At 45.1% G+C, this 57,671-nt stretch carries 47 protein-coding genes, 2 tRNA genes and 1 pseudogene (2 of these 50 cut by a window edge); 23 read left to right on the forward strand and 27 right to left on the reverse strand.

Annotation, left to right across the window (positions count from 1 at the left end; translation table 11 throughout):
- From BUB37_RS10160 to folE, 5 genes are all read right to left on the reverse strand, one after another.
- On the reverse strand, positions 1–437 hold the 5' portion of the coding sequence (locus BUB37_RS10160) for a DUF192 domain-containing protein (protein ID WP_072992989.1). 52 nt of this gene lie to the left of the window's left edge; only the first 437 of its 489 coding nucleotides appear in the window; its start codon is at positions 435–437; its stop codon lies off the left edge, out of view.
- Positions 438–487: 50 nt separating this feature from the next.
- Positions 488–1,444, reverse strand: a complete 957-nt coding sequence (gene lgt, locus BUB37_RS10165) for a prolipoprotein diacylglyceryl transferase (protein WP_072992992.1) — start codon at positions 1,442–1,444, stop codon at positions 488–490.
- A gap of 126 nt (positions 1,445–1,570) precedes the next feature.
- Positions 1,571–1,792: a membrane protein insertion efficiency factor YidD gene (yidD, locus tag BUB37_RS10170; protein ID WP_072992996.1), complete on the reverse strand. Its 222-nt coding sequence runs from the start codon at positions 1,790–1,792 to the stop codon at positions 1,571–1,573.
- Between the two features lie 49 nt (positions 1,793–1,841).
- On the reverse strand, positions 1,842–3,323 hold the full coding sequence (gene cysS, locus BUB37_RS10175) for a cysteine--tRNA ligase (RefSeq protein WP_072992999.1): 1,482 nt from the start codon (positions 3,321–3,323) through the stop codon (positions 1,842–1,844).
- 16 nt (positions 3,324–3,339) lie between these two features.
- Positions 3,340–4,020: a GTP cyclohydrolase I FolE gene (gene folE / locus BUB37_RS10180; RefSeq protein WP_072993945.1), complete on the reverse strand. Its 681-nt coding sequence runs from the start codon at positions 4,018–4,020 to the stop codon at positions 3,340–3,342.
- A gap of 216 nt (positions 4,021–4,236) precedes the next feature.
- Here folE and BUB37_RS10185 point away from each other — a divergent pair, with 216 nt between their 5' ends.
- Positions 4,237–6,036: a T9SS type B sorting domain-containing protein gene (locus BUB37_RS10185; protein WP_072993002.1), complete on the forward strand. Its 1,800-nt coding sequence runs from the start codon at positions 4,237–4,239 to the stop codon at positions 6,034–6,036.
- A gap of 167 nt (positions 6,037–6,203) precedes the next feature.
- On the forward strand, positions 6,204–7,628 hold the full coding sequence (locus tag BUB37_RS10190) for a T9SS type B sorting domain-containing protein (RefSeq protein ID WP_072993007.1): 1,425 nt from the start codon (positions 6,204–6,206) through the stop codon (positions 7,626–7,628).
- A 46-nt stretch (positions 7,629–7,674) separates the two neighbouring features.
- On the opposite strand, the gene BUB37_RS10195 is transcribed toward BUB37_RS10190, so the two are convergent.
- Together BUB37_RS10195 and BUB37_RS10200 are read right to left on the reverse strand one after the other, a co-directional pair.
- Positions 7,675–9,189 (reverse strand): OmpP1/FadL family transporter, encoded by a 1,515-nt coding sequence (locus BUB37_RS10195; RefSeq protein ID WP_072993948.1) that lies wholly within the window; start codon positions 9,187–9,189, stop codon positions 7,675–7,677.
- A 47-nt stretch (positions 9,190–9,236) separates the two neighbouring features.
- Positions 9,237–10,409 carry a hypothetical protein gene (locus BUB37_RS10200; RefSeq protein WP_072993010.1) on the reverse strand — a complete coding sequence of 391 codons (1,173 nt, stop codon included), beginning with the start codon at positions 10,407–10,409 and terminating at the stop codon, positions 9,237–9,239.
- A gap of 95 nt (positions 10,410–10,504) precedes the next feature.
- Between BUB37_RS10200 and proS the strand changes: the two genes are divergently transcribed.
- The 4 genes from proS (at position 10,505) to rpsT (ending at position 12,584) form a co-directional block, all read left to right on the forward strand.
- Positions 10,505–11,980, forward strand: a complete 1,476-nt coding sequence (gene proS, locus BUB37_RS10205) for a proline--tRNA ligase (protein WP_072993013.1) — start codon at positions 10,505–10,507, stop codon at positions 11,978–11,980.
- A gap of 70 nt (positions 11,981–12,050) precedes the next feature.
- Positions 12,051–12,122: transfer RNA gene (locus BUB37_RS10210), tRNA-Glu, on the forward strand.
- A 73-nt stretch (positions 12,123–12,195) separates the two neighbouring features.
- A tRNA-Glu gene (locus BUB37_RS10215) sits at positions 12,196–12,267 on the forward strand.
- 65 nt (positions 12,268–12,332) lie between these two features.
- Entirely contained in the window at positions 12,333–12,584 is a 252-nt protein-coding gene (rpsT, locus tag BUB37_RS10220; RefSeq protein WP_072993017.1) for a 30S ribosomal protein S20, read from the forward strand.
- Between the two features lie 81 nt (positions 12,585–12,665).
- On the opposite strand, the gene BUB37_RS10225 is transcribed toward rpsT, so the two are convergent.
- From BUB37_RS10225 to rho, 7 genes are all read right to left on the reverse strand, one after another.
- On the reverse strand, positions 12,666–13,865 hold the full coding sequence (locus tag BUB37_RS10225) for a glutamate-5-semialdehyde dehydrogenase (protein ID WP_072993020.1): 1,200 nt from the start codon (positions 13,863–13,865) through the stop codon (positions 12,666–12,668).
- A 27-nt stretch (positions 13,866–13,892) separates the two neighbouring features.
- A complete protein-coding gene (gene proB / locus BUB37_RS10230; protein ID WP_072993022.1) occupies positions 13,893–14,663 on the reverse strand; it encodes a glutamate 5-kinase in 771 nt (256 codons plus the stop codon).
- 2 nt (positions 14,664–14,665) lie between these two features.
- Positions 14,666–15,469 carry a pyrroline-5-carboxylate reductase gene (gene proC, locus BUB37_RS10235; protein WP_072993025.1) on the reverse strand — a complete coding sequence of 268 codons (804 nt, stop codon included), beginning with the start codon at positions 15,467–15,469 and terminating at the stop codon, positions 14,666–14,668.
- A gap of 236 nt (positions 15,470–15,705) precedes the next feature.
- Positions 15,706–16,389: a hypothetical protein gene (locus BUB37_RS10240; protein WP_072993028.1), complete on the reverse strand. Its 684-nt coding sequence runs from the start codon at positions 16,387–16,389 to the stop codon at positions 15,706–15,708.
- Positions 16,390–16,495: 106 nt separating this feature from the next.
- Positions 16,496–17,188, reverse strand: a complete 693-nt coding sequence (locus BUB37_RS10245) for a hypothetical protein (RefSeq protein ID WP_072993031.1) — start codon at positions 17,186–17,188, stop codon at positions 16,496–16,498.
- A 47-nt stretch (positions 17,189–17,235) separates the two neighbouring features.
- Positions 17,236–17,961 carry a hypothetical protein gene (locus BUB37_RS10250; protein ID WP_072993033.1) on the reverse strand — a complete coding sequence of 242 codons (726 nt, stop codon included), beginning with the start codon at positions 17,959–17,961 and terminating at the stop codon, positions 17,236–17,238.
- 237 nt (positions 17,962–18,198) lie between these two features.
- On the reverse strand, positions 18,199–19,845 hold the full coding sequence (gene rho / locus BUB37_RS10255) for a transcription termination factor Rho (protein ID WP_072993036.1): 1,647 nt from the start codon (positions 19,843–19,845) through the stop codon (positions 18,199–18,201).
- A 193-nt stretch (positions 19,846–20,038) separates the two neighbouring features.
- On the opposite strand from rho, the gene BUB37_RS10260 reads away from it, so the two are divergent.
- Positions 20,039–20,449, forward strand: coding sequence for a DUF4293 domain-containing protein (locus BUB37_RS10260; RefSeq protein WP_072993039.1), 411 nt, complete (start codon positions 20,039–20,041; stop codon positions 20,447–20,449).
- A gap of 140 nt (positions 20,450–20,589) precedes the next feature.
- Here the strand turns inward: BUB37_RS10260 and BUB37_RS10265 are convergent, their stop codons facing one another.
- Positions 20,590–21,084, reverse strand: a complete 495-nt coding sequence (locus BUB37_RS10265) for a metallophosphoesterase family protein (protein WP_072993056.1) — start codon at positions 21,082–21,084, stop codon at positions 20,590–20,592.
- 155 nt (positions 21,085–21,239) lie between these two features.
- Between BUB37_RS10265 and truA the strand changes: the two genes are divergently transcribed.
- The gene (gene truA, locus BUB37_RS10270; RefSeq protein ID WP_072993059.1) at positions 21,240–21,992 is read left to right on the forward strand and encodes a tRNA pseudouridine(38-40) synthase TruA; all 753 of its coding nucleotides are present in this window, start codon (positions 21,240–21,242) and stop codon (positions 21,990–21,992) included.
- The gene (locus BUB37_RS10275) at positions 21,985–23,751 is read left to right on the forward strand and encodes an ABC transporter ATP-binding protein (protein ID WP_072993062.1); all 1,767 of its coding nucleotides are present in this window, start codon (positions 21,985–21,987) and stop codon (positions 23,749–23,751) included. The genes truA and BUB37_RS10275 overlap by 8 nt, the downstream gene beginning before the upstream one ends.
- Before the next feature lie 66 nt (positions 23,752–23,817).
- Here BUB37_RS10275 and cdaA read toward each other — a convergent pair whose 3' ends face one another.
- A complete protein-coding gene (gene cdaA / locus BUB37_RS10280) occupies positions 23,818–24,612 on the reverse strand; it encodes a diadenylate cyclase CdaA (protein ID WP_072993064.1) in 795 nt (264 codons plus the stop codon).
- A gap of 20 nt (positions 24,613–24,632) precedes the next feature.
- A complete protein-coding gene (folP, locus tag BUB37_RS10285) occupies positions 24,633–25,469 on the reverse strand; it encodes a dihydropteroate synthase (RefSeq protein ID WP_072993084.1) in 837 nt (278 codons plus the stop codon).
- 106 nt (positions 25,470–25,575) lie between these two features.
- Between folP and BUB37_RS10290 the strand changes: the two genes are divergently transcribed.
- The 5 genes from BUB37_RS10290 (at position 25,576) to BUB37_RS10310 (ending at position 29,254) form a co-directional block, all read left to right on the forward strand.
- A complete protein-coding gene (locus tag BUB37_RS10290) occupies positions 25,576–26,124 on the forward strand; it encodes a DUF1599 domain-containing protein (protein WP_072993087.1) in 549 nt (182 codons plus the stop codon).
- 1 nt (position 26,125) lies between these two features.
- On the forward strand, positions 26,126–27,220 hold the full coding sequence (locus BUB37_RS10295; protein WP_072993091.1) for a BT_3928 family protein: 1,095 nt from the start codon (positions 26,126–26,128) through the stop codon (positions 27,218–27,220).
- Positions 27,221–27,286: 66 nt separating this feature from the next.
- The gene (gene tpiA / locus BUB37_RS10300; protein ID WP_072993094.1) at positions 27,287–28,036 is read left to right on the forward strand and encodes a triose-phosphate isomerase; all 750 of its coding nucleotides are present in this window, start codon (positions 27,287–27,289) and stop codon (positions 28,034–28,036) included.
- A gap of 74 nt (positions 28,037–28,110) precedes the next feature.
- Positions 28,111–28,947 carry a 50S ribosomal protein L11 methyltransferase gene (gene prmA, locus BUB37_RS10305; RefSeq protein ID WP_072993096.1) on the forward strand — a complete coding sequence of 279 codons (837 nt, stop codon included), beginning with the start codon at positions 28,111–28,113 and terminating at the stop codon, positions 28,945–28,947.
- A 31-nt stretch (positions 28,948–28,978) separates the two neighbouring features.
- The gene (locus BUB37_RS10310) at positions 28,979–29,254 is read left to right on the forward strand and encodes an ATP-dependent Clp protease adaptor ClpS (protein WP_072993099.1); all 276 of its coding nucleotides are present in this window, start codon (positions 28,979–28,981) and stop codon (positions 29,252–29,254) included.
- Between the two features lie 22 nt (positions 29,255–29,276).
- On the opposite strand, the gene BUB37_RS10315 is transcribed toward BUB37_RS10310, so the two are convergent.
- Both BUB37_RS10315 and BUB37_RS10320 read right to left on the reverse strand, forming a co-directional pair.
- Entirely contained in the window at positions 29,277–29,690 is a 414-nt protein-coding gene (locus tag BUB37_RS10315) for a DUF6691 family protein (protein WP_072993102.1), read from the reverse strand.
- Position 29,691: 1 nt separating this feature from the next.
- Positions 29,692–30,249: a YeeE/YedE family protein gene (locus BUB37_RS10320; RefSeq protein ID WP_072993105.1), complete on the reverse strand. Its 558-nt coding sequence runs from the start codon at positions 30,247–30,249 to the stop codon at positions 29,692–29,694.
- Between the two features lie 195 nt (positions 30,250–30,444).
- Here BUB37_RS10320 and BUB37_RS10325 point away from each other — a divergent pair, with 195 nt between their 5' ends.
- Positions 30,445–31,527, forward strand: a complete 1,083-nt coding sequence (locus BUB37_RS10325) for a carbohydrate-binding family 9-like protein (RefSeq protein WP_244526799.1) — start codon at positions 30,445–30,447, stop codon at positions 31,525–31,527.
- Between the two features lie 61 nt (positions 31,528–31,588).
- Here the strand turns inward: BUB37_RS10325 and BUB37_RS10330 are convergent, their stop codons facing one another.
- From BUB37_RS10330 to BUB37_RS22025, 3 genes and pseudogenes are all read right to left on the reverse strand, one after another.
- Positions 31,589–33,094: a sulfatase gene (locus tag BUB37_RS10330; RefSeq protein WP_094766677.1), complete on the reverse strand. Its 1,506-nt coding sequence runs from the start codon at positions 33,092–33,094 to the stop codon at positions 31,589–31,591.
- A gap of 259 nt (positions 33,095–33,353) precedes the next feature.
- On the reverse strand, positions 33,354–36,821 hold the full coding sequence (locus tag BUB37_RS10335) for a hybrid sensor histidine kinase/response regulator transcription factor (RefSeq protein ID WP_244526801.1): 3,468 nt from the start codon (positions 36,819–36,821) through the stop codon (positions 33,354–33,356).
- 300 nt (positions 36,822–37,121) lie between these two features.
- Positions 37,122–37,427: pseudogene (locus tag BUB37_RS22025) on the reverse strand (ligand-binding sensor domain-containing protein); the annotation flags it as partial.
- A gap of 623 nt (positions 37,428–38,050) precedes the next feature.
- On the opposite strand from BUB37_RS22025, the gene BUB37_RS10345 reads away from it, so the two are divergent.
- From BUB37_RS10345 to BUB37_RS10375, 7 genes are all read left to right on the forward strand, one after another.
- Positions 38,051–39,448, forward strand: a complete 1,398-nt coding sequence (locus BUB37_RS10345) for a sulfatase (RefSeq protein WP_072993114.1) — start codon at positions 38,051–38,053, stop codon at positions 39,446–39,448.
- A gap of 356 nt (positions 39,449–39,804) precedes the next feature.
- Positions 39,805–41,286: a sulfatase family protein gene (locus BUB37_RS10350; RefSeq protein ID WP_072993117.1), complete on the forward strand. Its 1,482-nt coding sequence runs from the start codon at positions 39,805–39,807 to the stop codon at positions 41,284–41,286.
- Positions 41,287–41,305: 19 nt separating this feature from the next.
- Positions 41,306–42,739 (forward strand): sulfatase, encoded by a 1,434-nt coding sequence (locus BUB37_RS10355; protein WP_094766678.1) that lies wholly within the window; start codon positions 41,306–41,308, stop codon positions 42,737–42,739.
- A gap of 24 nt (positions 42,740–42,763) precedes the next feature.
- Positions 42,764–44,203 carry a sulfatase gene (locus tag BUB37_RS10360; protein ID WP_072993120.1) on the forward strand — a complete coding sequence of 480 codons (1,440 nt, stop codon included), beginning with the start codon at positions 42,764–42,766 and terminating at the stop codon, positions 44,201–44,203.
- A gap of 259 nt (positions 44,204–44,462) precedes the next feature.
- Complete coding sequence (locus BUB37_RS10365) at positions 44,463–46,106, forward strand: sulfatase-like hydrolase/transferase (protein WP_244526803.1); 1,644 nt, start codon at positions 44,463–44,465, stop codon at positions 46,104–46,106.
- 170 nt (positions 46,107–46,276) lie between these two features.
- Positions 46,277–47,977 (forward strand): GMC oxidoreductase, encoded by a 1,701-nt coding sequence (locus BUB37_RS10370; RefSeq protein ID WP_072993963.1) that lies wholly within the window; start codon positions 46,277–46,279, stop codon positions 47,975–47,977.
- 9 nt (positions 47,978–47,986) lie between these two features.
- A complete protein-coding gene (locus BUB37_RS10375) occupies positions 47,987–48,625 on the forward strand; it encodes a gluconate 2-dehydrogenase subunit 3 family protein (protein ID WP_170863150.1) in 639 nt (212 codons plus the stop codon).
- Positions 48,626–48,648: 23 nt separating this feature from the next.
- On the opposite strand, the gene rhaM is transcribed toward BUB37_RS10375, so the two are convergent.
- The 5 genes from rhaM to BUB37_RS10405 all read right to left on the reverse strand — a co-directional run bounded on the left by rhaM (position 48,649) and on the right by BUB37_RS10405 (position 56,494).
- Positions 48,649–48,963: an L-rhamnose mutarotase gene (rhaM, locus tag BUB37_RS10380; protein ID WP_072993126.1), complete on the reverse strand. Its 315-nt coding sequence runs from the start codon at positions 48,961–48,963 to the stop codon at positions 48,649–48,651.
- 12 nt (positions 48,964–48,975) lie between these two features.
- Positions 48,976–51,750 carry a glycoside hydrolase family 78 protein gene (locus BUB37_RS10385; protein WP_072993129.1) on the reverse strand — a complete coding sequence of 925 codons (2,775 nt, stop codon included), beginning with the start codon at positions 51,748–51,750 and terminating at the stop codon, positions 48,976–48,978.
- Between the two features lie 136 nt (positions 51,751–51,886).
- Entirely contained in the window at positions 51,887–53,290 is a 1,404-nt protein-coding gene (locus tag BUB37_RS10390) for a cellulase family glycosylhydrolase (protein ID WP_072993967.1), read from the reverse strand.
- A gap of 246 nt (positions 53,291–53,536) precedes the next feature.
- Positions 53,537–54,109, reverse strand: a complete 573-nt coding sequence (locus BUB37_RS10400) for a peroxiredoxin-like family protein (protein ID WP_094766679.1) — start codon at positions 54,107–54,109, stop codon at positions 53,537–53,539.
- Between the two features lie 1,338 nt (positions 54,110–55,447).
- The gene (locus BUB37_RS10405) at positions 55,448–56,494 is read right to left on the reverse strand and encodes a GntR family transcriptional regulator (protein ID WP_072993138.1); all 1,047 of its coding nucleotides are present in this window, start codon (positions 56,492–56,494) and stop codon (positions 55,448–55,450) included.
- A gap of 360 nt (positions 56,495–56,854) precedes the next feature.
- Here BUB37_RS10405 and BUB37_RS10410 point away from each other — a divergent pair, with 360 nt between their 5' ends.
- A protein-coding gene (locus BUB37_RS10410; RefSeq protein ID WP_072993971.1) for a SusC/RagA family TonB-linked outer membrane protein crosses the window boundary here: on the forward strand, positions 56,855–57,671 show its 5' portion. Its footprint extends 2,195 nt past the window's final position; the window shows 817 of its 3,012 coding nt (coding positions 1–817); its start codon is at positions 56,855–56,857; its stop codon lies beyond the right edge, outside the window.

Genomic DNA, 57,671 nt, shown 5'->3' on the forward strand with positions numbered 1-57,671 from the left:
ACCAAACCTGCGTTTACCTCAAGTACGAATCTAACGGGTACTTTTGAAGAAAGGCCCGATTCGTCGAAAGGTTGCGCGTCTTCCTGAAAACTGCCTATGGTCCTATCGTCCTTTATAAAGATCAGGTCCAGGGGAAACTCGGTATTTTTCATGTAAAACGAACGCATGGATATATCGGGAAAAACGAAGAGCATCCCTTGGTGGTCTTCCATGCCGTTGCGGTACATGAGTCCGGTCTGGGTCTCGTATTCCGAATCCGCGATCTCAATGTCGAGTTCCGTTAGAAGGGAATCGGTGTCTTTTTTGAAAATTTGTAGCTCGCCTTCCTTTTTAAAGACTACTTTTTCTGTCTTGACCACCTTTTTGGGTTCGTTCTTGCATGATTGAAAGGTGCTGACACCGATACACAGCATCAACAATACGAAAAGAGATCTCATTTCCTAAATAGATTATGGGAAGGGGCCGTGTAAGTGTCCCTTCGGTTGAATTACGATTTTTGCGGTCGGAACATAAAATAAAGGCCGACCAAGATAAAGGGGATGCTCAACCACTGGCCGGTAGATAATAGGCCGAGCGACTCTTCGAATCCGCCTTGGCTTTTCTTGACGTACTCGACAAAGAAACGGATGGTCCAAAGCAACACCAAGAAAACACCGAACAGGTAACCGGTTCTGTCTTTCTTGTCCGTCTTCCAATAGAGGTAATACAAAATGGCGAATACAAAAATATAGGCAACGCCTTCGTAAAGCTGTGCCGGGTGGCGGTAAGGTATCTGGTCTAGGTATTCGGCGAACTTAGGATTGTTCTCAATGGCGTTATATGCGGCATTGACCGTCTTTTCCTTGGTAATGTTCAAGGCTTTTGACGGGTGCATGTCGTCTGAGTCGCGGATAAATTTGGTGGCGAATATAAACGACTCATCGGTAACCTTACCGTTGATCTCCGAATTGAAAAAATTGCCCAGTCTTACACAGAAAGCGCCGATGGCAAACGGGACCACCATACGGTCCAACAGCCATAAGGGTTTCATATCGGGATATTTTTTGGCGTACAGGTAGGTGCCGATCAGCACCCCGATGATGGCCCCGTGGCTCGCAAGCCCGGTAAACCCGGTAAACTCATAGCCGTTTATAAAGCCGAGAAGCGTACCGTTGGCGCTCTCCCTGATAGGCAGTAATATTTCCAACAAGTGATTTTTGTAGTAGGGCCAGTCGTAAAAGAAAACATGTCCCAACCGGGCGCCCAACATGGTGGCCAAGACGGTATGGATGAACAACGAATCGAGCTGTTCGACCGTTTTTTTCTCATTGGTGAAAATCCGCTTCATCAAAAACCACCCCATGCCAAAGGCAATGATCCATAAAAGATTGTAATACTTGATTTGTAGGGGCCCCAGGGAAAAGAGCGTTTCGTTCGGATTCCAGATAATACCTAAATAATGCATGTATTTGGTTTTGGTTCGCTAAGATAAGAATTTCGCTTAGGGCTTGCGTAAAGTTTTGGGCTTTATGTGTGCGAAAAAAATGCCTTGGGCCTTTCTTGGGCTGCCTCCAAACCAGGGGCGAAAAAATTAGGGTACCGGATCGTATCCCTTGCCTCCCCAAGGGTTACAGCTTAGAATTCTCTTGATGGACAACCACCCGCCTTTGAACAGCCCGTGTTTCTTCAAGGCTTCCAGGGTATATTGCGAACAGGTGGGCGAATAGCGGCACGTAGCGGGGGTATAGGGAGAGATGGCAAGTTGGTAAAACCTCACCAAGAATACGAACGGGGCTATCAATATTTTTTTCACCTTCTTTTTTATCGATTTAAAGGGATGGGCCGTAGCCCATGGCCATGGGCTATTGGATACTGAACGTCGTTCCGTCTTTGCCGTCCTTAAGTTGGATGCCCATTTCGGCCAACTGATCGCGTATTTTGTCAGAGGTGGCAAAGTCTTTGTTGTCGCGGGCTTCCTTGCGCATATCGATAAGCAGTTGCACGACCTGGGACAGCTTTTCGGTATCTTGACTTGTGCCCGCATTTTGTTCAAGTCCCAAAATATCGAAAACAAAACTGTTCAGGGCCTCCAGCAACAAGGTCTTGTCGACTTCGGTTATCTGTTCCTTTCCTTCCTTTATAAGATTGATATGCTTGACGGCGTCGAACAGATGGGCGATAAGTATCGGCGTATTGAAATCGTCGTTCATCGCATCGTAGCATTTCTGCTTCCATTCATTTACGTTGAAGTCGCTGGTAGTGCCGGTGTTCAAATTTTTCAGCGCGTTATAGGCGTCCATTAGCCTATTGAAACCTTTTTCAGAGGCCAATAGGGCATCGTTGCTAAGGTCGAGTATGCTGGTGTAGTGCGCCTGCATCATAAAAAACCGGACTACGGAAGGGGCGAAGGCCTTGCTCAAGATATCGTTTTCCCCGGTAAAGATCTCTCCCGGCAGAATGTTGTTGCCGGTCGACTTGGCCATTTTCTTGCCGTTGAGGGTAAGCATATTGGCGTGCATCCAGTATTTTACGGGGGGCTGGCCGTAGCTTGCTTCGGCCTGTGCTATTTCACATTCGTGGTGCGGAAATTTGAGGTCCATTCCGCCTCCATGGATATCAAAGGTCTCGCCAAGGTATTTGGTGCTCATGGCCGTACATTCCAAGTGCCAACCCGGGAAACCGTCTCCCCATGGGGAGGGCCAGCGCATAATATGTTGTGGCTCCGCTTTTTTCCAAAGGGCGAAGTCTTGCGGGTTTCTCTTTTCGTCCTGGGCCGCAAGTTCGCGGGTATTGGCGACCATATCCTCCAACTTTCTACCGCTCAGTTTACCGTACTCGTGGTCTTTGTTGAAGGTGGCCACGTCAAAATAGACCGAACCGTTTACCTCATAGGCATAGCCCTTGGCAAGAATATCCTTTATGATCTCGATTTGCTCGATAATATGCCCCGTTGCGGTGGGCTCGATACTTGGGGGCAAAAAATTGAACTTTTCGAGAATGTTGTGAAAATCTAGGGTGTAACGCTGGACCACCTCCATGGGTTCCAGCTTTTCTATACGCGCCTTTTTGGCGATTTTATCCTCGCCATCCTCGGCATCGTCGACCAAATGCCCCGCATCGGTTATATTGCGAACATACCTTACCTTGTAACCCAAGTGCCTCAGGTACCTAAAGATCATGTCAAATGACATAAAGGTGCGGCAATTGCCCAAGTGAACATTGCTATAAACGGTCGGACCGCACACATACATGCCTACATGCCCTTCGTTTATGGGTTTGAAAATTTCCTTTTTACCGGTAAGGGAGTTGTATATTCGTAAAACCTGGCTTTCGTAAAGTGGCATTTGAATCTAAAAACGATTAGAAGTTGGTGTCAATGTTGATATAGTCCAAAAATTCGCGTCGCACGGCCTCTTGCTTGAATTTGCCGCCATATTCGGCGGTTACCGTGCTACTATCGATATCGCGGATACCCCGCGAGTTTACACAAAGGTGTTTGGCATCGATGACACAGGCGACATCCTCCGTTTTTAAAACCCGTTGGAGTTCCCTGACGATCTGGATGGTCAGGCGCTCCTGTACCTGGGGCCTTTTGGCAAAGTAATCGACAATACGGTTCATTTTGGAGAGGCCGACCACATTGCCGCTCGAGATATAGGCAATATGGGCCTTGCCCACGATGGGCAATAAATGGTGTTCGCAGGTCGAATACAGGGTAATGTTCTTCTCGACCAACATTTCCCCGTATTTGTATTTGTTGCTAAAGGTCGATGATTTTGGTTTTCGGTCAGGATGTAGTCCGCCAAAAATTTCGTTTACGAACATCTTCGCCACCCGGTTGGGGGTTCCCTTGAGGCTATCGTCATCAAGGTCAAGGCCAAGGGTAAGCATAACCTCCCTGATATTCTCCTGTATCCGCTCGATTTTTTCCTTATCACTCAAAACAAAGGCATCACTTCGTAAGGGAGTGTCTTCCGATGTGGAAACGTGGTCGTTTCCCATCTCTTCAAATTGCTTATCCAAAGTACTGTCAATTTTCATCTGCTGAATTCTTTTCCGCCCCAAGTCGTTTAGTACAACGAAGTTACGTCCGGTAAAACGATCCCTTGCCACTTCGAGGGCGACCTGAAACAAAACGGACAGCAAAGATATACATTATATGGCACTTTATATGCCATATGGGGCCATACACAACATAATTTGGTGTTAAGGTTGGATTGGCCTTAAGTTTATACCTCCCTAAAGTTGGACCTACCTATGCGCCGTTGTCAACTTATTCTATTTTGTATATCCATTCTTGGAGTCTCCCGGGCCATGGCCCAGGTTTCGGCAGATTGTTCCAGTGCCATTCGTATTTGCGACGATACCCCTGTTAACGGCGGCACCAATGGTCTGGGGGTCGACGATTTTAGCGGTGCCGAATCGAGCGGATGTTTGGAACAGGCCATAGACGGAACCATAGAATCGAACTCTGCATGGTACCGTTTTAGAACAGGGGCCTCGGGCCAATTGGGCTTTAATATCGGCGTGGATACCAGTGAGGATTGGGACTTTGCCCTGTACAGAAGCGATGATTGCCAGAATTTGGGAGAACCGGTCCGATGCAATTTTTTCGATAACCAAGATCAAAATTCCTTTATCGGGGTAGGGGAAGACCCCTCTGGCGAAGAGACGAACGTACAGTATGAGGAGTGGCTTCAAGTGGAGCCGGGCGAAGACTACTATTTATTGATCAACAATTTTAGCAACAACAATTCGGGGTTTTCAATTCAATTCTCGGGGCATATCTTTGAGACCAATCCCTACGATGCCCTCGATTGTTCGATAATCGACAATCTTCTGGGGCCCCCGATATCGGCTTGTGAAGGGGATACCGTTGTATTGGACGCTACTACCCAAGATGCTACGGCCTATAATTGGTATATGGATCCGGGCAATGGTTACCAAGTGATCAGTGGTGAGAACAACGCTACCTTGCAGGTCGCCGCTTCGGCCAACTACCGCGTTGAAGTGGTAAGGCCCATGGGCGCTATTTACAGTGATGTACAGGTGCATTTTTCGCCCGTTCCGGTCGCCCATCCCGTTTCGGACGATGCTTCTTGCTCGGGGCTTGGCGTGTACGACCTTTCGCAGAAGGATACCGAGGCATTGGGTGCCCAAAGCGATGCCGATTTTATGGTAAGCTACCACCTTTCCCTTTCCGATGCCGTCAGCGGGGCGAACAGCCTGCCCAGGCAATACTCGATGGAAGTGGGCGCGCAGACCCTTTATATTCGGGTAAGTTCGGTCGACAACCCTAGTTGTTTTGATGCTTCGCAAAGTTTTCAACTCATAAATGGGGCATCGCCCTTGTCGGAATTTGCCACGGAAGCGTATTTGTGCGGGTCCCATACGGCCACCATTGGCGAGGATCGGCCCAATACCGATTTTTCCTATCTGTGGAACAACGGTGAAACCACGCCCACAATAACCGTAAGCGAACCCGGTGAATATACCTTGACCGCTACGGACAATCAGTCCGGATTGGGGTGCAGTGATTCGCGAACCGTTACGGTAATCCGATCAAACCCGCCCCAAATATTGGATATTCAGATAGAAGACCTTCAAAACAATAATACGGTAACCGTTGTTGCCAATGAAACGGGCCTTTTTGAGTTTCGTTTGGACGATGGTCCCTTTCAGGAGGGAAACAAGTTTTACGGCGTCAGTCCCGGCCTACATACGGTAACCGTAAATGATCCCGAGGGTTGTGGGTCTGTCAGCGAGGAAATAGTGGTAGTCGGCTTTCCGAGGTTCTTTACGCCAAATGCGGATGGGGCCAACGATTATTGGCATGTCGAGGGTATCGAGACCCTGAAGGCACCGGTTGTGCATATCTTCGATCGTTTTGGCAAGCTGTTGGCCCAACTGGGCGCCGTCGATCAGGGATGGGACGGCCGGTTCAACGGCGAGCCTCTGCCGGAAACCGATTACTGGTTCAAGCTTACTTACACCGACGACGATGGCCAGACCCTTACCGTCAAGTACATCAATAACCACTTCTCCCTAAAACGCTGATCGGTCTTGGAGCTGCGACCATCTGTTTTTTGAATTTGTAAATTTCGACGAACGGCAATCCAGAGGGCTGTTTTTCATCGATAAACGGCTCATTTCTTAGGTTAAAACATACTAAATTGGGTCGTATAGAGTTATTAAGTACAAGTCTATTCATAGCCTCAGATCTTATGCGACTTCTATTTGCCCTAAGTTGTGCGTTTCTCTTCGGATGGGGGATGCACGCCCAAAACTCCCCAGACTGTCGAACCGCCATACCGGTATGTGCCGACGCCCCTATTTTAGGACGGGCCGACGGAGGTGGGTCTATCGACGATTTCGACCCCGAGGTCATCACGGAAACCGGATGTTTGGAAAAGGGGAGCGTAAGTAGTGCCAATATTGAAAACAACACTTCATGGTATGTGTTTCGCGCGGGTACGGGCGGCCAAATAGGTTTTGATATCGAAGCCTTACCGGTTCCGGGCTCTAGCACTATTACCGCTGAATGGGATTTTGCCGTTTATGGGCCCGATGTAGATTGCAGTGCGATCAGTTCGGGGGAGGTACAGCCGATCCGTTGTAACTATGAAGTAAACGGTACCCGGTTTACCGGCTTGGGCGTTAACCCCGAAGACGGGCAGGTAGGCGTGCCCTCGACCACGCAAAACCTGAATACCTACGATGAATATTTAGATGTGCTGCCCGGGGAGGTGTACTACATCCTTATTAATAATTTCAACACCAATTTTGATGACGAGCCCGAAGAATTCATGCTCACGTTTACGGGCAGTGCCGTGGATGCCGATCCGAACAATGCCCTCGATTGTACCTTGAGGGACGAGTTTCTCGGCTTGGACATCACCGCCTGCGAGGGCGACCCCGATATTGTCTTAAGCGCACTGAACTCGCCCGCCGGACCCGATATCGTAAATGTGGCCTGGTCCGTCGACTACGACGACGACGGTACGATCGACCAAACCCTGGGCTCGGGTCCGTCGGCTACCCAATTTACAGTGCCCAGTCCCGAATCGGGAAGGTACTATGTAGAAATTACGACCAGTGACCCCAATAATCCCGTTACCGACGATATCCTGATTACGTTTTACGGTACTCCCGTATTGGATCGGGTCGAATTGTTGAACTCCAACCTGTCCCTTGATCCCGATAGGAACAATATCGAGGTTTTTGTCGATGGTGATGGGGATTACGAATACGCCATCAACGATGGGGAGTTTCAAGACGATCCCGTGTTTAACGATGTCCCCCCGGGCATCAATACGGTGGTCATCAACGATAAGAACGGATGCGGCACATCGGAACCCGAAGAGTTTTTGGTGTTGGGCTATCCCAAATTCTTTACGCCCAATGCCGATGGTGTCAACGACACCTGGAACATTAAGGGAATCGAAAGGTTGGACAACCCTGTGGTTTTTATTTTCGACCGTTATGGCAAGCTCTTGGCCCAATTGGATTCGACAACCGACTGGGACGGTACCTACAACGGAAAGGCCATGCCTTCGTCCGATTACTGGTTCAGGCTCGAATACCAAGAAGACGACAACGGTGTTGTGGTCGCCAAAAACACCAAGGCCAATTTCTCCTTAAAACGGTAAGCTTCCCGCCTTCGGTCAAACCCCGTTCCTTCTTCGAAACAGGGGCCTAGAAGTTGAGGGTATAGCTCAAGGTAACATTGGTGTTCACTTGGGTCAATACGGCTGGTGTGGTAATACCTGTAGAGAAGAAGTACTGCAATACATCCTGCTCTGAACGGTTGACCGCCAAATCGAGTTTACTGGCGCCGAAGTTGATGCCGATACCTCCCGATAGGGCCGTAAGGTCGCCTACGTAGTTACCATCGGCATAGGGACTTTGTTCAAACCTGTATCCGCCCCGTAAGCTGACCCGTTTTATCTTGTATTCGCCACCGACCCTAAAGGAGGATACGCCCCCGAGCGCTTCCGAGATATATAGGTTTTCGTCGGCAAAAGCCGCATCGCTGGTGGGTCTTAGCTCCGCTTTCGACATGTCTTGGTACGAATAATCGAAACTGAGCAGTCCGTTTAGGCCGAACACCGCGGCAATGCTTCCCGTAAGTTTTGAAGGGGTCTTTATTTGATAATCGAACAGGTTAAAATCGTTTAGGCCAAGATAGCTAAAACTGGCGTCCTTGTTCGGGTAATTGGAATCGATGCCCTGCGAGAACGAATCACTAAGCCGATACCATGTAGGTGATTGATAGCTGGCGCCCAATCTTATGGCGTGGTTGATCTTGGCAATGGCCCCTGCGCTAAAGGAGAACCCGGTGCCTTCGGTGCGCAATAGTTCGTCGAAGTAGAGGGTCCGCAATTCGTTATCGGTCGTAAAATAGTCCTCCCTGTACCGGTTCAGCCTATCGTATAGAACGGTATGGAAGTTCAAGGAGGCCCCCATATAAAGATTGTCGCCATACTGCGTTGAACCATTGACCACGAACTTGCTGTTGTAACCGCTTGCGGTCTGACGGAAATCTTGGTTCAATTCGCTATATGAGGCATTGGAATAATACGCCGTATTCTCGTTTTCGTCCGCCACGGGTTCGATAATGCCTGCCTGAAAGCCTAAAAATGCCTGCTGGCCGGCATAGCCGAGGCCGTTGGTGGCCCCGATATCCAAATAAGCGTTGCCTATGGTTTCATTGGCCCGTAACTTGAGGGGTTCAAGGGGTATTCCGTCGGCATAATCCAAGAAGTAATTATCTATGCCTTCGGTTCCCAGACCGCCCGAAATGGAAAAGCCCTCAAAATTTTGGACGAGGTCGTAGTTGACGGCTACGGAGAATTTTCTCCAATTGGAGTCGGTGTTGCTGTTCTTAAAGACCAAGGCTCCCCCGATCTGATTGATGTCGAGGGTATTTGAATCGGCGCTGTTGAGGCTTCCTCGGTAATCGGAATCCGAATTTTCGTGAAAATAGGTTGCGGAAAAGGTAAGTAGGCTGTTGTTGAAAACGGAACTCCCCGCCGGGTTGATGTTCAGCGACGACATGTCGCCCCCCAGTGCGCCGAAGGCACCGCCCATTGCTTGAAACCGTGCGGACCCCTGAAGGTTCTCCGTTCCGTAACGCAATACATCGTCAATGTTTTGGCCATTTGAAAAAAAGCATGCCAATAGCCCCATGAAAGTGAATACTCTTTTCATTTCGAGATATTTAGGTGATAAGAAATAGGTTGCAATAGTTTCGGGCATTAGTTTCTTCTGCTACTTGAAGAACTCGATCTCGAAACACCCCCGCTTGATCTACTTGAGCTGCTGCTTCTACTGGGGCTATAGCTCGATGACCTACTGGTGCTTCCCGAAGATCTGTAAGTACTGGTACGGGGAGTCGAGCTCCTGTAGCTCTGTGAACTTCTTGAGCTCGAACTTCTATAGGTGTTGCTTCGGCTGGTGGCCGAGCTGCTTCGATACGTACTGGTTCGGGGTGTGGAGCTCCTATAGGTAGAGCTGCTTCTCGACGAGCTGTTGTAATTGGGCGTAACCCTACTGCTTCTACTGGTCCTATACGAACGGTTTTGGTCGACACCTACGGTGCGTCTTGAAGTCGTTGTATTGGTACCGCTATACCTTCTGGAGGTGGCGGTTCTGCTTACGCCTGTCCGTGTGGTCCCGGTAGAGCGGGAGGTGGCTACCCTGTTCCGGTTGTTGGCTGTCAGGGAATAACGCGAACTGCTTCCGGCCATGGCATTGGTGTACCCCCTACGCGTACTGTTGTAGGCATAGTTTCTTCGGCCGTATCTATAATGGTTATAGCCATAGGGGGGGTACCAGGTTCCATAGCCTCCCCAGCCATAATATCCGTACAATCCTGCGTATCCGAAGCCGTAATAACCGCCCCAGCCCCAAGGTCTGTATCTATAGCGCCAAGGGCTGTAGTAGCCCCATCCACCGTAGTAGGGGCCCCAGCCCCAGCCGCTGTAAAGCCAAGGGGAACCCCAGCCCCATCCGGCCCAGCCGTAGTTGTAATCGTGGATGTGGATATTGACATCGGTACTGTTGTCGCCCCAAGCGGCATAGCCCGAATAATCGTTTTGGTTGTCGTAGTAGTCGGTCAACTGGCCCTCGGGAATACTATCGTTTTCTACCGAATCGCTGCTGTACGAGTCGATATCGGTAAAAATTTCCCCTTCAAGTAGTTCGGCCTGTTGACCGAAATAATTGGCGTAGACATCGCTACTTTCTTCCTCTTTCTCTTGCGATGGCCGTACAGGTCTCTCGGCACCCACTTGATAATCATTGGAGTAAATACCATCGTTGTCGTAGTACGAGGCCGATTGGTACGAACCGCAAGACGCCAATAGCAGTCCCGAAAGACCGATAAAGGCAAGTGCGCGCAATTTTCGAAGGGGTAACGAATATATCATGGTTGCAATTTTTATTGTTGAACATAGTAAAAATAACTAGTTTTACCCAATTATTTCGATAACATAGACACAAGTTTTGTGCCAAACTACAGAGAATGGGTAAAAAATTGACCAAGCGTAAGGACGACTACTCCAAGTGGTATAACGAATTAGTGGTAGGTGCCGATTTGGCCGAAAATTCCGGTGTCCGGGGCTGTATGGTAATCAAGCCGTATGGTTTCGCCATTTGGGAAAAAATGCAAGCGGCACTTGATAAAATGTTTAAGGATACGGGTCATGAAAATGCCTATTTTCCGTTGTTTATCCCCAAGTCCTATCTCAGCAAGGAAGCAAGCCATGTCGAGGGCTTTGCCAAGGAATGTGCGGTGGTGACCCATTATCGGTTAAAGAATGCCGATGACGGAAGCGGGATTATCGTAGACCCTGATGCCAAGTTGGAAGAGGAACTGATCGTAAGGCCGACCTCCGAAACCATCATTTGGGATACCTATCGTCGATGGATCCAGTCGTATCGCGACTTGCCCCTTTTGATCAACCAATGGGCCAATGTGGTACGATGGGAAATGCGGACCCGTCTTTTTCTTCGCACGGCCGAGTTCCTGTGGCAAGAAGGGCATACCGCCCACGCCACGAAAGAGGAGGCCATCGAGGAAGCCGAGCAGATGATGAACGTTTATGCCGAGTTTGCCGAAAAGCATATGGCCATGCCGGTCATAAGGGGACTGAAGACGGAGACCGAGCGATTTGCCGGGGCCGTTGAAACGTATTGTATAGAAGCCTTGATGCAAGACGGAAAGGCCTTGCAGGCGGGTACCTCGCATTTTCTGGGCCAGAATTTTGCCAAGGCATTCGATGTCAAGTTCGCTAACAAGGAAGGAAAACAAGAATATGTATGGGCCACCTCGTGGGGGGTCTCTACCCGATTGATGGGCGCCTTGATCATGAGCCATAGCGACGATAACGGATTGGTACTGCCTCCCAAACTGGCCCCTATACAAGTGGTAATAGTTCCCATTTACAAGGGCTTGGAGCAACTCGATGCCATATCGGAAAAGGTAGGTCCTTTGGTGAAGGAACTCAGGGCCAAGGGGATTTCGGTAAAATATGACGATCGCGATACCCAGAAGCCGGGCTTTAAATTCAATGAATATGAATTGAAGGGAGTGCCCGTACGATTGGCCATCGGACAACGCGATTTGGCCAATGGTACCTATGAGGTGGCACGGCGCGATACCTTGCAGAAAGAAATTGTACCTATGGACAAGGTGGTGGAAAAAATCGAATTCCTGTTGGAGGATATCCAGAAGAATATTTACCAAAAAGCGTTGGATTTTAAAGCATCGCATATTACCGAAGTAAATTCGTATGACGAGTTTAAGACCGTGCTGGAAGAAAAGGGAGGCTTTATTTCCGCGCATTGGGACGGGACCCCGGAGACCGAAAACAGGATAAAGGAAGAGACCAAGGCAACCATACGGTGCATTCCCATAGATGGAAAAAATGAGGCCGGAACCTGCATGGTAACGGGAAAAACGTCAAATAAAAGGGTATTATTTGCAAAAGCTTATTAAAAAAGAATAATCAGTTGTTGCGATAGTAAAAAATAATTGTATTTTTGCATCCGCAATTGCACAAAGCAATGGCCCGTTCGTCTAGGGGTTAGGACGCCAGGTTTTCATCCTGGTAACAGGGGTTCGATTCCCCTACGGGCTACAAAGTAATTTTAACTAGTGCATTTGGGTTTTTGATAGGGCCGTTATCGGTCTAGTTTCGGAACCTACATTTTGGCCCGTTCGTCTAGGGGTTAGGACGCCAGGTTTTCATCCTGGTAACAGGGGTTCGATTCCCCTACGGGCTACAAGAAGTTCGAAGAGGTTTGGCGAAGTAGGATTTTTAAAAAAACATTATAACAAGTTAAGTAAGATGGCAAATCACAAGTCAGCATTAAAAAGAATCAGAAGAAACGAGGCGGTTCGTCTTCGTAACCGTTACCAGCACAAAACGACTCGTAATGCAATCAAAAAATTGCGTTTGGAGGAGAACAAGAAGGATGCTGAGGCCCTATTGCCCAGTGTGGTTAGTATGATCGACAGGTTGGCCAAGCGAAATATTATACACGATAACAAAGCAGCTAACTTAAAAAGCAAATTGGCTAAACATGTAGCTGCCTTGTAATAAGGTTATTGTTGTTAAAAAAAAGCCCCGGTGAAATTTTCGCCGGGGCTTTTTTTATGGCCTATGGGGCGCGGGGTATCGCTATACCCTTACCTGTCCGTTTCCAAATACGTAGTATTTATTGGTCACCAACTGTTCCAGGCCTAGGGGTCCCCTGTGGTGCAGTTTGTCCGTGCTTATGGCCAATTCTGCACCGACCCCCATTGCCCCTCCGTCCGTAAAACGCGTGGACGCATTATGGTATACGGCGGCGGAATCGACCTGTTCCATAAACCTCAATGCCTTATCGTTATCCTTGGTCATTATGGTAGACGAATGCCCGCCCGAAAAGGTATTTATCTTTTCAATGGCCTCGTCGAGGCTTCCTACGCTTCCTATGCAGCATTTCATGGCCAGGAATTCTTCGTGCCAGATGGCTTCGTCCTTAATTGTTTCCGCGTTTGGTAAGACATCGGCCACCTTATTGTCCACATAGACGAGAACACCTTTCGCCCTTAGTGTGTTGTACAGCTCTTTTAGTTTGTCTTCAAAACCGGGGACGGCCGAATCGATCAAGATTTTATCCAAGGCGTTACAGGCCGATATTTTATGGGTCTTGGCATTTAGGATAACCGCAATGCTTCTTTCCCAATCGGCATCCCTAGCTACATATAAAAAGTTATTTCCCCTTCCACTGACCAGCACGGCGCATTGGGCGTGCTCCCTTGTGAAGGAAATCAATCTTTCACCGCCCCGGGGTACAATTAGATCCAATTTTTCGGGCGGTCTTTTCAAAAACCTTTGCGTTTCCTCCCTGTTCATGTGAAGCAACCGTATCCATCGGGTGTCCAACCCATTTTCCTTCAGGGCCTTGTGCCAACAGGCCTCCAATGCCTTGTTGCTGTTGAATGCTTCCTTGCCGCCTTTCAAAAGAATTTTGTTATTGGCCTTAAAGGCCAGTACGGAGGCTTCTACAGTAACATCCGGCCGGGACTCATAGATGATCATAATGGTTCCAAAAGGTGCCGTTCTGTTTTCAACGAGCAGGCCATTTTCCAAGCTTCTTTTAGACTTGATCTTTGCAATAGGATCTTCTTGTGACCTTACTTCCCTTACGGATGTGATCATGCCATCTATCTTTTTGTTGTCTACCACCAAGCGATCGTACATGGCCCGGTCGTCCTTGGAAAAAAGGCTGCAATCCTTTCTATTGGCCTCCAGTATTTTGTTCCGGTCGTTGTCCAAAATGGAAATCATTGATTCCAAGACCTTGTTTTTAATTTTCGTGTCCAGTAATTTCATGCTGTTGTTTTAATGTTGCGATGTGATTTATGCCGTTACCTGGGTGCCTACGTTTTTGCCCCTTGCGATATCCATGATGACATTCTCTTTTTTGCCATTGGCGATATAGGTAGGTATGTTCTTGGCCGCGGTCTGCTTGGCCACGCTCAATTTGGAGCCCATGCCGCCACGGCCTTCGGCTTCACCCTTTTTAATTTGTTTTACATATTGCTCTACATTTTCGTTTACGGCCACCTTTGATATGACTTCCGAGTCGTCGTCGTCGGGGTGCCCCGTATACAGTCCGTCGATATCGGTTAAGATGATCAGCTTATCCGCTTTTATCAGTTCGGCGACCAAACTGGCCAATTCATCATTGTCCGAAAACATGGAATGGGTTACCGATACGGCGTCGTCTTCATTTGCAATGGGAATAACCCCTTCCGATAATAGGCCTTCATAGCAACTGATCATGTTTTCGCGGTGGATCCCGGGATTGAAATCGCGTTTTGTGGCAAGAACCTGGGCGCATTTCATCCCGTAGTCCCTAAAGATATTATAGTAGAGCCTCATCATACGGGGTTGCCCTATCGACGAATACACTTGCCGTCTCATGGTCTTGTCTTCAATGTGGCTTTCGCCAAGGACTTCCATGCCGGCAATAACGGATCCGGAGGAGACCAAGACGGTCATTACATTGTCTTCATACAAATCGGCTATTTGTCTGACCAATTTTTTGAGAATAGGCCTTACGATCCTATTGTCCTTGTTGGTCATTACGTTGGTGCCCACTTTTACAACTATTCTTTGTTGGTACATATTTATTGTTTTCCTAGTTCGACCGCCCTGTCAAAAGCGGCATATGCGGCTTCTTTGATAAGTTCGTCAACATTGTTGTTTTCCATTGAGTCGAGGGCGGCCCTGGTGGTACCTCCTTTTGAGGCAACCTTGTCCATCCACGATAGGGGTGACAGGTCCGATTGATTGAAAAGTTCAACAGCCCCTTCGAAGGTCTGGCTTACCAAGACTTTTGAATCGTTGGCGGAAAAGCCCATTTTTAATGCTGCTTCCATCATGCTTTGCATAAAATAAAATACATAGGCAGGTCCGCTACCCGAAATTCCGGTACTGGCGTCAATGTAATTCTCCGAACTTACCCGAATCGATTTTCCTGTGGTATCAAGTAAGTTCTGCACCGTTAAAAGTTCAATTCTGCTTACCTCCCCGGAAGGGATAAAAGAAGTAAGTCCCTTGCCTACTTGGGCGGGTAGGTTGGGCATGGCCCTTACTACCTTTTCGATGCCCAAAGCGTTCTGTATGGTCTTGATAGTGACCCCGGCCATAATGCTTATCGCTATTTGTCCCTTGTTGAGCAGGGGCCTCATCTTGGTAAATAGGTCGTTCGAGTGGTAGGGTTTAACGGCTATAAACACCAAATCGGCTTGTGGAAGACAGTCTTCCAAGTTTTCAAAGACGTCAAATTGCGAATTCTTTTTTAGGGAGAGGATTTTTTCGGGCGAGCTGTCAAGGATCATGACATTGCGCTTCTTAAGCTGTTTTGAACGCGACATGGCCTTGGCGTACGTTAGTCCCATGTTTCCCGCTCCAATTACGAGTACTTTCATTTGTTTTAATTTTAAATTATCTATTGCCCCATAGGCGACAAGAACCGTGCGGAATGACAAAAGGTCCTATAGAGTTTGGTTCTTGTAAACAAATAGGTATAGGTAATATCTATTCTTTTGGGGTGAGCGCAACGATAATGGCGATTTGTCCAATGGAAAATGCGGCGGTAGTCCATTTTGAAAAACCCTTGCGTGGGGGCAAGCTGCAAATACGACAGGCAAAACTGTCAGGATGGTTACCTGGGCAACCTTTTTTTCAATTTGACAAAACCTACGGTTATTACGGCGTACATGGCGATGATCAGGCCATAGTGGACCAGTCTTACATATGGGGCCTCCGTTGTTCCGTCGATGGCATTAATGAACCTCGAAACCTTAATGGGCAAATAGCCCGTGTAAAAAATAAACAGGCCAAGGCTTATCCAAACCAGTAAGTGGTTTTTCAACCTGATTGTATTGCCGTGTTTTGCTTGTTCATTTAGGTATAGGCAGATATATGCCAATAAAAAAATGCCTCCAACTACATAGGTGGCCGTTTGCGCGCTCAAGAGAAAGTTTTGAAAAAAAGGATTGGAGAGGGCCACCGCTATAAAGATCATCGTGCCGTAGTCGACGGCCCTTTGATTTGCCTTTTGCCGAATATGATGCTTGTAAATAAAGAAAAAATAGAGATAGAAAATAACATTGTAGATGTTGTAAATGACCATATTTCGGTTGGCTATCGACTCGCGGTCGAAGAAGCCAAACTGCGGCATGTAGGCGGTCATGTATCCCAACACCTCATTGAGCAGCGTATAGCAAAAGACTATGGGCAGATATTTTAGCCGGGTGTCGTAGTATTTGGGGTAGCGGTAAAGCGATGCCATTAGGGCCAGGGCATACATGAACAAGAACAAGTGCTCCAAGATGGATCTCAGCATTTTGTTGCGGATTGGGCCGAGAGGGGTCTAATTTGAAAAGGGGAAAATCATGCGTATTGGCTTTCTATGGTAACTGATCGTTAAGTTAGTTTATTTTAATTTGTTTTTATCGAATCAGGCGTTTTTTCATTCGTAAAAAACCGATGATGATCAAGGAATACATGATCAGGATCAATATCAGGTGTATACGCCTGAGCCATGGGTTCTCCAAAAGTCCCATGATCCCATTGCAATACCGTATGGCCTTTATGGGCAAATAGCAGATATGGTAAATCAACAATCCCGTGCCTATAAAGAAAAGGACGTTCATGGTCTTTAGGCCGGCCTTGATGTTTTTGTAATCCTCATAGAGGTAGCGACTGATGCAGATAATAATGAAAATGGAACCCACAAAAAAGGTCAGGTACTGGTATTCTAGAAAAAAATCTTGAAAAAAGGGATTGATAAGCGACACGATCAAAAAAACCAGGGCCGCATGTTTTATCCATTTTCTAAATCGTCTACTTTCTATATAATTTCTAAATAGGTAGAGAAAATATAGAAAGAAGACGATGTTGTAAATGTTGTAGATGACGAAATAATAATCGTTGTATAGATCGTTGAAGGCCAAGCTAAAAGAGTCGTATCTATAGATCAGGTCGCCCAAAAGATCGTTCAAAAACGTATAGAGCAATAGGATGGGAAAATACCTTAACGAAGTGTCAAAATATTTTGGGTACCTGACCATGGCGACAACCAATGTAATGCCATAGATAGGTACAAAAGAGTTCTCTAAAAATACATCTAGGCTAAGCTTCATTAATCAAATATTGGCTATTTGTGGGATTAAGGGGCTGGCTTTGATTTTTATGAGGGAGGCCTAAGTCCGCCTTCGTTGCCGTAAAGGCTTTGTTGGTTTATGGCGGGCAATGGGGCCTTCAGGGGCTTGGGCATGCTGGTGGGAATCAAGGATGCTTTTTCCTTTTCGCCTCCGCCTACCGCCTCGCCTGTGTCTTCCAGGTCTTCATTGAGCAAAAAGGCTTTTCTACGGCCGTCTTTGGAGTCGTCGGCGGTATAAAAGGCGAAGTCCTTATCCCCTCTTTTGACCGTGGGAACCATCATAACACTGTTCCTCCTCGGATTTTTGACCTTTCTCCCGTCCTTGAACTCTTTCTTATTGGGATAATTGGTCAGGTAGACACGCAGATTGGTAATATCGACATGGGCATCGCCCGCTTCTTGTTCGATAAACTTCATATAGTTTTGGAGTTCTTGGAAATCGAACTCAACATATCGAGTGGGGACAAAGGAAGCGGCTTCCTCGGGCGAGGATTCTTGGGCCTTTTGTCCGTCTTGTTGCCGGTCGTCATAGCCTTTGGGCCTGTTCAACGAGTCTTCGTAGTTCCTTATCAGTCCCACCCGTCTTTTGCCGTAGGTGTCGTAAAGTTCTTTGGCCTCGTCAATGGGGATGATCATTTTTTTGGGTTCTTCGACCCGAACCGTCTCCCGTTTTTCTTTATTGCAGCTCATAATGGTCAGGAAAAGAAAAAGGACGAGGGGCGTTTTAAACGCCGATTGATTTGAATTTTTCATGTCATAAGTGATTTAATTTCTACTTGTTTTCAACACGCAAAATTCGGGGGTCTAAGGTTTTTGCCCTATAAAGATATTTGAAAATACGGATATTTCACCTTTTTTGCCAAAAATTCATTGTTTCCGGTGGATCGGGGGCTTTGGTTGGAAGAAGGCTAGGGAAGGGGGCTGGAACAAAAAAATCCCGAAATCCAGGGCAACTGGATTTCGGGATTTATATCATCGTTTTATAATGGCTTACTGGTTCATCGTAAGCAAAAACTCTTCGTTGTTCTTGGTTTGTTTTATGCGCTGTTCTATAAACTCCATGGCTTCTACCGGGTTCATGTCCGCCAGGTATTTGCGAAGTATCCACATGCGTTGGATCGTGTTTTCGTCCAGTAAAAGATCGTCCCTTCGTGTGCTGGACGACGTAAGGTCGATGGCGGGGAATATTCTTCGGTTGGATATCTTACGGTCTAGTTGAAGCTCCATATTGCCCGTACCCTTGAATTCTTCAAAGATGACCTCGTCCATTTTGGATCCCGTCTCGGTCAAGGCCGTGGCAATGATCGAAAGCGATCCGCCATCCTCGATGTTCCGTGCCGCTCCGAAGAAGCGTTTCGGTTTGTGAAGGGCATTGGCGTCTACACCCCCGCTCAATACTTTTCCGGAGGCGGGCTGTACGGTGTTGTACGCCCTGGCCAAACGGGTTATCGAATCCAATAGGATGACCACATCGTGGCCGCACTCGACGAGTCGTTTTGCCTTTTCAAGAACGATATTGGCCACTCGAACGTGCTCCGATGCCTCCTTGTCAAAGGTAGAGGCCACCACTTCGCCACGTACGTTGCGCTGCATATCGGTAACCTCCTCGGGGCGTTCATCGATCAATAGGATGATCTGGTAAACCTCGGGGTGGTTGGCCGCAATGGCATTTGCCACGGCCTTCAATAGCATGGTTTTACCCGTTTTGGGCTGCGATACGATCATCCCCCTCTGTCCTTTCCCGATCGGGGAGAACAAATCGATGATACGTGTAGATATATTGCTTTGCTTATCGGCAAGGTTGAACTTTTCTTGGGGAAAAAGTGGCGTTAAATGCTCGAACGAAACGCGGTCGCGGACCACTTGGGGGTCTATGCCGTTTATTTTGTTGACCTTGATCAACGGAAAATACTTCTCGCCTTCCTTCGGCGGGCGGACGTTTCCTAGTACCGTATCCCCGGTCTTTAGTCCGAACAAGCGAATTTGCGATTGGGAAACGTATATGTCATCCGGTGACGACAGATAGTTGTAGTCGGAAGAGCGGAGAAAACCGTATCCGTCCTGCATTATGTCGAGTACCCCTTCGCTTTCTATGATACTGTCAAATTCGTACTCGGGTTCCTTGTAGCGGTTTTTGAGGTCTTTGTCAAAATTGCTCTTGTCGTGCCCGTTTTTTTGGTGCCTGTGGCTCTTGTTTTGACTGTTGTTTTGGTTGTTGTTCTGACTCTTGTGGCCTTGGTTTTGGGCCTGATTGCCCTTTTGTTCTTTCTTGGCCGTATTGGCGCTGTTTTGGGGGCGTGGCCTGGGTTTTTTCTGTTCGCTTTCTTTTTTCTCGGGCTCTGTGGGCGTCGGTACCGAAGGTTCGGGTGCGGGTGAGGGTGAAGGTGCTTCCGCTTTCTTGCTCGCTGTGGTAGTTCTTTTTCTCGGAGCTCGGGTTTTGGGTTTTTCCTGGCTTTTTTCTTCGCTCTTCGTTCCGGCTACCTCGGCGACTACCTTGGGGTTGGAGGCTTGTACATCAAGAATTTGGTATACCAAGTCCAATTTTTTAAGGGACTTGTATTTGGGTACGTTAAGGCCCTTGGCAATTTCCTGAAGTTCAGGCAGCTTTTTTGCTTTTAAATCTGAAATCTCAAACATTAAGTATGGTATAAATTATAAGTCTATGTATAATAGTAAGAAGTGTATCGTTATGTGGGTATTACTCGGAACAGATGTTCCTTCAGGTAAGTGCTATAACTAATAACGCGACAATATTACAAATTATTTTCAAAACAACACTGCTTTTTTGCAAAAAGACCCTTATTTTTGCCACTGATTATGCCATTTTGCAATGATTCAGAGGATACAGACCGTTTATTTGTTGATAGTTGTACTAATTTCGGGCCTTTTGCCGTTTTGGGTAAACCTTTGGTCAGATGCCAAGGGAAACGAAATTTACGCTACAAATGAAATTTTAGTGTCTATCGTTTTTTATGCCTCGGCGGTGTTGGCCATGATAGCCATTTTGTTGTTTAAAAATAGAAAGAACCAATTTATATTGAACAGGCTGAACCTGTTATTGAACCTTTTTTTACTAGGATTTTTCGTTTACCGATCGCTAAATTTATCTGGAGGGACCTCGGTCTCGGAGAAGGGTATTGGGATGCTGATTCCTGTAATTTCTATCGTTTTTCTAGTCCTGGCCAACAGGGCAATCAAAAAGGATGAAGATCTTGTAAAATCTGTTGATCGTTTGCGTTAAACCTAACATCTTAGTAGTATTAGTGCGTTAAACCCGGGGTAGTGTCCGGGTTTTTTGCGTTTTGTACCCACCCGTGGCCACTTGGGCGCCCCTATTCCTACGTTTCAAATAATGGTTGGCCGTGGAGGGAAGGGTAGCCTCTAGCGCTTGCCGAGTTCGATAACCTCTAAATCCCTGATGTCGTCGCCGTCAATGACAAACCGCAACATGGTCCTTACCTGATGGAAGCCGTGCTTCCCGCAAGCACCGGGGTTCATGTGGAGCACCTTGAGCTTCTTGTCCATCATCACCTTTAAAATATGCGAATGCCCACAGATGAATAATTTTGGCGGGTTTTCCTGTATTTCTTTTCGGGTTCTCGAATTGTACTTGGGAGGGTATCCGCCAATGTGGGTCATCAGTACATCGACCCCCTCGCAATAAAAGCGGTCGTTCAAGGGGAATTCCTTTTGAATGATATGGTCGTCGATATTGCCATAGACCGCACGCAAGGGCTTTATCTTGCCCAGGGCGTCGGTTACGGCGAGGTCTCCTATGTCGCCCGCATGCCAAATCTCATCGGCTTGGCGGGCGTATTTGAGTATGGCTTCATCGATATGGGAGTGGGTGTCGGAAAGCAACAATATTTTGGTCATACTAACGATTACGTATTATGCGGAATACAAAAATGGCACCATGGCTAAGGCTTATGGCTATCGCCTACGTGCGATAAGGCCGCCTTTTCTTTATTTCGAATTCGTTTTTGGCCAAAGAGGGTTATCTTTGGGCATTACAAAACTAAGGTTTACGATTGAGATATTTCGTTGAGTTTTCATACTTCGGTAAGCGGTACCACGGCTGGCAGAACCAACCCAATGCCCTTACCGTACAGCAGGTGTTGGAAGAAACGTTTTCCACGTTTTTTAGGCGCCCTATAGCCTTGGTCGGTGCGGGGAGGACCGATGCGGGGGTACATGCCAAACAAATGTTCGCCCATTTTGATTGCGATGAAATCGAAAATATCGAAAATGTCGTTTACCGGTTGAACGCCTTTTTGCCCGAAGATATAGCCCTTTGTTCCCTTTTTAAGGTACCCGAAGAGGCCCATGCCCGTTTCGATGCATTGGAACGTACCTATGAATACTGGGTGGTACGGAAAAAAAATCCTTTCTATTCCGATTTTGCCCATCTCGTTAAGCGTCCGTTAAACATCGCAGCGATGAACGAAGCGGCATCGGTTTTGATGCAGTACGAAGATTTCGAGTGTTTCTCCAAATCCAATACCGACGTAAAAACCTATTTGTGCAACATAAGAAGGGCCTTTTGGGAAGTCCGGGAAGATCGTTGGGTATTTACAATAAGCGCGGACCGGTTTTTGAGGAATATGGTCCGTGCCGTGGTCGGAACCCTGCTGGAGGTCGGAACGGGAAAAACGGATGTGGGCCATGTTAAATCGGTCATAAATAGCAGGGACCGCCGTATGGCCGGTCCTTCGGTACCTGCAAAAGGGTTATATTTGACCTCTGTTCTATACCCCGAAAAGATAACTGGAAAAGATGGATAAAAATTCCGGAAAAGCATTTGACATTCGACTTTTCAGACGCCTATTGGCGCATACACGCCCGTACAGGCTTACCTTTTACGGGGTTGCCTTGGCCGCCATACTCTTGTCGGTCTTTGCGGCCATCGGGCCCTATATTCTGCGGATAATCGTCGATGAGGCCATCGTGGTGGCCGATGGGGAGAAGCTATTGAACCTGTCCGTTATCATGCTGGTCGTTCTATTGGCGCAGGTAATCAGTCAATTGCTGTTCAACTATTACGCCAACTGGTTGGGCGAGTCGGTCATTAAGGATGTTCGGATCAACCTTTTCAAACACATGCTGGGCTTTCGTATGAAATACTTCGATAATTCGTCCCTCGGTGTTTTGGTTACCCGCGCAGTGGCCGATATGCAGCGAATCGGTGAGATTTTTAGCCAGGGCTTTTTCGTTATCGTGGCCGATTTGCTCAAGATGATCGCGGCGGCGGGCATGATGCTCTATCTGAATTGGCGACTGGCATTGATCGTTTTTGCCATACTTCCCGTTATTCTATATGCCACACGATTGTTTCAAAAAGCAATGAAGGTGGCCTTTATCGACGTGCGGGCCCAAGTCTCCAACCTGAACTCCTTTGTTCAGGAGCGCATTACGGGTATGAAGGTGGTCCAGCTTTTTACGCGTGAAAGGACGGAGAGCGAAAACTTTAGAAAAATTAACGAAAAACACCAGAATGCCTGGTTGAAAACGGTTTGGTACAACTCCATATTCTTTCCCATTGCCGAAATCGTCTCGTCGGTAGCCATAGGCTTGGTCGTTTGGTACGGCGGACTCCAAAACGTGGCCAATATCAGTGTCGATATTGCCGGGACCATTTTTGCCTTTATTATGTATATCGAAATCCTGTTTCGTCCCCTAAGGCAGATCGCCGATAAGTTCAATACCCTTCAGATGGGTATGGTGGCGGCCAATAGGGTTTTTAAGATATTGGATACCGAGAGCAATATTCAAGATAGGGGTACGGTCGTCAAAGAGGATGTTAGGGGAGACCTCAAGTTCTCCAACGTCCGTTTCGGTTATGTAGAGGATGAGGAGGTGCTGCACGGGATCTCTTTCGAGGTGAAGGCCGGGCAGACCGTGGCCATTGTAGGCGCCACGGGTGCGGGCAAGTCTACGATCATCAATCTGTTGAACCGGTTTTACGAAATCGATTCGGGAAGCATTTTGGTCGACGATGTCGATATAAAGGACTTTAAGTTGGCTTCCTTGAGGTCTAAAATTGCCGTGGTGCTCCAAGATGTCTTTTTGTTTGCCGATACCATTGCAAATAACATTTCGCTAAAAAATCCTTCGGTCACCCTCGATCATATTAAGGCAGCTGCCAAGGAAATCGGTGTAGATGAATTTATTTCGAGTCTTCCCGGGGGCTACCAGTACAACGTGAAGGAAAGGGGGACCATGCTTTCCAGCGGCCAGCGACAACTCGTTGCTTTCTTACGGGCCTATGTCAGCGACCCCAGTATTTTGGTATTGGACGAGGCTACGTCGTCGGTCGATACCTATTCCGAACAATTGATCCAGAAGGCCACCGACAAGATTACGGAGGGGCGTACGTCGATAATTATTGCGCACCGCTTGGCAACCATAAAAAAGGCCGATAAGATCATTGTTATGGATGCCGGCAATATTGTGGAGACGGGCACCCATAAAGAACTTTTGAAACGGGGAGGCTATTACCGCAAGTTGTACGAGGCCCAGTTTATGGCCGAAGAGGTGGCCTAGCCGGTTTGGGGGAAGACGGAACCCGCTTTCCCGGCCGGGCATTTTTTCCCCCACTGATACCAGTAACTAATCGATATCGATAAGGTCGTCCTTGACGGCGGCGGTCAGTTCCTCCAAATCCTTGTAATCGGTAAATTCGCCGTTTTTAATATAGGAAATGTTCCCTGTCTCTTCACTGACCACCAAGGCCAGGGCATCCGTTTTTTCGGTAATTCCGACCGCCGCCCGATGCCTGAGGCCGAATCTCAGGGGAATGTTTCTCTTGTTCGATACCGGTAAGATTACCCGGGTGGCTACCACGTAATTTCCGTCTATGACCACGGCACCGTCGTGCAAGGGGCTGTTCTTGTAGAATATGCTTTCGAGAATGGGTTGGTTGACCTCGGCATTCATCTTGTCGCCGGTAGATTTGATAAAGTCCAGCGAGTTGTTGCGTTCGATTACGATAATGGCCCCTGTTTTGGTCGAGCTCATTTTGTCACAGGCCGAGATGATGGCATCTACATTGGTGTTCGAACTGAGGCCGTCTTCACGCAGAAACTTAAAATGCTTCAGGAACTTCCGCTTGTTCGAAAAGTTGGTTGACCCGATCATCAAAAGAAATTTTCGGATTTCCTGCTGGAACACAATGATCAGGGCGATAAGTCCTACCTGCATAAAAGCACCGACCAAGCTGCTTATCATTTCCATTTCCAAAAGCTCGGTCAATTTCCAAAAACCCCAAACGATCACGATACCGATAAAGATGTTGATGGCTGCAGAGCCCCGAACCAGTTTGTAGACATAATACAGGAGGACGGCCACCAGAATGATGTCGAGTAAATCGGTTACGTTAAATTCCAGAAAGTCGAGAAAATCCAATGGGAAGTGTTTTTGTAAAATTAGGAAAATATTTCACTCTTCATCTGTTCTGCCAGTTTAACGCATTCCATGGCTTCCTTAACGTCGTGAACGCGTAGAATATTGGCTCCCTTTAACAAGGCGGCCATATTTAAGGCGGTAGTACCGTTCAAGGCGTTTTGGGGATCGGTATCCAAAAGCCGATAGATCATCGATTTTCGGCTTAGCCCGACCAGTAAGGGGCGGCCCAGGTTCTTGAACAGCTCGAGATGCGAAAGCAGCCCGTAGTTCTGTTCCAGTGTTTTTGAAAAACCGAATCCCGGGTCTATGATCACGTCTGCCATGCCCAAGGCCTTGGTTTCGGCGATCCGCTCCGAAAAATATTTTAGGACGTCGACGATAAGGTTGTCATAATCCGTACGCCCTTGCATCGTTCTGGGGTTGCCCCGCATATGCATCATCACATAGGGTACCCGAAGTCGGGCCACCGTCGGAAGCATGGTTTCATCGAGCAAGCCGGCCGAAATATCGTTGACCATGGCGGCCCCGGCCTGAACACATTCGCGGGCGACCTTGCCCCTAAAAGTATCAATGGACAGCAATAGGTCGGGAAACCGCCTAAGCAGCGATTCGACTGCCGGCATAATGCGTTGAAGCTCTTGCTCTTCGGATACGTCGTCGGCACCCGGGCGCGAACTGTAGGCCCCTATATCGATAAAGGTGGCGCCTGCCATGAGCATTTTTTCGGTTTGTTCGAGAACTTGTTGCCCACCGGTAAGGTTTCCCCCGTCGTAGAACGAATCGGGGGTAACGTTTAGAATACCCATTACCTTGGGGGATGATAGGTCGACGAGCTGGCCTTTGCAGTTGATTGTCATTTGATGTAAAGTTGATACGGTATCATTTGAAAAACCAAGTTTAAAACACGAACTTTGAGCAATTCAAAATTTTGTGTGAAATTTACGCAAATTAGAAACGATATCCATGCCGGAAACTTCTGAACAATACGATGAGGTAATCAAGATTTGCCGCGAGCTGTTTAAAAATAAAATGAGGGACTACGGTAGTGCATGGAGAATACTGCGGCTTCCTTCATTGACCGATCAAATCTATATAAAGGCACAGCGCATTCGAAGCCTGCAAGAGAATGAGGTACGCAAGGTGGACGAAGGGGAGCGTTCCGAGTTCATCGGTATCATCAATTATTCGATCATGGCCCTTATCCAAATCGAAAAAGGGGTCGCCGAGCAGCCCGATTTGGATACCGAAGAGGCCGTGGCATTGTATGACAAGCATACGGCCGCCACCAAACAGCTTATGGAGAACAAAAACCACGATTACGGCGAAGCTTGGCGCGATATGCGGGTAAGCTCGTTGACCGACCTTATTCTTCAAAAACTGCTCAGGGTAAAACAGATCGAGGACAACCAGGGCAAGACCTTGGTCAGTGAGGGTATCGATGCCAATTATCAGGATATGGTCAATTATGCCGTCTTTGCAATGATCCACCTTAACCAAAATAGCGCATCGTAACATGAAATATCTCGTTGGTCTTAGTCGAATTTTAGTAGGGGTCCTTTTTATTGTCAGTGGCTTTATAAAGCTGAACGATCCGGTAGGCTTTTCGTTTAAACTTGAGGAGTATTTTAGCCAAGGGGTATTGAACCTTCCGATTTTCGAGCCCCATGCCTTGGCCATCAGCATTTTTGTGGTGGTTTTCGAGGTCTTGTTGGGGGTTATGCTCTTGGTAGGGTTTCGGGCAAGGGTGACCGTATGGTCCCTTTTGCTGATGATCATTGGTTTTACCTTCCTGACCTTTTATTCGGCCTACTTCAATAAGGTAACCGACTGCGGATGTTTCGGCGATGCCATTAAACTGACCCCGTGGGAGTCGTTTACCAAAGATGTAATTCTGTTGGTTCTTATCATTGTTCTTTTTGTGGGCCAAAAACATATTAAACCTTTGTTCTACGGTAACGGCAATCGCATTATAGTGGTGGCGACCATACTTTTATGCGGTTTCTATTGCAACCATGTACTCAATCATTTACCGGTGATCGATTTTAGACCCTATAAGATAGGGGCCAATATCATTGAGGGTATGAGTGTGCCGGACGATGCGCCCAAGCCCATTTACGATTATGCGTGGAAGTTCAACATAAACGGTGAGGAAAAAATAATCGTTACCCAGGGCGATTACCCCCAGGTAGACGGTGAGTTTGTCGATGTTGAGACCACCGAGGTACAAAAGGGCTACGAGCCGCCGATACACGATTTTACCATCGAACAGAATGGGGAGGACTTTACACCCACCCTAATGGAAGAGCCCAAATTGCTCATGGTGGTCGCCTATGACTTGAGAAAAACGAGCAAGGAGGCTTATGGTGAATTGAAGACGGTAACCGACCAGGCCATCGAAAAGGGGTATAAGGTAATCGGTATGTCGGCCTCCAATTCGGAGCAGACCGGCGAATTGGTGGCCGACCACCAGTTGAATTTCGACTTTTACTTTACCGACGAGACCACCTTGAAGACCATCGTGCGCTCCAATCCGGGGGCATTGGTCGTGAAAAAAGGAACCATAGAACAAAAAGTACATTATAACGATTTGGAAGACTTAAGACTGTAGGGCCCGATTTTAGGGTCGGGCTTACACAGTGATCTTCTTCCCAACAAATACTAAACAAAAGAGAAAATGAGAAGTAAAATAGTAGCAGGTAACTGGAAAATGAATAAAAATGCCGCCGAAACCGAAGCTTTGTTGACCGAGTTGTCGGCCAAGCTGCCCGATACGCAGGCCGAGGTGATGGTGGCCCCTACCTTCGTGAATTTGTCGAGCGCCGTGCGTACCTTGGAATCGTCGGCCATAGAGGTCATCGCGCAGAACATGCACTTTGCCGAGAGCGGTGCCTATACGGGCGAGATTTCGGCCGATATGCTGCTTAGCATCGGTGTCGATACCGTAATTATAGGCCATTCCGAACGTAGGGCCTATTTTGGCGAGACCGATGAGATCTTGGCCAAAAAGGTAAAGGCGGCCTTGGCGAAAAATATGAGGGTGATGTTCTGCTTTGGCGAAGAACTCGAAGACCGCAAATCGGAAAACCATTTTAAGGTGGTTGAAAGCCAGTTGAAAAATGCCCTTTTCTCGTTGGATGCCTCGGATTGGGGCAAGATCATCTTGGCCTACGAACCGGTTTGGGCCATTGGGACCGGTGAGACCGCATCGCCCGAGCAAGCCCAAGAGATGCATGCCTTTATCCGCAAGACCATCGCCGATGCCTACGACACTTCCGTGGCCAATAAGGTGTCCATTTTATATGGAGGGAGTGTAAAACCCGGAAATGCAAAGGAGATATTCGGTAAGCCGGATGTCGATGGTGGTTTGATCGGGGGCGCATCCTTGGTGGCCGACGACTTTGTGGCCATTATCGAATCTATATAGGCAAAGGTAAAAGGTACCGGAACCTTTTGTATAATGGGCGTCTTTTTTTTAGATGTGTTCCAAAAAATGTTGCAATGGCCAATACCATTTATATCGAATATGATTTTACCGTATCGCCCCTACAGCCCGCGTCGGATATCCTGATCGCCGAGCTGGGGGAAGCGGGCTTTGAAAGTTTCGTGGAGAACGAGACCGGTGTACTGGCCTATGTTCAAAAGGACGAATGGTCGGAAAAATGTATGGATTTCATAGCCATTTTGAAAAATCCCGAATTTACCTTTGAATACAAGGTAAGGGAAATAGAGCAGGAGAACTGGAACGCAACCTGGGAACGGAACTTCAGCCCGATCCAAGTGGGGGATCAATGCGTGGTTCGGGCCCCTTTTCACGAAAAACCCGAGGTAGCGTACGACATTGTCATCGAACCGAAAATGAGCTTTGGCACGGGGCATCACGAAACCACACATATGATGTTACAGTTTGTCCTTGAACACGATTTTAAGGAAAAGACCGTTTTGGATATGGGCAGTGGTACCGGGGTACTCGCCATTTTGGCGGCCATGAAGGGGGCCAAAAAGGTCGATGCCATAGATATCGATAATTGGTGCTACCTGAACGCCAAGGAAAATGTTGAAAGGAACGGGGTAGGGCAGGTATCGGTCTTTGAAGGTGATGCCCAACTTCTGGGCGGTACGGCCTACGACATTATTTTGGCCAATATCAACAGGAACATTTTATTGGAGGATATCCCGAAATATGTCCAAAACCTGGCCCCGAACGGTATACTTTTTGTTAGTGGGTTTTATAAAGACGATATTTCTATCATATCCGAAAAATGTAAGGCCTGTGGATTAAAATTTGAGAAAAATCTGCAGCGAAACGATTGGGTAGCGGTAAAATACGTATTTTAGAAAGACTTGTACGAACCTAAAACGATTAGCTATGGGTACAAAGGAAAAAATTGCTGAAGAGCTGCTTTTAGAGGAAGAGGTCGTAAAACAAAATGAAATCGTCCTGTTCAACGACGATGTAAACACTTTCGACCATGTGATCGAGACCTTGATGGATGTGTGCGACCATACCCCCGAACAGGCAGAGCAATGTTCGATCATCGTGCATTACAAAGGGAAGTGTACGGTTAAAACCGGGGAATACAGCGACTTGGAACCCCGATGCAGCAAACTTCTCCAAGCGGGACTAAGTGCTGAGATTGTCTGATGTCTATGGCCGTTATGGACTTCTAATGGGGCAATCGGGGCTTAAGGAGTCCGTATACGAAAGTGCCCAATAAGGCCCCGCCGATCACGATCAACATGCTGTACACGCCCGTGCCCAGTAAAATGTACATGGGGCCGGGGCAGGCACCCGCCAGTGCCCAGCCCAATCCGAAAATGGAGCCTCCCAACAAATAGCGGACCACACCCTTGTCCTTAGGGGCGAGCTGTACCTCACGTCCTTCGATGGTCTTGGCTTTCGATTTCTTTAAAAACCACAACGAACTTGCGCCAAGAATGACGGCCGAACCGATAATGCCGTACATGTGAAAGGATTGGAACCTGAACATTTCGTAAATACGGTACCATGAGACCGCTTCGGATTTGACAAGAACAATACCGAAAAATATACCGACAAACAAAAACTTTAAAAACTTCATTTTAAAATATTAGGGGTAACACTAAATGGGTCATGATCAAGCCTCCGACAAAGAAACCGATGACGGCTATCAGGGAGGGGAGCTGCAGGTTGCTCAGTCCGGTAATGGCGTGGCCCGAGGTACAGCCACCGGCATAACGGGTGCCGAAACCGACCAAAAAGCCAGCACCGATCAATAGGGCCAAACCTTTTAGGCTAGTGATGCTGTCCCAGCCGTATATTTCTTGGGGCAACAAGGTACTTCCCACATTTTCAAATCCCATTTGGTTCAGTTCGGCCACGGTTTTCGGGTTCAATGCCATTTGCGAACCGTCCGATAGAAAGTGGACGGCGACAAAGCCCCCGATGATGGCCCCAAGTACCACGGTAAGGTTCCACCGCTGGGCCTTCCAGTCAAAACGGAAAAAATCGGCATACTTTCCGGCGCCGCCCATGCTGCACAGGGTCCTGAGGTTGGAAGACATGCCAAAGGTCTTTCCGAAATAAACCAGCAAGACCATCACTAAGGTAATCAAAGGCCCGGATACATACCAAGGCCATGGTTTTAGTATATTTTCCATTGCGTCATTATTTGTGGCAAAGTTAACCCTATTCATCATGTGTTTTGTAATAAAAGTTACAATGCCATACCGCAATTATACAGGCATGGCAAAAAACAGTGTAGGGTTTTGGGCTTATCTTAAAAAGCGGGGTATGCGCCGATCCGGTCGGTTAAATTCCATATTTTTGGAGCCGAACCAAACCACTTGCTTCCTATGCTTGCCAAAACCGTTTTTATCAAAAACCGAAGACAGGGTATGCTCTTACTTGCCTTTTTGCTGTTTGTCTCGTTCGGGGCGGCCCAATCGGCTCCCCGTACTTACGCGGTCCAAAGAACGATCGATACGATCCGCGTCGATGGTTTGGACCGTGAGGCCTCTTGGCGAAAGGCAACATGGAGTGCCGATTACATCGACATTGAGGGAGATAAGGTGCCCAAGTACCGGACGCGTATGAAAATGCTCTACGACGACGTCTATCTGTATTTTTTTGCCCAAATGGAAGAACCCCATGTTTGGGGCGACTTGCAACAGCGGGATACCGTTATCTTCTACAACAACGATTTTGAGATTTTTATCGATCCCGACGGGGATACCCACAATTATTACGAGTTTGAAATGAATGCCCTAAATACGGTGTGGGACCTATTTCTTACCAAGCCGTATCGAAATCACGGAAAGGTGATCGACAGCTGGGACATTCAAGGCCTGAAGACTGCGGTACACATCGATGGCACCCTGAACAGCCCCGACGATACCGATAAAGGATGGAGTGTCGAGATTGCCATACCCTGGAAGGTAATTACCGAAGCGAGCAATGCCAATCGCCTTCCCAAAAACGAGTTTTGGCGGATTAACTTTTCACGGGTCAATTGGGACTACGAACTGAAGAACGGCAAATACGCCCGAAAAAGGGACGAACACGGAAAATTTCTGCCCGAGTACAATTGGGTTTGGTCTCCGCAAGGGGTAATTAATATGCACGAGCCCGAACACTGGGGCTATTTGTACGTGTCCGACACCAAAGTGGGGGAGAAGGTCGATTTTGTAATCCCGAAGGACGAATATATTAAGTGGCATCTTTATGCCCAGTATAGGAGGTTGCTACATGCCGGTGACGCCTTTAAGAAGGTGAAAAATGAAATTGATGGGGCGCAAGCCGAGATATTGGACCGTGTTGTGCAAGTAAGGGTAGTGGAGTGCGGTTACGGATGGTACCTTGCCGCCGAAAGTCCGTTTACGAAAGAAACATTGGTCATTAAGGAAGATGGGAAATTTATGGCCTACGATTCAAAATAAGATCGGTGGCCCCTTTACCCCATACTTTGGCTATTTCTGTGCACCAGTGGGGCCTATAAGGTTAGAACGAGGTGCTGGTGGTGCCCTTGACCATGTCGCCAAAGGCCGGGTGTCGGCTCCATTCCTTTCTTCTTAGCGGGTCGAAGTCGGGATTGTCGGTCGGCATGGCCGCTTTTACCTGTTTTCGCCACTGGCTGAGAAGATGGTACAGTTCGTCCCTCTTTTCGGTTTCCGAATCGGCCAGGTTGCGGGTCTCCCCGATATCGTTTCCAAGATGATAAAGTTCCAATCGGTCGTCATCCATAAAATGGATCAGTTTCCAATCGCCCTGCCTCACCGCACTGGCCGGCTCGGAATGGTGATAAACGGGATAGTGCCAAAAAACCGTCCGGTCTTGGCCTTCTTCGGCGCCCCTCAATTGGGGTACGAAACTCTTACCGTCCACCACCTGGTTTTTCGGTAATTCGGCCTTGGCCATTTGGGCGAAGGTCGGAAACAGGTCTATGCCACAGACAATGGCCTCTGACCGGCTTCCTTTCTTTACGGTTCCGGGCCATTTGACAATGAGGGGCTCTCTAATGCCCCCTTCGTAAACGGTGCCTTTTTCGGCCCGTAAGGGCTTGTTCGAAGAGGCTATGTATTGAAGGCTGTCCCCTTCGTAATAGGTTAACTTGCTTTGGGCCAACAGGGGAATTTCATCAAAACGGCTGACCAGGCCCCCATTGTCGGAAAAAAAGACGATGATGGTATCGTCGTCGAGGCCTAGGGCCTCGAGCTTTGTCATAATTCGTCCCACACTGATATCTATATTTTGGACCATAGCGGCATAAACGGCGTTCGACGGATAGCCTTCTACCTTAGGCTTTTTCATGAACTTTTCGATTTGGTCGTTGTGCGCATCGAGCTGTACGTGTACATCGTAATGTGCCAGGAACAGAAAAAAGGGTTTGTTGCGGTTGGTTTCGATAAAATCGACCCCCATGTCGGTAAGGGCTTCGGAGAGGATTTTATCGTCCGGAAATTCGGTTGTGGGGGCCATGTCATCATTGTAATTGAAAAATTTACCGCCCCGGTGCACTACGCTGGTATCGTATCCCTGGTTTTTCGGATGATGCTTTTCCGTCCTGCCCAGATGCCATTTGCCAAAATACCCCGTGGTATAACCGGCGCGTTTTAGCGTCTCACCGATGGTTTCGTAGCTTAGGGGGAGGAACTGGGTCTTGTTCATGGGTACTTTTAGCTTTTCGTAGGGCCTCCAGTGGCCGGGCAGAAAATCGTTTATTCCTATTCGGGCCGGGTACTGACCCGTTTGTATGCTGGCCCTTGATGGGGAACAGACGGGATTGGCCGCATAGGCGTTTTCGAAGACCATGCCTTGCCGGGCCAGTGCGGTAATGTTTGGGGCCTCGTTGAACCGGTTGCCGTATAGGGGCAGGTCGGCCCATCCAAGGTCGTCGGCAAGAATGAACACGATATTGGGCGGCTGCGAAACGGAGGTTTTGGTTTCTACGGAACGGCAACCTCCAAGGGCAATGAGGGCTAAAGCGTAAAAGGAAATGTACTTCATAGAGGCTGATTCTAACTAAATATATGACTCTTGGGGGTGTTGACCATCCTGTTCTGTGCTGTTGCCCTGTATGTGGTCGGGGATGGTGATGGTGGGGGGAGGCCGGTAGGTAAAACAGAATTAAGTTACCGGTGTAATTTTAGGTAAATTATGGTAATGAAACCTTAAAAATTTATTCCTAAGGCGATGGTCGATCTTTACAAGGTTCTTGATATCCGGTCGTTCGATAGGTGTTTTAATTATCATTGACGGTGGAGACCTAGGAAAATTTCTTAATATACTGGGAAGGCGTCATGTTATACTTCTTTTGAAAACATTTGCTAAAGTATTTTGGGTTGTTGAATCCTACCTTGTAACTGATCTCGGAGATATTCATATTGCTTGTTTCAAAATAGACAGCAGCCTTTTTTAGTCTCAGTTCGTTTATAAATTCATTGGGTGTATGATTGGTCCACGCTTTAATTTTAGTAAATAACATGGTACGGCTTACACCTAATTCTTTGGCAAAACTGTTAATGTCGAATTGATGGTTTCCCAAATTGGTTTCCACAATATGCATTGCTTTGGTGAGCAGTTTTTCATCCAACGAGGTTATGGTAAGTTCGCTGGGTACTACACTGGGCTCTTTAGTGAATTTTTCTCTTAAACGACGGGACGAATCCAATAAGTTCTTAATTCTCAATTTAAACTCCCTTAAGTGAAACGGCTTACTTATATAATCATCCGCGCCACTTTCGAGTCCTTTAAACTTATAAAAAAGAGATGTTCTTGCGGTGAGGAGAATAATGGGAATGTGGCTGGTTTTTAAATTATGCTTTAGTTGGGCGCACAATTCGGTACCTGCCATCTTGGGCATCATTACATCACTGATTACAAGGTCGGGAAGAAATTGTAAAGCCTTACTAAGCCCAATTTCACCGTCTTCGGCTTCCATAATATTGTATTCCCCACTTAATAGGTTTTTAAAGAACGCCCTCAGCTGGTCATTATCTTCAACGATTAAAATTGTGGGCAATTCCTTTTTAATGGTAAAGTTGTCCGTTGTCGTTAAAAGTGTTTTACGCTCAATATCCGTCAGATGATTTGTATATTGGGTAATGTCGTCACTGAATTTAAAGTTGGGTATAATCTCATCAGGTTTAAGATGATTTTTGCCCAAAGGTAAACTTATGGTAAATACCGAACCTTCTGACAGCTTACTACTGACCTTAATGCTGCCTTTATGAAGGTCGATGATATTTTTGACAATCGATAAACCTATTCCGGTTCCTTTATTGTAGACTTCATCAGGGCCGGTTGAATGGGGCACTTCAAAAAAACGATTAAATATTTGTTCTAAATATTCTTTTTTTATGCCAATGCCCGAGTCTTGAATTTTGAAATAAATATTGCTTTGATCTAAATCGATGGTTATAGAAATTTCCCCTCCCTCAGGAGTGTATTTAAACGCGTTGGATAGTAAGTTATAGAAAACCTGCTCTAGTTTTGGGCGATCATAAAACACCAATATTTCATCTCTACTGCTTTTAAAGGTATAGTTATAACCTTTGCCTTTGGCAAATTCCGTAAAAGAGAGGAATATTTCATTTACAAATTTTACAATATTGCCTTCTGCTACCTGCAGCTTCGATTGGTTATCTTCGAGTTTGCGGAATTCCATTAACCTATTGATCAAATGCAGTAAGTGATTGGCACTGCTCTCGATTACCAATAGTTTCTTGTATACAATGCTGCTTCCCTTGTAATTATTAAGTATTTGCTGTAAGGGTCCCAGAATAAGTGTCAATGGAGTACGAAAATCATGACTGATGTTGGTAAAGAACCTCAATTTGGCCTCATGGTTTTCTTCTTTCCTTTTGTTTTCCAGCTGCTCCCATCTTAAATCTTGTTTTAATTTGGCCCTAGATTTTAATATGTTATAGAAATAATACATGGTCACCCCCCCCAATATTCCGTAAAGCATAAATGCCCATATACTTTTCCAAGGTGCCGGAAGAACCGTAATTTTCAATGAGGTAGGGCTTTCGTTCCAGATACCATCATTATTGGCTCCTTTTACTTCAAATAGGTATTCGCCCGGTTTTTGTAGGGTATAATAGGCTTCCGTGTGACTGGTATAGGTCCATGAATCGTCAAGGCCGACCAAGCGATATGCGTATTGGTTATTTTTGGAATTGATGTAGCTGGGCATGGCAAAATGCAAAGAGAAGTTAGCATTGTCATGACTTAGGGTGATTTCATCGGTATATGAAATAGATTTTGACAGAATGTTATTTGCGGCATCGACCGTTACCGAGTTATTTTTAAGTTGCAAATCGGATAGGATAACTGGGGGCGCATCCATATTTTTGACCAGTTTTTTGGGATTAAAAAGTGTTAGGCCTTCGTTACCCCCAAAATAGATGTTACCGTCATCTTGAATAATACCGGCGTTGGGACTAAAATCGTTACTGCTCAGAATATTGCGCTGGTCGTATATCGTGGTTTTGTGCGTGTCTCTGTTATATCTAACTATACCTTTGTCGCTACTTAACCAAATGTGGCCTTCCGCATCTTCCAGTATCGTATGAATGGTAGATATAGGATTTTCTTCATTTAGGTTTACGTGCTCGAACTCACTACCATTAAATCTATATAGCCCCAAGGTTTTTGTTCCGACCCAGATAATTCCATGCCGATCCTCATAAACTGTTTTTATATCGTTACCTGAAAAAGCATCGATAAAAAAATGAAACACCTCATAATCGTCTTTTTCTTCATTACGGAATTTTAATAAGTTCAGACCGCCAAGACCTCCCGCCCAGATATTTCCAAATTGGTCAACACAAATGGTTTTAATAATGTTTGACGAAAGCTTTGGTTTGTTTTCGGTCCATTTGCCATAGACCCGAAATTGTTCAGTGCCGGAATCATAACGAACCAGTCCCTTTCCAAAAGTTCCGATCCAATAAATTCCATGGGCTCCCTGCTTTATAGAAAAGACCCCTGTTGTTTTTAAATACTCCATGAGTTTATGGGGAATGAAATCCTCAACTATCTGATTGGACCTCAGGTCAAATGCTAAAAGGCCATAATTAAGTACTCCTGCCCATAATAAATTGTCATCGACTAGAAATAAGGTTTGAATGCTGTTGGGTATAAGATTCTCTTTATCCGATAAGCTATAGACCTTTGAAGTACTTTTCTTATGGTTAAGTATGGCAACATCGCCTCCTTCCGTGCCATAGATAAGGTTTGAACGTTTGTCCGAAATTATTGCGGTTACCACCGAGTTGGCTAGTTTGGAGTTTTTTAGGTGGTTGAAATTTTCATTGGATGGATCCCAGATATTGACCCCTCCACTATAGGTGCCCAACCAAATAGTACCATGTTTATCTTTATATATGGCTTTGATGAAGTTTTGGCTTAATGAGGATTCATTCGATTTTATATCGAAAATTTCATTTTCGGAACCAATGATTCGAACACCTTGGGTCGTTCCCAGCCAGATAGATTTGTCATTTGCTTGCTGTAATACCCTTACATCGGCCGAAATCGGTAGTACGGAGTTGGGGGATGAAATATACTTTTCTTTTTGGGTATCGAACAGAACGTAACCGTTGTACTTGGTGGCCAGGCCCAAAACGTTGCTAGAGGTTTCTATGATATCTTGAATAAATAGGTCTTCTTCGCTATCTTGAAACGGATACTGTTTGAATATGAAGTCGTTTTTTACCCTTTTTTCCAATTTGGCCAAACCGCCGGCCGTGGCAATCCAAATTTGATTCTTGTGGTCGGAAAAAATTCGTTGAATGTTTCTGAAAGGCAGACCCGTTGAACTACCTTCTTCATAGGGTATGGTCGTAAAGTTATCATGGGCCCTGTGGTAAATGGCAATTCCATTGGCCGTGCCAAACCAAATTTCACCGTTGGGCATTTCCCTGCTGCAAATAATTACATTGTTGCATAATGAATTTGGCTTGTTGTTTTGGTAGTATCTCTTAAAGGAATTTTTGATTGGATCGTATCTATTCAGACCTCTGTACGTACCTACCCAGATATACCCCTCACTATCTTCATTTATGGTTAGTATGTCGTTGTTGCTGAGGCTGGTAGTGTCTCCGGGGATGTGGGTGAAAACCTTAAATTCGGTGCCGTTATAAAGGTTCAGTCCATTTCTGGTACCGAACCACATTTGGCCCAATTTATCCTGCTCGATTGCGATTACCGAGTTGTTGGAGAGACCGTCTTTAACGGATAAATGTCTAAAATTATAGTTCTTTTTCTGCGCAACCGATACCTCCGCAATGAGCAGAAATAATAGAGTCGCCGATGTAAGTCTCGTTTTAAACATTTTTACCGTTTCAGTAGATCGGATGATATACCTACCTTACACTTGGTTGGACAAAGCAAACGTATTTTGTGCGTCTTTTCGATTTGGCCCTTTCCCATATGAGATCAAGATTATCAATTTAAAAAGAACGATAAAAGTCACTTATCCCTTAACTAAATTTAGTGAAATGTAATTAATAGGCTACACGGGTCTTATTGGTAAAGTTAATACGTTCGTATAAAAAGTGTATCGGGACAGTACAGGACACTAACCTTGTTTATGAACTTTATTTTTGAAAACAAGTGCGATCCGTTGGATTGTGTGATAGAATTGCACTACACATTCCCTTTTTGTGTTTGTTAAATGATCTTTAGGGTTAGGTTTTGATTTTTAATGATTTAGGACGGGGCGGATGAGGGCGCCTGTATGTCACATCGTTACTGTGAAAGCCTATAAGCTAATAGTACTTGATCCGGTAAGAAAGCCATATGAAAAAATTCAACTCTACCCTGTTCATGAAGATATCTTTGAGAGGAGGAATATAGCTGATCAAAATCCCGGGACGGTAACGATAATTACTGAAATTATGGGAAACAAGTATTTGAAACCCTAAGTGTTCACCTTAGAAGAAAACGAGTAAATCAATGAGATATATCCTTGGCCTTCTAATAGTGCTTGCTGTATGTATTGGTTCATGTAGTGTAATAGATAAGAAAAAATCTATACCAAATATAATAATCATAAACGTAGACGATCTGGGTTGGAAAGACCTTGGCTTTATGGGTAGCCAATACTATGAAACACCAAATATAGATTATCTCGCTGGCCAAGGTATGGTCTTTACCAATGGTTATGCTTCAGCCTCCAATTGCGCCCCAAGTAGGGCATGCCTTATGACAGGGCAGTGGACACCCCGGCACGGCATATATACGGTATCGCCATCTACCCGCGGAAAATCTGAAGACCGAAAGCTGGTTCCAGTAAAGAACACCCACACCCTGGATAAAAAACATAAGATATTGCCAGCAGTTTTACAAGAAAACGGGTATGTCACCTGTCATGCCGGGAAATGGCATTTGAGTGACAACCCCATGGAATATGGGTTTGATCTGAATATAGGGGGCGGGCATAATGGCCTTCCCAAGAGTTATTATCCGCCTTATAAAAATGTAACCATAGAAAAAGGTAGTGCTGAATACCTCACAGATTTGATCATGGAAAAAGCATTGCAATTTGTAGACACCGTACAAAAGCCGTTTTACTTAAATTACTCGCCCTACGCCGTTCACGTACCCATAATGCCCGTGGATAGTTTATTGGGAAAATATAGGTCTAAAACCCCTTGGAACGGACAAGGCGATCCCGAATATGCTACTATGGTGGAGAATTTGGACAGGAATATAGGGTTGTTGCTATCCAAATTAAAAGAACGGAATCTTTTCCACAATACCTTAATTGTTTTTACTTCGGATAATGGAGGTTTATATGGCATAACGAAACAAAAGCCTTTAAGAGCGGGAAAAGGAAGTTATTATGAGGGTGGAATAAGAGTGCCGTTTTTCTTTGTCTTAATGGATCAAATTGATCCAAGTAGTAAAACGGATGTTCCCATAACCAATTTGGATATATTCCCAACGGTATTGGATTATGTTGGGATCAAAGATAGTTCATTGCAATTGGACGGTAATAGTCTAAAACCTTTGCTTGAAAAGAATGTTGGGCATATGGTACGCCCACTATATTGGCATTTTCCCATTTACCTCGAAGCTTATAAGGTCGAGGATAATGAAAATAGGGACCCTTTGTTCAGGACCCGTCCAGGATCCGTTATCAGAAAAGGCGATTGGAAGCTTCATTATTATTTTGAGGATAACGGCATAGAACTATACAGCTTATCGGAAGATATTGGTGAGACAACCGACCTGGTTAAAAGATATCCGGAAAAAACCAATGAGCTTCTGGGGCTTTTGCAAACGTGGTGGACAGAAACGGATGCACCAATACCCACCACGTTTAACCCTGAATATACCAATAAGAATTAAGTTGAAAAGTTTATGTTCAAGACCTTGTGCACTATGGGTGGTTTTGTATCCGATAGAGCCTTATTTAACAGTCCGGGTTAATTGGGAGGGGCTAGGTAACAGTTTCCCAACCGCTATAATCGTCACCTTATAATAGGTATGCTGTGGAGTGTTGGCTGGTTAACCTACGGATTAGGGGGTACCATATAGATAAAAATCTTTGGAGAATTATCCAGTACTGGAATATTCTTGACATTTTGAAGCTGGTCTTATCAGTGGGATTGGAATTTTCCTCGGGGTAGTTTGCAAATTACCTTAAGACAAAACGCGAAAGAAGTTTTGACCACATGGGCCCAATGGGTAAAATTTAAATAAAAATGAAAAAAAAATATGCAATTCTGTTTTTGTTGGCGATTGGTGCGATCAACCTTTTAGGTTGTTTTGGCAATGCCCAAACACACTCCAAAAAGCAGGGGTCTCTTGCTTTAGGGAACAAACGCCCCAATATTATTTTCTATTTGGCAGATGACCAAGATGTTTACGATTACGGATGTTACGGCAATGATAAGGTGACTACGCCCGCTGTAGACCGTTTGGCAAAAGAAGGTATGCTATTTACAAATGCTTTTACGGGACAAGCGATTTGTGCGCCAAGTCGGTCTCAGTTGTTTACAGGAAAATATCCGCTTAAAAATGGCTGTTTTGCCAACCATACGGCAACAAAGCCAAGCATTGAAAGTGTTACGGAACACATGGGGAGATTAGGATATGAAGTCATTCTGGCAGGAAAAAGTCATGTAAAACCTTCTAAGGTATATCAATGGGATAGGGCCTGGGAACCAGTGCCAAAAAAGAATGTTCCCAGAGACTATATTCCGTTGGATAGTATTGAACATTATTTGAAAAACTCAAATAAACCATTTTGTATGTTCATCACATCGAAATATCCACACGGAAAATATTTTGACGTTGATGACCCAAAAGCAGAGAATATTAAGTTTTACCCCTTTAATGAGGATAAAAAGATTGCCCCCGAATATGTAAAAACCAAAGCAGGTTATTATAGAAGTATAGAAGAGGATAATACCCAACTCGAAAGTGTTCTGAAATTAGTGGATACCTATTTAACCGACAATACACTTTTTATCTACAGTGCAGATCATGGTGTTTCCGGAAAATTTACCGTGAAGGATATCGGACTTAAAGTACCCTTTGTAGCACGCTGGCCAACAGTCATAAAGGCTGGATCGGTCTCCGATCAACTTATTCATTATACAGATGTATTGCCTACCTTCTTGGAAATTGCCGGAGGTAAAGCTACACCGGATATGGATGGTAAAAGCTTCCTCCGATTACTTCAAGGTAAAGATGTTGAAATAAACGAATATGTATATGGGGTAAGAACCAATCAGAATATATTGAATTCTGAAATTTTTCCTTCACGGATGATACGTGATAAACGTTACAAGTATATAAGGAACTTTAATGCTTTAGAAGTGGTTGAGCGCAATCTCACGGGAAAACCAAATGTAGATTATTTTATAAAAAGGGGGGCATATGCGTTTAGAAACGAACCTTATGAAGAGTTGTACGACATGCGCAAGGATCCTTTTGAACAACATAATTTGGCCAATGAGCCCGAATTAAGGGCAATTAAAGAAACACTTTCAAAAAAGATGTTTAGTTGGATGAGTCGGCAGGGCGATATTCTTAGTGACATCCCAGGTAGAATACCCATTGTTGCCCCTGGAGGGAATAAAGGATTTAAACTGGACCAAGACACGCCGACACGCCAAATTCCAGATTCTATTAAGAACACCTTGGGCAAAGAAGATTATACCATTATAGAGCATTGGTGAAAAGCAGAAGAATTGAAAAATGAGTAGATTTCTATATATCCTAGTGGTGGTGACGCCCTTATTGTTTTCCTGTAAAGATGAACATGATAAAACTGAAGTACATCAAGAACAAAAGCCAAAAAACATACTGTTCATTGCCGTTGATGATCTGCGCCCGGAGCTTAATTTTTATGGTGCCAAACACATACAATCCCCATATTTGGATAAACTGGCAAGCGAAAGTTTAGTCTTTAACCGTGCGTATTGCAATATTCCGGTCTGCGGTGCATCAAGAGCGAGCCTGCTTACCGGTATTAGACCCACCAGAAAACGTTTTATGGACTATAGTACAAGGGCGGATGTGGATGTTCCCCATGCTATTTCATTGCCCAAGTTTCTTAAACAGAATGGGTATACCACAAGGTCAAATGGTAAAATTTACCATCAAATAGATGATGATAGTTTAGCTTGGGATGTTATTTGGTTCCCCAAGGGGAACATTCGCAATTATCAACTCAAAAAGAATATAGAGGAAAATGGCAATGCCAATTTGGCCGTTGCGGGAGCTGCTGCATTTGAAATGGCCGAAGTGGTCGATACCGCCTATTTTGATGGTAAAATTGCCCAAAGAGGAATAGCCGATCTAAAAAAGTTGAAAAATGGAAAACAGCCTTTTTTCTTGGCTCTAGGTTTTATGAAGCCACACCTTCCTTTTAATGCCCCCAAAAAATACTGGGATCTGTACGATAGAAACCAAATTAAATTACCAAAAAATTACGTTCAACCGAAAACTACCCCAACGGAAGCCTTTCACAATTATGGGGAATTGCGCAATTATGGCAACATCCCCGGAAAGGGAGATATTCCGGACGATTTGGCCAAGGAACTCATACATGGCTATTACGCTTGCGTAAGTTATGTTGATGCGCAAATTGGTCTGGTCTTGGACGAATTGAAACGTTTGGATCTAGAGGATGATACTATAGTTGTTCTTTGGGGTGACCATGGTTGGAATTTGGGCGACCATAAATTATGGTGCAAACACGTCACTTTTGAAACTGCTTTAAGAACGCCTTTAATACTAAAAGTACCTGGAAAGACCAACGGACAAACAACGGATGCTATTACCGAGTATATAGATATTTATCCAAGCTTGGCAGAACTTGTTGGTCTCAAGGGTGTTCCGGAAACCGTGGAGGGTAAAAGTTTTGTGCCGCTCTTAAATGGGGAAAAACCTAAAAAAGATTGGGCCGTAAGTAAGTTCAAGGATGCGGTTACCTTGATCAAGGGCGATCTTTTTTACACAGAATGGACCAAAGATGATGGCGTAGCCTATGCGCGTATGTTGTTTGACCACTCCACAGACCCTCTAGAGCTTGACAATTTGGCGGAGAAACCCGAATATAGGGAAAAGGTGGAGTCGCTTTCAAAAGAGTTGAGGGAAAAATGGGGCAAGGGCTTTTTAAGCGAATGATAGAATAACCGAAGTTTACTAACAATGAAAAATAATACGGTTTTATGTGTTCTATTATTGATGGTAACACTACATAGTATAAAGGCTCAGGAGAAGCAAAATGTGCTCGTTTTTTTAATCGACGATTTAAGAACAGAATTGGGCTGTTACGGAAACGATGTGGTCAAGAGCCCTAATATTGACAAGTTGGCCAGTGAGGGTACACTATTTACCCGTGCCTATAGTCAACAAGGGATTTGTGCTCCATCTCGAATAAGTATCTTAACGGGCTTACGTCCCGAAACCGTTGGTATTTATGATTTGTTTACCCCGCTTAGGTCGGTACATAAGGAGATGTTGACAGTGCCCAAATATTTTAAGGAAAATGGCTATAAAACCATTAGTATTGGTAAAGTTTACCATCATGGGAGGGACGATGTAGAAAGCTGGACCAATTTTTATCAAAAGGAACCCAACTCATGGGTGAGCCAAACCAATCTGGAGCTAATCGAAAAATTTAAAAAGGAAGGCCGTGAAAACACAAGAGGGCCTGCTCTTGAAAGTGCCGATGTGGCGGACGAAGGTTATAAGGATGGCAGGACAACCCAACATGCCATACAAACCTTAAAGGAACTTAAGAACGATAATTTTGTGATGTTCGTAGGGTTTACAAAGCCGCACCTACCGTTTAATGCACCTAAAAAGTATTGGGATCTATACGATAAGGACACGTTCTTGGTGCCATCTAGGAATGAGCCCATAAACATGTACAAGAATGCCCTCACCAACTGGAACGAGCTACGGGCCTATTACGGTATTCCACGGGAAGGCACGTTAGACGATAATCTTACAAGAGATTTAATACATGGCTATTATGCATCAATTAGTTATATGGATGCTCAAGTTGGTAAAATAATGGCAACGCTGGATGATTTGGACCTCAGAAAAAATACCCTTGTTGTTTTTATGAGCGACCACGGTTATAAAATCGGCGAGTATGGTGCTTGGTGTAAGCACACCAATTTTGAGTTGGATGTAAGGGTCCCTCTGATTATAAGTAACAATTACGACAGTAGCGCCCCTAAAGAAAAACAAGTTTCGGAAGCCTTGGTTGAGAATGTTGATTTGTTTCCCACCCTTGTGGAGGCCTGTGGCCTAAAAATGCCGGATTTGGACGGAAAAAGTTTATTGCCATTGCTTCAAGACCCTGATATGGCATGGAGTGATGGCGCCTACAGTTTATATCCAAGAGGTAAAGACACCATGGGGTGCACCGTTACGGACGGCTCATGGCGGTATACCGAATGGCGGGATAGCAAAACGCAGCAGGTCAGGGCAATAGAGCTTTATGACCATAGCAACGACAATCCAATAGCCGTGGAGAATCTTGCAGGTAATGCCCAATATGGGCAGGTTGAAGCGAGAATGAGAGGGTTGCTCATAAAAAAATTCCCTAGAACCACCTATTCGTTTTATAGGCAATAAGCAATTAACGAAAATGGCGAGTCGGTGCGTATGGAACAAAGTGTATTTGACATTGGTACAAAATCAAAGCCCAGGCTTTAAGGTTCGAGCCAAAACAATATATTAATCAAAATAAATCATTTCGAGTATGATTCCGCTGAAGCCGATTTTTAAACTTTTTTCTTTATCCCTTTTTCTTGTAGGAGGCCTACTAATGGTAGGTTGTCAAACGAAGGCGAAACAAGGTACGGGCAAGCCCATGGCAAAGCCCGATTTACAAATGTCCGAACGTCCCAATATTCTATGGTTGGTAACGGAAGATATGGGACCTTACATTCCTCCATTCGGTGATTCTACTATCGTTACTCCCAATTTAAGCCGGTTGGCGGCAGAGGGAGTGGTTTATACCAACCTATTCTCTACCTCCGGGGTATGTGCCCCAAGCCGTGCGGCCATTATTATGGGTATGTACCCTTCAAGTATTGGTGCTAACCACATGCGAACCACGTCGTATACAGAGGTCACCGGCTTACCTGAATATGGTGCCGTTCCTCCACCTGATGCCCGCATGGTAAGTGAACTTTTGCGTATGAACGGGTATTATTGTTCCAATAATTATAAAGAAGATTACCAATTTACGGCTCCCAAAACCGGTTGGGATGAAAGTAGCCCCTATGCCCATTGGCGCAACCGGGACAAAAATCAACCCTTTTTTTCCGTGTTCAATTTTACCGAGACCCACGAGTCGGGTCTCTTTGAACCTTATGGTTTTAGGGAGATTGAAACCAGGCACTACCATTCGGGCAATCGAGATTATAAATGGGAAAATTTTGGAACCTCGCACGCCAAAAACAGAATGGCCGAGGAAGAAACGCCCGTACATCTACCTAAAGACACAAAATTTGATATTCCCCCATATTTGCCCGATACTCCGAAAGTCCGTCGTGATATGTGGAAGCTGTACAATAACATAGCCGAAATGGACGGACAAGTGGGAGCCATACTGAAACAACTTGAGGAAGATGGACTGTTGGAGAATACCATTATTTTCTTTTATGGTGACCACGGAGGCCCTTTACCGAGGGAAAAAAGGTTGATTTACGATTCCGGCTTGAATACCCCCCTTATTATCAGGTTCCCCAATAAACAACACGCCGGAACTAGAAATAATGAATTACTCAGTTTCGTGGATTTTGCGCCCACCTTACTATCATTGATCGGGGCAGAACCTCCCCAATATATGCAAGGCCAAGCTTTTCTAGGCAAGTACAGGTCGAAGAACGAACGCAAATATATACATGCGGCGGCCGACCGTTTCGATGGGTTTACCGATGCCATCCGCGCCGTTCGTGACTCTCGATTCAAGTACATTAGAAACTACCGGCCCGAACAAGGGTACTACCTGCCGGTAGCTTATCGGGAACAAATTCCCACTATGCAAGAATTGTTGCGATTACGTGATGCAGGAAAGTTAAACGAAGCGCAATTGCAATGGTTTCGGCAAAAAAAACCTAAAGAGGAACTCTTCGATTGCACTGTTGATCCCTACGAATTGAACAATCTTGCCGAAAACCCTCAATACCAGGAAAAACTGGTGGAGTTGCGGACCGAGATGGACCGATGGCTGAAGGAAATAGGAGATGTACCCGACCTGCCAGAGAAAAAACTGATAGCAAAGCTTTGGAAGGGGGGGCATACCCAGCCTGTTACCGCAGCACCCGAAATAAACGTTTTAAACGGAAAAGTTGCCATCTCTTGTAATACTGAGGGGGCTTCCATCGGGTATAAGATAATTGATTCCAACGGTAAAATGCCTGACCCTTGGTCCATCTACCGGGAACCCATCGCTCTAGGAGAAAATGAAAAGATAATTTGCCAAGCTTATAGAATCGGATTTTTACCGAGTAAAGTGGTAGGGAAATAATATAGGTTTCATTAATTTTTGTTTCGGTGATTCCCTAGCAGTACAGAGCAGGACACTCTTACATCGAACAATACCTAATTTTGGATGTTCTCTAAGTAGGGTATGCCGGTAATTGCAGTGGGGCAACCAGCTTTCGATGTTTGATAATTAAAAAAAAAGAAAAGAACGGTATGGTTAAAGGACCAAATACGAATACCTTCGACGCTATTGTTGTCGGGACTGGAATTAGTGGAGGTTGGGCGGCAAAGGAACTTTGTGAGAATGGACTGAAGACCTTGGTGTTGGAGCGTGGAAGAATGGTACGGCACGTGGTAGATTATCCAACTATGCATTTGGACCCCTGGGATTTGCCAAATGCTGGTAAGACCTCTGCGAAAATCAAAGAAAAATATCCAAAACAATCCCGTTGGGGCTTTGATGAAACTACACGCCATTTTTTCAACGATGATTCTAAATATGACTATGACGAAGACAAACGTTTTGATTGGATCCGTGGCACCCAAGTAGGCGGTCGGTCGTTGATATGGGGCAAACAGACCTATCGGTGGTCCGATCTCGATTTTGAGGCCAATGCCAAAGAGGGTATAGGGGTAGATTGGCCGATTAGGTACAATGATATAAAACCTTGGTATGAATATGTGGAAAAACATGTAGGAATAAGCGGTGAAGCCCTAGGTTTACCCCATTTGCCTGACAGTATTTTTCTAAAACCTATGGAACTCAACTGTGTTGAAGAGCATTTTAGAAAAGGAATAAGTAAAAAGTATGGAGATCGGGTGCTTACCATAGGTAGGGTGGCCCATATTACCGAAGGCTCAAAGCCCGGTGCCGGTAGAGGTACCTGCCAATACAGAAACCGTTGTAAACGTGGTTGTCCGTATGGAGGGTATTTCAGTTCCAATTCATCTACACTTCCCATGGCGGAGGCTACCGGAAATATGACGCTGAGACCCAACTCTATTGTTTGTGAAGTCTTGTATGACAAGGATAAAAGGAGGGCTACAGGCGTTAAGATTGTAGATGCCGAAACCGAGGAAGTCATCGAGTTCAAATCTAAAATCGTCTTCCTTTGTGCCTCTTCCATGGCATCAACGGCTATTCTAATGCAATCAAAGTCCGATGTCTTCCCTAACGGTATGGGCAACGGTAGTGGTGAGTTGGGACACAATGTAATGGACCACCAATTAGGGGGTGGTGCTACGGGAAAAATTGATGGTTATGACGATAAATATTACAAAGGTAGAAGGCCTAATGGATTTTATATACCGAGATTTAGAAATATTGGTCCTACTTCGGAAAAAGTAGATTTTATTAGAGGCTATGGATACCAGGGAAGCGCGGGACGTAACGATTATAGTACCCTGATTCCGGAATATGCCTATGGCGAAGAGCTTAAAGCTGCCATGTTAAAGCCCGGCGATTGGCGTATCAACCTGCTTGGTTTTGGTGAAGTATTGCCTTATCATGAAAATCGCATGTACCTCAACTATGATAAATTAGATCCTTACGGGTTGCCTACCATTGTTTTTGACGCCGAATTTAAGGAGAATGAACTTCGGATGAGAAAAGATTGGATAGAACAGGCCCAGGAAATGCTTGAAAATGCCGGGTTCAAAGATGTACGCCCCACCTACAGAAAAGCTGTTATGGGAGGCGGGATCCATGAAATGGGCACCGCGAGAATGGGTAAAGACCCAAAAACTTCCGTTTTGAACAAATACAACCAACTGCACGAAGTACCCAATGTGTATGTTACGGACGGAGCCTGTATGACATCTTCAGGTTGCCAAAACCCCTCATTGACCTATATGGCCCTAACGGCAAGAGCCGCGAATCACGCGGTTGGAGAATTGAAAAAAATGAATCTTTAATTAATGGATGTGGAAAGAAGAAAAGCATTAAAGAATATCGGTTTATCATTGGGGGCCATCACCCTATCATCTTCGGTGGTCGCCTTGCTTCAAAGTTGTGCCGAAGAAAGGACCCTGGCGTGGACCCCTCAATTCTTTACCCCGGATGAGGTGTTCATAACTCAAATTACCTTGGATGTCATGATACCGGCAACCCCTAATATCCCTGGGGCAACCGAGCTGAACCTTACACAGTTCATAGACGGTTATTTGTACTCCATTGCCACAGAAAAAGAAAAATCCGCATTCAAGGTAGGTATCGAGCAATATTTGTCATCTACCCTGCAAGAAAGTAATAAGAAGAAAGCCGCCGATTTATCTGAAACCGATATTGACCATAGATTGGCCTATTATTTTAAGGCCGAAAGATCGGAGCAACAAAAATGGGGCCGTGAAGTAGACGTTTCTAAAAAAGACAATGCGGGGTTACCATCGGTAGATGCCGTTAACTTCTCCGTCCTAAAATCACTACGTACAATGGCCATAGAAGCTTTTAAAGTATGTGAATTGATCGGCGAGAAAATATTGGCCTATGACCCCATACCGGGATCACACGCTGGTTGTGTGGATCTTCAAGAACTAACACAGGGTAAAGCTTGGTCTTTGTAAAAACGCAGGTTGTTTGAAGTAATTTAGGCCAGGTGAAAGACTTCGGTCAGTTCTAAAGAGACCGGGCTGTCATCAGGATTTGTTTCCATTAAATCGGCCATATATTTCCACCATTTTTGGCATATTTCGGTCTGTGCGATCGCATTCCATTGATTTTCTGAAACAGTTTCCACATATGCGAAAAGACAATTGCTTTGGGGGTCTATAAAAATGCTGTAATTGTTGGTCCCGTGTTCCTTAAGGGCCGTTTCAAGTTCTGGCCATATAGGATTATGCCGGCGGATGTATTCGGCAACCTGCTCCGAATATACCTTCATTTTAAATGCTTTTCTAATCATGGGTTGAGGTGTTTAATGGTTCAAAACAGAATTTAAATCGCTTACGGGATATGTAAAGGTATAATTACCCGATCCCAACTTAAGTTGAAGCCCATCAACGTTTTTGGTCACATTCTTTTGTTTTATCATTTTTCCCATCTGATTGTCAATCATCAGGTTTTCGGTCTTTGCCCCCGGTAGTGTTACGGTTGCCGTTGTGTTTGGAGGAATGCGGATTTCATATTCAAAAAGGCTGTCTTTAATTTTCCAGTTAGATTGTATTTTTCCATAGAGGGAATTAAATTCTGTATTGGCCAAAGTTAGTCCGCCCCCGGGGTGGGGGTCAAAAATAATGTGTTTATAACCTGGGTTTTCGGGATCTGTACGTAAGCCACCGACATGGGTATAGAGCCACTCGCCAATAGCTCCGTAGGAGTAGTGGTTAAAACTGTTCATGCCTTCGATAATGGTTCCGTCTGGTTTTTGGGTATCCCAACGCTCCCAAATGGTGGTGGCGCCCATGGTAATAGGGTAGAGCCAAGAAGGAAACTCTTTGCGGTTCAATAGCATAAAAGCGAGGTCGTCCCTACCTATTTTTGAAAGTGTCTTACATAGCAAGGGGGTACCTAAAAAGCCTGTGGTCAAATGCCCGAACCTTTTAACGTCCTGGGCAAGATATGATGCCGATTTTTCGATTAAATGTTCGGGTATCAAATCAAAAGAGAGCGCCATGGCGTATGCTGTTTGGGTGTGTGACACCAAACGGCCATTAGGGGTAATATATTCCTGAACGAAGGCCTCTTTGATATTTTTAGCCAGATCAGCATATTTATTGGCATCATCGTATTTGCCCAGTACCGAAGCAATTTTACTGAACAAAGTGGTTGAGTAGTAGGCATAGGCGGTTGCTATTAAATCTTTTTCGGTAACCGATCCATTATAGGCCGGGCTGTTGGCATCGTACGCCAGCCAGTCTCCCCAGTGCCAATGTTTGGAGTTGTTCCAGAGGTAATCCTCTCCAGATTGCCAAGCCATGTAATCGACCCACCCCTTCATACTGCTATACTGTTCTTCCAGTATTCTTTTATCCCCATACGATTGATATACCGTCCAAGGAATAATGACCGCTGCATCGGCCCAACCCGTTGCCCCGCCCTTGGCGGCAACTCCTTTTGCTCTGCTTAAGATGTCTGGTATGACATTGGGTACCAGTCCATTGTCGTGTTGGTCCAAGGCCAAATCCTTTAGCCATTTCGTGTAAAAAGTGGCGACTTCAAAATTAAAGGCGGCTGTCATGCTAAAGACTTGGGCATCACCCGTCCAACCTGCCCGTTCGTCACGTTGAGGGCAATCGGTAGGAATATCTAAAAAGTTGCCGCGTTGCCCCCATTGGATATTGCTCTGTAATTGATTGATCATAGGGTCCGATGTGCTGAAGCTTCCGGTCGGGGCAATGTCGGAATGAACGACTATGCCCGTAATATTTTCAAGCTTGAGGTCTCCAGGAAAATCGATTACCTGAATATATCGGAAGCCATGGAAGGTGAAATGTGGTTCAAAAACTTCTTCGCCCTTCCCTTTTAAAATATAACTGTCGGTAGCTTTCGCGGCACGTAAGTTCTTGGTGTAAAAATTACCATCCTTATCTAGAACTTCGGCAAATTTGAGGGTCACCTTATGTCCCTTGGGGCCTTGGATTTTCATTCGGGCCCATCCAACTATATTTTGGCCCAGGTCCAATACGGTTTCACCCTTAGGGGTAATAATTAATTCTTTGGGTTTGATTTCTTCTATAGCCTTTACAGGTGGCCCTTGGGGAGCTACTAGAATATCTTTTGAATGGTTTAGGATTTCTACTTGTTGCCATGCACTGTCGTCAAATCCGTGCTTTGACCACCCCGTCATTTCCAAACGGGCATCGTACTTCTCACCATTGTACATATCAGATTCTAAGATAGGCCCATAAGAAGCCTTCCAATCTTTATTGGTAATGACGGTTTCACTGGTGCCGTCGATATAGGTGATCTGCAATTGGACCAAGAGGGCCAATTGTTTTCCGTAATGCGCGTAATCACCCATCCAACCGATATTGCCGCGGTACCAACCATCGCCGACAATAGCCCCGATGGCATTGTTGTCTTTTAGCATTTCGGTAACGTCGTAAGTTTGATATTGCAGCCTGTTGTGATATGAGGTAAAACCCGGTGTAAAAAGCTCATCTCCCACTTTTTGTCCGTTGAGATAAAGTTCATACAGACCAAGGGAAGTAGCTTGAACCCGGGCCGATCTGATTGCTTTTTTTGTCTTGAATTCCGTTCTAAAGTACTGGGAAGGATGCGATTTTTTTTCGGAAGTAATATCGTTCATGGCTATGTAGTTAGCGGTCCAAAGGGCCTTATCCAAAATACCCATTTCCCAAAAAGCGGGTTCGCTCCACCTAGATACACGTCTCTTGTGGTCCCAAATGCGTACCTGCCAATATACTCGTGACATGGATTTTAACTCGGGGCCTTCATAGACTACATTGACGGATTGGTCGCTCTCTATCTTTCCGGTACTCCAGATTAAGTTTTTTCCTAATAGTACCTCTTCTTTTGAACCTGCCACGCGAATTTCATAGGCTGTTTGCAGCACGTTCTTTTCATCTGATTGCAATTGCCAGCTTAATCTGGGTTTTTGGATATCAATACCAATTGGATTGGTTTTGTATTCGGTAACCAAATTGCGAACCCCTGTTTCTTTTGATACGAAAGAACTTAATCCGGTACTTAAGACTACCAAGAGTACAATTATTTTTTTTGCTTTCATTTTCAATTTATTTGTTGTTTTAACTAACGGAAGACCTCCGTCTTGTTCATAGTATTGATATTTTCCACTTCACAATTTAGGCGCAATAGCGTTTTAGGCGAACGTGCTTGTTGTTAAATTAAATAGAGCATGGTTTTTATTCGGTAGCTTCAAAATTTCGCAGACCGGGTGTAATCTTTATATGCAATTTAGAGTTGTTGGCAGGCCATTTTAAGACAATCAATTGTTGGTTGTAATCGTCCCAAATGAAATCGTCGGGATTTGCGTTCATGGGTGATTTAAAGACCTCTAGCCCCATTTTTTTCAGTGGGTCGTGGTATAACACGAAATCATCGTTGATCAGAATGGAGAAGCCGTCAGGGTAATGTCGATCGGCACCGACAAAAATTCTGGAAGCTCCTTTATTATTGTCCGATTGAAGTTCCAAATCCAATGTGCGGGTGGCAAAATCAAAAAAGAAAGAATGTATATCGCCCGCTATGACTTGTGGAAAAGGCCTTGCGATTACATCGGTAATGTATTTTCGTTCAACGGTACCGGCATCGGTTTGATCGCTGAAAATGGCCCAGGTCGAGGGGCCGCCCGGAAGAAAATTCTGCATACTTCTATTCCCTAAAAACCAAGCTTTTATAGAACCTACACCCATGCGATCAAAAACTTCGGCCGTTTTTATGTAAAGCTCCCTATACTCTAGTTGACCCAGGCGACCAGATGTAAGGGTGTCTGTTGTTGCAAAGGTGGGGAAGCCCCATTCCCCTATTAAAATCGGGGCTTTCAACAACTCAGATTCAGTGTCGAACCGATCCATAACGGGCTTGATGTAATCGATTTTATTTTGATAGATATGGGGTGCAAAGATGATGTTGTCGCGGTTGATGGGCGTGGCAATCTCTGCATATTGATTGTTGTCAATGGCCTCCCCTTTGTTCATGAATATGGATTGCAGCAAAATCTTTTTATCGGGACCAATTTTTTGACACTCGTCAATTATTTTTTGGTAAAGGGGAATCAAGTAGTTCTTGGTCAATGCATCATAAGAAATATCCATCGTTAATTTCCTTGGCTCGTTTACAACGTCATAGCCAAGCACCCACTTGTTGTGCGCATACCTCTTCCATATCGCCTTCCAAGCATCGATATATGTTTTTTGCTCGTTTTTCCTGTTTTTCCAAAAAGCCTCCCATGAAAAGCCCTTAACCCCATAAACGGTTAATTTAAAAATGGTCTGTATTCCCACGTTTCTTCCCAACATTACGAGCGAGTCTAGTTTTTTTAAGTAGATTGGATCCAAATTCCCGTCGTCGAACGTGCTCAATTTGCCCAATTCCAAGCGTACTACTTGCGTATTTGCACCCATGCGTACCATTCTTTGATAATCATTGGAATTGAAGAAGACTTCGCCTTTATGGTCATTGGTGTTAACAACGAAGCCTCGGGCAATTAGGTGTCTGCCTAACTCGTCTCTAAGGCCGTGTTTTATTTGGGATGTGATACTCGATGAACTTAAGAGCAGTACCCATAGCCAAATTTTGAAATGCATAAATTCGGTTTGCAATTTGTAGGTTTTATTATGGGGTCAAATTACAATACCCAATGTTTGAATCTGTCTGGTACTATCCTGTACTTCGAACAGTTTTATAAATATTTTAAGGCTGTCAAAAGGCGGACAGTAAAAATAGAGCCCCCGAAGTTAGTTAAGAAACAATGGCTCTCCATATTTCATTGTCAATGATTAAATCGGTGAGATGGGAGGTATTTTAAACGTGAAGGCTTGGGTGCCTTGAATTCACATTTCGGTGAGCTTCCTTAATGCGGAAAGAATTTCATTTATTCCCAATCGTTGGGTATAATCGGCTTCTACATGGGCCACTTCTATTTTTCGGTCAGAATTTACAATGAATGTAGCAGGTACCGGAAGCGTTTTGGAACCATCTCCATTTAGCTGGGTCAAGTCTCTTCTGTTGTGGTAATCAATTCCTGGGTCAAACTGAAGACGATAGGCCTTAATGACCTGTTGGTCGATATCGCTCAGCACCGGATACGCCAAGGCGTTCTTTTCCTTGATGGTTAAGGCGTCGTCCGGTTTTTGGGGGCTTATGGCAAGAATCGTAGCCCCATATGATTTAATTTCCGGCAATTTTGCCTGGGTTTCCCGAAGATCTAAATTACAAATGGGGCACCATTCCCCTCTGTAAAACTTAATGATTACCCTACCTTGTTTTAAGGTTTCCGATAGGGTCACGGGCCTACCCAAGGCATCAGGCAAGGTAAAATCAGGTGCTATATCGCCCTTGCGTAACCCTTCTACATGAGAAGCGTTTGTTATTACCAATTTCTGAAAGTCTTTTAATTTGCCCATAATTGTAATTGTTTCTTGTTTCAACTCTGACTCGGCAATCGGATTTAAATACTTGGAGGTGGTCTTTTGGTTTCAGCCTACAGAGGGTTTCGAAAGCATTCCAAACGGTTTACAAAGCTTTCTGCCCCTCTTTACTCGTTAAAGGAGACCGGCCTAGTAGATAGCTTTTCCATTTACAATTTCAAGATGGGCGAAAAAATCGCTCTGGTCATTATGATCGCTTAAAAATACTCATAGCCCGACCATTACTATAGGGCACCACTATCGCAGTACTTAAGTCGGTATTTTCATGGCGTTGCCAATAACTTGTCCACGTATGGCGCTGGTTTACCTTAATTTCTCCGTACTTTATGTAAGGGGCCGCCCAGCAGATATGATACTGGTCTTATTATTGGTATTTCAAATCTCGACAAATTACTTCTAAAATCCAACGAAATACACTTAGGTTCTGAAATATTGGCACCCTTATTGTCCCAATCGATATAAGTTAGAGTAGAGAAGGTAGTCGCGGGCCGGTGCTTTGGGCTTTTCATGTTTTTAATCCATATTATCAATGACGGAATAATTTACCCGCTTTTGCCACGACTCTATAACGCCGGATAAGGGGCCTTGCTTAAAACTTTCTTTTTTTGTGCGGTTGGGCCATAGGTGAGAAAGGCGATCGATCCTATTGTTGTTGGATGGGTTTTTATCGCTACGCCCCGTTACAAAGCGTGAAATAGCAGTCCTTGGCGATACTATCCGTTTATAATGCCGGACCCCTTTTAATATATTTAAATTTCTTGATGTGTCTTTTGGGATTTTTCGGCCACTTCTGGCTGAAAAAGCAAAACGCCCGTAGTTCGATTTCCACTAGTATAACCTTTTGTGAAACTACATTGGCTCCTGTGGATCTATCGCTAAATACTATTTTACACCAATTTGGTATTCAGTAGATACGGCTTCCAATGGTTTGGCAACGGTTTCACAAACCCTTTATATTTTAGGGGAAAATCCCCACCGTTATGGCCACTGAATATTTTTCTTTCTCATATTGGTTTAAATACAAATGGTAGCCTTGCAGAAGATAGTTCAACTACTACATATATACTTGGTTGTTCAATTAGGTAGTATCGCTATCTTAAGTCTTCGATTGAAACGATATCCACATCGTTGTTCTTGCCGGTCGTACTCCATGTAAAACTTTATTTGGAAGTGCCAACGTCTTAAGGGGGTATAGTTTGTCCTGTATTTCAAAAGCCTTTGCTCGTTGGGTTTGGTAAGAAATACACACCTTTAGCAGTTGTATGAATTTAGCGGTGTCAAAAGGGTCGGTATCTTAAATGGTAAATCGAATAATTACAAAGAATTTCTGTCAATAAGCCTAAACGGATTTTTGATTTTACCTTTAGTCTTCTCTAAGATCATTTTAGCGGCCATTTCACCCATTTCTTGAAAATCGGTCGAAATACAGGTAATGCCCAATAACTGCTTTAAAGGGGTGTCGTTGTAGGAAATCACGCCTATTTCTTCCCCTAATTTAAATTCTTGGTTTCTAATCTGGTTGACCAACACTACCAAATCCGATTCATTGATAGTAATAAATAAATCCCCGCTTTTGAGAATCATGTCATCATAAATCTCGTTAAGAATTTCAAACTCAAGATCAAACTCTACGCAAAACTTTCTGAAGCCGTGCAATATTCGTTTCGGGTAGGGGTATACCGAATTTTGCGGATAGGCGATAAAAAGCTTGTTATATTTGGAAATTTTGGGGAGGCCTTCTTTCAATGCAGAATAGATATCATTTTCAAAATCTTGATATATTTCGATGTAAGGCCCTTCTAATTCCCTAATAGCATTATCCATAATTATTAATTGGTCTTTCGGTATTTTTTGAATGGCCTGGATGACCTTTGGAGTTACCGTGATGTGTTTTAAACTTTCGGTCTTAAAATGGGGCATTATAATATAGTAGTCATAAGCGTTGAGGTTCTTTTCGAGGATATTCAAAAAAAGCTCTTCTTCACAGTGATAGATATGTAAGTGCGTGTGCGACATGCTGGCCATTCTTGCAATGAAAGAGTTATAGACACGCATTTTATAGGAACTGAGTTTATTGATCAAAAACAGGATGTTGACCTTGGATATCAATTTAGTCCGGGAAATATAAAAGCCCTTGCCCCGTATGGATGTAATTATTTTTCGCTCCCTCAATATTCCGTAAGCCTTCTCTACCGTATCGCGTGAAAGGATATACTCTTCGCTAAAACTATTGATGGAAGGGATTTTATCGTCGATTTTTAGGTTTCCTACCGAAATATTATGGATGATCGAATCAACGATTTGTTGGTATTTAGGGATTCTTGAATTTTCATCAATCTTGATATAATCGAATATTTCCATAATTAATTTATTGTTCCAATACTAAATATTGAATAGATGGTTCCCTTTTAGAGAATTGATGGTTAGTGCAACACAGAGACTTTAGACAATTTTAATCTAATATTAACCAGGTTATCACACTAAGAGGGGTATCATCGTACAATAAAGGAGTAAAAAAGTACAAAACCATTGAAAGACAGCACAGTACAGGTAAGTATCGTGCCTAAAGAACATTATAATTGTCTAATGTTAAGAAAATGTAAAAGCGATTTGAATTGGCCTAATCGAATATTGATAATCGGTTGTACTTCTTTCTTATTTAACTCAACTAAATTTTAAGTAATGATTAAACATGATTCGTTAAGATGTTGGAAAGTCTTTATGATTTTCTGTTCAATATTTACAGGTCTGCACAGTGTTTACGGGCAATCGGAGCAAATTACGGGCACGGTGTCAGACGACCAAGGCGTACCCATACCAGGGGTCAACATAGTGCAAAAAAATACTTCCAACGGGGCAGTGACGGACTTTGATGGCAATTTTTCCATTGAACTTGCATCAGGTCAGGATATTCTTGTTTTTACGTATATAGGTTATCAAACGAGAGAGGTAAGATTAGAAGGTCAAACCGTATTGAATATTACCTTACAAGAAGATACACAAGCGCTGGACGAGGTAGTTGTTGTAGGTTATGGAACAACCACAAAATCGGACTTGACGGGTTCTGTTGCCTCTGTAAGTTCCGAGGAAATTACTCAAGTCCCCTCTTCAAGGGTCGACCAGGTATTACAAGGTAGGGCGGCCGGTGTTCAAGTCACCCAAACTAGTGGGGCACCAGGGGCCGGTACCGTGATTCGGGTTAGGGGAGGTAATTCCATAACGGGAAGCAACGAACCTTTATGGGTAATCGATGGAATCGTCGTGGGAACCAACTTCAACCTAAACAATATAAATGCGAACGACATCAAATCGATTGAGATTTTAAAAGATGCCTCATCGATTGCTATTTATGGCTCCCGCGGCGCCAATGGTGTGGTTTTGGTCACCACTAAAAACGGCGTTGGCGCGGGCTATGGGAAGCCTCAAATCAATATAGGGCTTTATACCGGAATGCAATTGGTACCTGAACAACCTGACATGCTAACACAGGCCGAGCAGATTGCATTTACCAATGAAAGTGCCGAGTTCAGGGGGGCGG

This window comes from Pseudozobellia thermophila, from assembly GCF_900141855.1.
GTDB lineage: Bacteria > Bacteroidota > Bacteroidia > Flavobacteriales > Flavobacteriaceae > Pseudozobellia > Pseudozobellia thermophila.

Coding starts and splice junctions, on each gene's coding strand:
- BUB37_RS10405 (WP_072993138.1), bottom strand. CDS start 56,494: ATGGAAATATTCGATTATATCAAGATTGATGAAAATTCAAGAATCCCT.
- BUB37_RS10320 (WP_072993105.1), bottom strand. CDS start 30,249: ATGGAAAATATACTAAAACCATGGCCTTGGTATGTATCCGGGCCTTTG.
- folE (WP_072993945.1), bottom strand. CDS start 4,020: ATGAAAATTGACAGTACTTTGGATAAGCAATTTGAAGAGATGGGAAAC.
- BUB37_RS10310 (WP_072993099.1), top strand. CDS start 28,979: ATGGGTACAAAGGAAAAAATTGCTGAAGAGCTGCTTTTAGAGGAAGAG.
- BUB37_RS10275 (WP_072993062.1), top strand. CDS start 21,985: ATGGATAAAAATTCCGGAAAAGCATTTGACATTCGACTTTTCAGACGC.
- BUB37_RS10355 (WP_094766678.1), top strand. CDS start 41,306: ATGAGTAGATTTCTATATATCCTAGTGGTGGTGACGCCCTTATTGTTT.
- BUB37_RS10400 (WP_094766679.1), bottom strand. CDS start 54,109: ATGGGCAAATTAAAAGACTTTCAGAAATTGGTAATAACAAACGCTTCT.
- BUB37_RS10185 (WP_072993002.1), top strand. CDS start 4,237: ATGCGCCGTTGTCAACTTATTCTATTTTGTATATCCATTCTTGGAGTC.
- BUB37_RS10250 (WP_072993033.1), bottom strand. CDS start 17,961: ATGAAAAATTCAAATCAATCGGCGTTTAAAACGCCCCTCGTCCTTTTT.
- BUB37_RS10195 (WP_072993948.1), bottom strand. CDS start 9,189: ATGAAAAGAGTATTCACTTTCATGGGGCTATTGGCATGCTTTTTTTCA.
- BUB37_RS10290 (WP_072993087.1), top strand. CDS start 25,576: ATGCCGGAAACTTCTGAACAATACGATGAGGTAATCAAGATTTGCCGC.
- rho (WP_072993036.1), bottom strand. CDS start 19,845: ATGTTTGAGATTTCAGATTTAAAAGCAAAAAAGCTGCCTGAACTTCAG.
- BUB37_RS10315 (WP_072993102.1), bottom strand. CDS start 29,690: ATGAAGTTTTTAAAGTTTTTGTTTGTCGGTATATTTTTCGGTATTGTT.
- BUB37_RS10240 (WP_072993028.1), bottom strand. CDS start 16,389: ATGCTGAGATCCATCTTGGAGCACTTGTTCTTGTTCATGTATGCCCTG.
- BUB37_RS10350 (WP_072993117.1), top strand. CDS start 39,805: ATGAAAAAAAAATATGCAATTCTGTTTTTGTTGGCGATTGGTGCGATC.
- rhaM (WP_072993126.1), bottom strand. CDS start 48,963: ATGATTAGAAAAGCATTTAAAATGAAGGTATATTCGGAGCAGGTTGCC.
- BUB37_RS10330 (WP_094766677.1), bottom strand. CDS start 33,094: ATGAAGTACATTTCCTTTTACGCTTTAGCCCTCATTGCCCTTGGAGGT.
- BUB37_RS10265 (WP_072993056.1), bottom strand. CDS start 21,084: ATGACCAAAATATTGTTGCTTTCCGACACCCACTCCCATATCGATGAA.
- tpiA (WP_072993094.1), top strand. CDS start 27,287: ATGAGAAGTAAAATAGTAGCAGGTAACTGGAAAATGAATAAAAATGCC.
- BUB37_RS10260 (WP_072993039.1), top strand. CDS start 20,039: ATGATTCAGAGGATACAGACCGTTTATTTGTTGATAGTTGTACTAATT.
- BUB37_RS10190 (WP_072993007.1), top strand. CDS start 6,204: ATGCGACTTCTATTTGCCCTAAGTTGTGCGTTTCTCTTCGGATGGGGG.
- proB (WP_072993022.1), bottom strand. CDS start 14,663: ATGTACCAACAAAGAATAGTTGTAAAAGTGGGCACCAACGTAATGACC.
- prmA (WP_072993096.1), top strand. CDS start 28,111: ATGGCCAATACCATTTATATCGAATATGATTTTACCGTATCGCCCCTA.
- BUB37_RS10200 (WP_072993010.1), bottom strand. CDS start 10,409: ATGATATATTCGTTACCCCTTCGAAAATTGCGCGCACTTGCCTTTATC.
- BUB37_RS10345 (WP_072993114.1), top strand. CDS start 38,051: ATGAGATATATCCTTGGCCTTCTAATAGTGCTTGCTGTATGTATTGGT.
- folP (WP_072993084.1), bottom strand. CDS start 25,469: ATGACAATCAACTGCAAAGGCCAGCTCGTCGACCTATCATCCCCCAAG.
- BUB37_RS10390 (WP_072993967.1), bottom strand. CDS start 53,290: ATGCATTTCAAAATTTGGCTATGGGTACTGCTCTTAAGTTCATCGAGT.
- lgt (WP_072992992.1), bottom strand. CDS start 1,444: ATGCATTATTTAGGTATTATCTGGAATCCGAACGAAACGCTCTTTTCC.
- BUB37_RS10295 (WP_072993091.1), top strand. CDS start 26,126: ATGAAATATCTCGTTGGTCTTAGTCGAATTTTAGTAGGGGTCCTTTTT.
- BUB37_RS10325 (WP_244526799.1), top strand. CDS start 30,445: ATGCTTGCCAAAACCGTTTTTATCAAAAACCGAAGACAGGGTATGCTC.
- BUB37_RS10245 (WP_072993031.1), bottom strand. CDS start 17,188: ATGAAGCTTAGCCTAGATGTATTTTTAGAGAACTCTTTTGTACCTATC.
- proS (WP_072993013.1), top strand. CDS start 10,505: ATGGGTAAAAAATTGACCAAGCGTAAGGACGACTACTCCAAGTGGTAT.
- BUB37_RS10225 (WP_072993020.1), bottom strand. CDS start 13,865: ATGAAATTACTGGACACGAAAATTAAAAACAAGGTCTTGGAATCAATG.
- cysS (WP_072992999.1), bottom strand. CDS start 3,323: ATGCCACTTTACGAAAGCCAGGTTTTACGAATATACAACTCCCTTACC.
- proC (WP_072993025.1), bottom strand. CDS start 15,469: ATGAAAGTACTCGTAATTGGAGCGGGAAACATGGGACTAACGTACGCC.
- rpsT (WP_072993017.1), top strand. CDS start 12,333: ATGGCAAATCACAAGTCAGCATTAAAAAGAATCAGAAGAAACGAGGCG.
- BUB37_RS10365 (WP_244526803.1), top strand. CDS start 44,463: ATGTCCGAACGTCCCAATATTCTATGGTTGGTAACGGAAGATATGGGA.
- BUB37_RS10385 (WP_072993129.1), bottom strand. CDS start 51,750: ATGAAAGCAAAAAAAATAATTGTACTCTTGGTAGTCTTAAGTACCGGA.
- BUB37_RS10370 (WP_072993963.1), top strand. CDS start 46,277: ATGGTTAAAGGACCAAATACGAATACCTTCGACGCTATTGTTGTCGGG.
- BUB37_RS10360 (WP_072993120.1), top strand. CDS start 42,764: ATGAAAAATAATACGGTTTTATGTGTTCTATTATTGATGGTAACACTA.